Source organism: Rhodococcus sp. C1, from assembly GCF_020809065.1.
GTDB lineage: Bacteria > Actinomycetota > Actinomycetes > Mycobacteriales > Mycobacteriaceae > Rhodococcus_F > Rhodococcus_F qingshengii.
The window spans coordinates 4,885,897-4,943,567 of sequence record NZ_CP078080.1; the positions used below are offsets into that span (position 1 = coordinate 4,885,897).

A 57,671-nucleotide genomic window follows, 5' to 3' on the forward strand; every position below is an offset into this window, starting at 1 on the left:
TCCGGACTTCCCGAATCGCGCCATCGACGGTGGCCGGTACCGCCCTTGCATTGCCTGCAACTACTGCATCGACAGCCTGGCCGCCGGCCCCATTCCCTGCTCCGTCAACCCGTGGGTCGGCCGCGAATTGGATCAGCCTACCAAGCCGGCTGATGCCACCGTGCGGGTCGCCGTCATCGGTGCCGGGCCGTCGGGAATGGCCGCTGCCCGCGACCTCGCACTTGCCGGTCACCGCGTCGACCTGTACGACGAGCGACCCAGCCTCGGTGGCGACTTCGCTCTGGCATCGAAGCTTCACGAGTATCCCGAATATGGACGGATCGTGGACTGGTACGCCGCGGAACTGGCTGAACTCGGGGTCCACTGCCACACCTCGACCCGGGTAGATGCTGCTTTGCTCTCCGGTGTCGATTTCGACGCCATAGTTCTTGCCGCCGGCGGCGTCGGCCCCGTGGTCGATCTCCCCGGAGCAGCAACCCGTACCGTTCGCGACGTCCGCGAATTCCTCGTCTCCGGCGATCCAGCTCCTGCCGCTGTCACCATCTTCGGCGCCGACCGTGAGGCTGCGGCCGTCGCCGACGATCTCCTTCAGAAGGGCACCCAGGTCGTGATGATCGGCCCGCAGGAAACCATCGCGCACGACGTCGGACGCCGCGGAAAGATCGTGCTGCTGCCGCGCCTGGCCGCAAGTGAGAACCTCACGACCTACCTCAGCTCGATCGTCACCACAGTCGCCGCTGACCGCGTCACGATTTCGACGGCCGGTGTGCTGAGCGAGGTCGATGCTCCCGGCGAACTGCTGATCTCGCAAGGCGTCGAGCCGCGTTCGGAACTTCTTGCCGAACTCCGTTCACTGGCACCACGACTCGGAGTACATACCGTCGGCGACGCGAGCGGTGACGGCGGGTCCATCCATGCCGCACTCGTGACCGCAGCCGACGTTGCCGTCGCGATCACCGCCGCCGCTGCGGCACGTCAGGAGGTTCACGCATGACCACACAGGCAGCCACACCCGTGGCAACTGCATTGCCGCCCATTGGACTCGGAACCTGGCCCCTGGTCGGTGCCGACGCCACGAACTCGGTTCTCTCCGGCATCGAGGCCGGGTACCGCCTCATCGACACCGCCGCGATCTACGGCAACGAGGGCGCAGTCGGTGTGGCGCTGGCGGAATCAGGTGTGCCGCGAGAAGAACTGTTCGTCACCACCAAACTTCGTGGCAACGACCAGGTTTCCGGCGACATTCGGGGCGCCCTCGAGCAGAGTCTGGAACTACTGGGACTCGACCAGCTGGATCTGTTCCTGATCCACTGGCCACTCCCGCGAATCGATCGCTATGTCGCGTCGTTCGAGTCGATGCTGGCCTGCCGCGACGCCGGACTGGTTCGGTACGTGGGTGTGTCGAACTTCCTGGAGCTCCACCTGCGCCGCGTCGTCGCCGAAACCGGCGAGGCACCGGCAGTCAACCAGATTCAGATGGACCCGTCGCTCGCTCGGATCCCGGTTCGCCGCGCAAACGACGAACTTGGCATCTTCACTCAGTCGTGGAGTCCGCTCGGCCGGGGTGACGTGCTCGACAACGCCGTTGTGAGCGAGATCGCCGGTCGAATCGGTTGCACACCAGCTCAAGTGGTCCTCGCTTGGCACGTCGCGCAGGGTGTGGTTCCGGTCGCGCGATCAGCGAACCCGACGCGTCAGGCCGAGAACCTGGCAGCACTCGACGTCACCCTCACCAGCGAGGACATCGAAGCACTGAACAGTCTCGACCGCGGCGAGTCTGCCGCGCGGGACGTCGAAGCAGAGGAACATTTCTGATGACGTTGAAAGTCGGAATCGTCGGCTGCGGCAAGATCGCCGGCAACCATGCCCGCGCGCTGCAACAAGTCCCCGGTGTCGAGGTGATCGGCTGCTGCGATCCCGATCTCGGACGCGCCCAGGAGTTCGCGGCAGCGCACGGCATTCCCGCAGCCGTGAGTTCAGTGGAGCAACTTCTCGCCCTCGGACTCGACGCCTGCACCGTTCGCACGCCGCACCCGGTACATGAAGAGGTAGTCGTGGCCGCTGCCGAAGCGGGTGTACATGTTTTGTGCGAGAAGCCCATCGCAGTCGATGTTGCTGCCGCCGACCGCATGATCGAGGCCGCCGACCGCGCCGGTATCACGTTCGGGGTGCTCTTCCAACGCCGATTCTGGCCGGCAGCACGTCGGATCCGCGACGCCATCGACGACGGGCGGATCGGACTACCCATGCTCGGTGAGGCGTCGGTGATCCTGCATCGCCCGTCGAGTTACTACGCGGCCGACGCCTGGCGTGGACGCTGGGACACCGACGGCGGTGGCGTGCTCATGACACAGGCCGTGCACCAGATCGACATGCTGGCCTGGTTCATGGGCGAGGCCGTCTCGGTCAGCGGCTTCATCCGCACCCACACCCACGGTGCGCACATCGAGACCGAAGACAGCGCGTCAGCTGTGATCTCCTTTGCCTCGGGCGGCACCGCCACCGTCACCGCGACTACCGGTGCCAATCACAATCTGGGTAACCGCGTGACGGTGATCGGGCGCACCGGCGCCATTGCCAGCGTCCTCGAATTTCCTGAAGGGCACGAGGGTGTCAACGAAATCTGGACGGTGCCAGGCGAAGTGGAGTTCCGGTCGCCGTACTCCGCGGACATCGATGCGAATCTCGATGTGGGCGCGGTCAATGCGGCACTGACCGACTTCCACACCCTGCAGGTTCAGGACTTCGCCGACGCGGTCCTGACCGGGCGTGAACCCGCCGTCACCGGCCGGGACGCCCGCGCATCACTTGCCATCATCGCCGCAATCTACGAATCGTCACGAACGGGCAAGGTTGTCGAGCTGACATCGACACCGACCCTCGCAACAACTGCCAAGGAGCAGAAATGAGTAGCAGTACCCCCCTCACCTACGACGTGGTTGTCGTGGGCTCCGGCGCAGGCGGGCTTTCCACAGCAATTGCCGCAGCACATGGCGGCGCGTCGGTACTCGTTGTCGAGAAGGCCGACACCTGCGGCGGCGCAACGGCCTGGTCGGGCGGGTGGATGTGGACCCCACGCAACATGTTTGCCATCGCCGACGGGGTTGTCGAGGATCGCTCGGCACCGCGGACGTATCTGGAAAACCGACTCGGCGACAACTTCGACGCCGCCAAGGTTGATGCTCTTCTCGACGGTGCACCGGAGATGGTCGAGTTCTTCGAACGCAAGACAGCGCTGAAGTTTGTTCCCGGAGCCAAGATCGCCGATATTCACGGTGACACACCGGGAGCCGGCACGGGTCATCGTTCCGTCGGACCGAAACCGGTGAGCTTGCGAAAGCTCGGACCCGACGTCGCGGCGCTGCTACGTCGACAGTTGTACGAGACGTCATTCCTCGGCATGGGCATCATGGCCGGGCCCGACCTGCAGGCATTCCTGCACTCGACTCGATCGCCGAAAGCATTTGTGCACTGTGGTGTTCGGGTGACAAAGCACATGTTCGATCTCGCCACCAAGCGTCGTGGCCAGCAACTCGTCAACGGCACCGCGCTTGTCGGCATGATGCTGCGCTCGGCACTCGATCTGGGCGTCGAGTTTCGGGTGAAGACGTCCGCGACCGCGTTGCAGACCGATGACGACGGCCGCGTTGTCGGCGTCCGCCTCGAAAGTCCGGACGGCGCGTACTCGGTAACTGCCCGACGTGGTGTCGTACTCGCCACCGGCGGCTTCGCCCAGGACATCGACCGACGACGCGAACTGTTCCCGCGCACCCCCACCGGCAACGAGCACTGGTCGCTCACCCCGAAGACAACCACCGGCGACGGCATCACCCTCGGCGAATCCGTGGGCGGCCGACTCGACCGCACCCTCGCCTCCCCCGTCGCGTACTGCCCCGTCTCCATCGTTCGCTACCGCAACGGCAAGGAAGGTGTGTTCCCGCACATCCTCGATCGCGGAAAGCCCGGTGTCATCGGAGTTCTCGCGAACGGCAAGCGGTTTGTCAACGAAGCACTCGGCTATCACGACTACACACTCGTGATGGTCCAGCAGGTTCCCGAGGGCGAAGAGGTGTGCTCGTGGTTGATTGCCGATCAACAGTATGTGCGATACCTCCCGCTGGGCATGGCGAAGCCCTTGCCGATCCCGATCCAGCCGTACCTGCGCTCGGGGTACCTCACGCGTGGGCGCACTCTTCGGGACTTGGCCGAGAAGATCGGCGTCGACCCCGTGCAGTTGGAGAAAACCGTCGCAGCTTTCAATATCGGGGCCGTGGCCGGTGAAGACCCCGAGTTCGGTCGCGGTACAACACCGTTCAACCGAGGTTCCGGAGATGCTTCCAATCCGTGGCCGAACCCGTCGCTCGCGCCCTTGCAGAAGGGTCCGTACTACGCGGTGAAAGTCGTGCCAGGGAGTTTCGGCACCTTCGCCGGACTGGTCACGGACTCGTCGTCGCATGTGCTCGACGACAACGACCGCCCCATCGAGGGGTTGCTCGCCGTCGGCGTCGATCAGGCGAGCGTGATGGGCGGGCACTACCCGTCCGGGGGCATCAACCTCGGACCGGCCATGACATTCGGTTACCTGGCCGGCCGGGAACTGGCCGGAGCCGAGACAGTTGGAGCGCACGCATGACACTCTCACTTGGACTGGCAGCCCTCACAGTGCTCGACACCGCACCGATGCAGCACGTCGCCTTGGCTGAAAAGCACGGCTTCGACACCATCGGTATCCGTCTGATGCCAGCGGCACCAGGTACGACGGCCTACCCTCTGCACGAGGACAAGCAGTCGTTGGACGAGCTGGTGCGTCGACTGGGCGATTCACCGGTCGAGGTACTCGACCTCGAAATCATCCGTCTTGCAGCCGACTTCGACCCCACCGACTACGTTCCGTTGCTCGAAGCGGGCGCACAGCTCGGAGCCAAAGCCGTTCTGGTGGGCGGCGACGACCGCGACCGCGCTCGGCTCACGGACTCCTATGCACGCCTCGCGGAACTGTGCGCGAACTACGGCATCGTCGCTTCCCTCGAGTTCATGCCGTGGACTGCGGTGCCCGATGCACGTGCGGCCATCGAGATCGTCTCGGCGGCAGACGGTCCGGCTCGTAGTGTCCTGGTCGACGCATTGCACACCGACCGCTCGGCGACAACGCTCGAGGATCTTGCGTCCATCCCTCGCGAGTGGTTGCACTACGCCCAGATGTGCGACGGTTCGACCCCCGCTCCCACTGGGGACGCAGAGCTGATCCGTCAGGCCCGCGAGGAGCGTCTGGTGCCCGGCACCGGCGGCATAGCCCTGGCCGACATCTGGTCGACTTTGCCTGCCGGACTGCCGGTCAGCATCGAACTGCCCAACGAGCCACTGCGCCGCGCCGTCGGCACCGACGCCTGGCTGGAGCGCCTGGTCGAGGCCACGCGAGAAGTGTTGGCCTAGCGGCCCTGTGCGCCTTTTTGGTAGTTGGCGCTACCAAAAAGGCGCACGGGGGCGTCAGCCCCTCCGAGCCGCAACGGCCTGCGCCAGACGATCCAACTGCGCTGCGGTGGTGGACCAGTCGATGCACGCGTCGGTGATCGACTGGCCGTAGGTGAGCTCGTCCGCCTTGCCCAAGGTCAGGTCCTGACGGCCGGCCTCGATGAAACTCTCCAACATGACGCCGGCGATTCCCTGCTCGCCCTCGGTCAGACGTCGGGCAATGTCGTCGAGCACGATGACCTGACGCTCATGGTCCTTGCTGCTGTTACCGTGGCTCGCGTCGATGACCACGCGCTCGGGCAGGTTCGACTTACGCAGGCGGGCAAGGGTGTCCGCGACTGTCTCGGCATCGTAGTTCGGTCCGTCGCTACCGCCACGAAGAATGACATGGCAGTCGGGGTTGCCCGCGGTACGGATCAAGGCAGCCTGGCCGTCGAGGTCCGTTCCGGGGAACACGTGGCTCGCTGCCGCGGCGCGGGTGCCGTCGACGGCTACCTGCACATCACCTTCGGTGGAGTTCTTGATACCGACGGGCATGGACAGCGCGCTGCACAGCTGACGGTGAACCTGACTGGCGGCGGTCCGGGCGCCGATCGCACCGTAGCTGACCAGGTCGGCAATGTACTGAGGCATGATCGGATCAAGGAACTCGCAGCCGACAGGCAGGCCCAGGCTCGACACGTCGAGAAGCAACTTGCGGCCGATACCGAGCCCGGTGTTGATGTCGAACGTGCCGTCGAGGTGGGGATCGTTGAGCAGGCCCTTCCACCCGAGTGTGGTGCGCGGCTTTTCGAAGTAGACGCGCATGACGATGTGCAGATCGTCCCGCAGTTCGTCGGCCTTGGCGGCCAACCGGCGGGCGTAGTCCATCGCCGCTTCCGGATCGTGCACAGAGCACGGACCGACTACGACGATCAAACGATCGTCGTCACCGTTGAGGATGTTGATGGTGTCGGCCCGACCGGTGCGCACAGTGGCGGCGGCGACCTCGTCCGGAGCGTGCTGAGCACGAACAGTCGCCGGTGACACGAGCGGACTGATACTCACAGTGCGCTGATCGTCGAGGCTGTCCGAAGCTGTGGTGGTGTCGATGGTGACAGTCATGGGGTTTTCGGTTTCCTGTTCTCAGGCCGACCCCAGAGATGAAGAGAAACTCCAGCGAGCCGGTCTGTAGTCCGGCTCTTGGGTGGAGGTTGTCAGCGCGTGGTTACGCCGGCAGGCCCACCCGGGGCCGGCCTGCTAAACCAGAAATAGACGCGCTGCATGTCGGCCACGATACCTCGAGTTCGGATCAGATGGGCGCGCCCCTCCACGACGAGCCGAATCCGAGGGGAGCGTCCCGTGGCACGAATCCGTGACGAATGGCCAAATCCGCTGAGCGATTGGCGCTTTCGAGCAAGGCTCCGGCTACGGAATTCGAATACGTTGGTCAGGCACCTGCCAATGCCCGGAACATCAGATGGAGCTGCGCCTTCTCATGCCTGTGATCGAATCGACCGAAACCTTCCACCCGACGGTGTCCCCTTTTGCGACCGATACCCCCTTGCAGTCGACAAGAGATGTGGACGGCGAGTTCACCCGTCTGATCGATTCCTTGACACGACGCGGATTCCTGGCCGGTGCGGCGGCGCTCGGTACACTAGGCGCACTCTCTGCATGTTCGGGCGAATCCAGCGGCACCGAAGCCTCCGACGAGTGGGTCGACATCGTCGTCGCGGACCAGGCCTACCGCCTCCCGCGGGACCCCAAGCGCGTCGTGGTGCTCGAAGCTCGAGGCGCCCTCGATTTTGCACTACTTGCCGAGTACCCGATCGTCGCGACCAATTGGGATCCTAAGTCTCAACTCATGCGCCAGGTACCCGCCGGCGCGGCTCGCCTCGGTGGGACGAACAACGAACCGAATGCCGAATCGATACTGAGCCACGACCCCGATCTTTTGGTCGTCGGGAAAGGCTGGTGGAATTACTACCAGGACAAGGGCCTGCTCGGCACTGACATCGCACCGGTGCTCGTCGTCGACGAGGGCACGACGGGCTCGTCGTGGAAGCAGGCCATGACCGCGCAGCTCACGGCTCTCGATCGCCGCGAAGTCGCCGAACGCGTCATCGCCCGATACAACGCCGAACTTGCGCAAGCGCGGGCCAAGATCGGTGGTCTCCTCGAAGGCAAGTCGATTGCGATCGCCGGCGCAGACAGCGGTCAGATCTGGCTGCAGAACAACACGTTCGCCGTCTCGGTTGCGCAGGACCTCGGCTTGAACGTCTTGACCGACGCTGCCCATGCCGCACCTGATCGGAAGGATTCGACTTTCTACAGCCTCGAGGAGCTTGCGATCTTCGACCAGGCCGACTTCGTCTTGCTACAGAACCCCGACGCTGTGGAAGCCGAGTCGCCCACGTGGAAACGAGTCCGCGCTGTCCAGGACGGCCATGTCGGGCATCTGCGATACGACCTCAACAACGGCCTCGCTCTGACTGCGATGGCCCTGGCCGCTGACATCGCCGAGCAGGTACAGGTCATGCGCTGACGTCTTCGGGATCGCCTTCCGAATCAGAAATCAACCGGATTCTCTGTCATACGAACAGTCGATACTGACTCACTCGGAAACGGATTATGTTGTCACCTGCCCGTGCTCTTCGCACGTCAGAGGGTGTTTCTCCGAACGCCCTGTTTCTCCGAACGCTAGGTGACCAATGACGCAGAACCCGTACTACGGCCAGCAACAACCGGTCGGCCCTCCGCCGGACAACAATCTGGTCTGGGCGATTCTCGTGACAGTGTTCTGCTGCCTCCCGCTCGGCATCGTCTCGATCGTCAAATCAAGCCAGGTCAACACTTTGTGGGCGCAAGGTCAGTTCGACGCTGCGCGAAAATCAGCTGACGATGCCAAGAAGTTCGCCTTGTGGTCAGTCGGCGCAGGTGTTGCCGTCGCTGTTCTGTACTTCCTTTTTGTCGTCGTCCTTGCCGGATCGAGTTCCCTGTGACCGCCGACGCCGACCGGCGACACTGATCGACGGCCAAACACCGAACTGCAATGACACCGAATTGTGGTGACACCGAGAACGATGACATATCACGACTCGCCGCACTGAAGGCGCCAGCGGCAGTTGCGTTCACGGCAATTGCGCTGTGCGCCTTCATCTCCTGGAGTGACCCCACCACACCTGGTGGGGTCATTCCCGTTTGTCCGACCAAAGCGCTGTTCAACGTCAATTGTCCCGGTTGCGGTAGCACTCGGATGGTGTACAGCCTCATCCACGGCGATTTCGGTGCAGCGATGCGTTTCAATGCCTTTGGCCTCGTGATGCTGCTTGCACTGGCGTTCACGTACGTCTCGTGGACGACCGCCCGCACCCGTGGAAGACCCGTCATGCTCTGGCATCAGTTGCGCTGGTCACCGGCTGTGATCTTGACACTCGTGTTGATCTGGACGACGGTCCGCATAGCCCCGATCCCGATATTTGCCGGTCTCCGCGTCTAGGCCGGATCTCCTCACACGTCCAAACGGAATACACCTCGCACCTGGCGTACGCCGTTGATCTGCACCTCGACGGCATGTTCGCCGGCGTAGTACTTCCGGGTGCTGATCGGTTTGAAGGAATGCCTCTTCGCGATACGGGCCGGCACCCCGGGTTCCAGCGTTCGTGTTGTCAGTTTGAAGACCTTGGGCGTCGTGGTCCCGTTGGCCTTCACGTGGTGGACGATGTAATCGATCACGACGGTGACGGACTCGCTGCCGTTGTTCGTGACGGCGAAGTCGAAGGTGAGTTCTCCACCCGCATGAACTGTTTCGCGGTCGATGACGAACCCCTCGAGCACGACGTCGGTGGGCGGCGAGAACCCCAAGAGGGACAGAGCATCTGGATCGCCGGCCTTGATCAACGTCCGCAATGCATGTTTGACGATTTTCAGTGTGTTGGAATCCGGTGTCTGCAGCCAACGCTTCGCAGTCGATACTGCGAGCGCAGCGTCAGCACGACTGAGATCGTTGAGATGGTTTGCGACCGAACGTCGTACATATTCCGAATCATCCCGATACAGCTCGTCGAGAATGACGATTGTCGACTCGGGACGCGCCGTCAATTCTTTCACTCGTCTTCCCCAGGGCAAACGAGTACGAGTGCCTTCGGTCGCCAAGCGCCGGACGTGTTCGTCTTCATGGCCGGTCCAGGTGAGTGCGATCGCCAGCGAACGGTCAAGGTTCGTTTCGAGAAATGAGCGAATTGCGAATTCGGCCGTCAGACGCGACGTCAACTCGGCAAGCAGAGCCATTCCCTCGTCGAAATCCGACTCGGAGCCACTTCGTGTCGCCGTGACGGCGACGGCTTCGGTCACCGGCCAGATCATCCAACCGGTGAAGGTCTCTTCTGAAAGCGCACGGCGGATGATCTCGGCGAAGGCCGGAAGATCCTGAGGCAGTTCGGCAGTCATCGCGTCCCGCACAACGCGCGTACGTTCGCCGAGACTCATACCGTCGAATTCGGATGTACTACCCCGAACGAGGGCGAGGCGTGTGTGACCGGAGGCTCGCTCTAGACAGCCTGCCAGATCGGCGACGACGGATTTCCCGAGCAGTTCGTCAGCGGTGGGCATCAGGGGCACACCGTGAGAGCGGAAATCCGATCACCGTCGAGAGTGAAATGGTGATGTAACTGGACGGGGCTTCCGGGAAAATCACCCTCGACCTTCACCGACACGACAACGGCCGAGCCTGGGGTGTTGACCGACTCGATCTTCTGGGTGAAGGTGAACGCCGTCGACACGGCCGACTTCCACGCCACGATTTCTTCGATCCCGACATACGTCCGGCCGTCGTCACGAACCACTGCGTCTTCGGTGAAAACGCCGCGGACGTCGCCGCCGTCGAAATACGCGCGCGCTGCGCCTGGCACCTTCGCTGAGTCGATCATTCGCGAAGAGTACTGCTGGGGTCCGACAGGTTCGGCGAACTCACTGCCCGAGCAGACGCCGCCAACTGAATCTCCATCAACAGCCTGGCCGACGGCTCGGAGAGGTCGGTATCCGTGATCTCCTCGACCCTCTTGATCCGATACCTGAGGGTGTTCGGGTGAATCCGAAGCTGCTCGGATGCACGTCGGACATCGCCCGAATGTGCGAGGTAAACGGAGATGCTTTCGCGCATGTTCGACCCGTTGCGTCTGTCGTAGACGTCCAGGGCGTCGACTCTCGGATCGTGCAGTTGCTCGTCGGCCGCAATGGTGTCCATGATTTCGCCCAGCAGCACCGGTGTGCGCGAGTCCGCGAGGGTGGTCACACGAACATCCCCCGACGTTCCGTCCAAGACCCGATCCACTTCGGCCCGAGCCTGGGCCACCTCCGCAAGCGTCGAAACCGGCGACGAGACCGCGGCCCGTAGCCCCGAAGGCGACACCTTGTCCAAACGCGCGACAACTTCGCGGGTCCACGAGACTGTGGATTTCACGGATTGGGTTCGCGGAAACAGCACATAGATCCGGGTGCCGACGGTACTCACCAGCGATTCACGCTGAAAGGCGCTGGCGTGCAGTCGCAAAGACGACACGAGTTCGCCCGAAGACGGCAGCCCACCGTTTCCGATACTCGCCACTCCGACCACCATCGCCGGTCCGGACATCGGGATGGTCAACGAGGCCGCGAGCGAAGGAACGTCGACACCGCCGCCGCGAACCCCGAGCAACCGCTGAATCTGTATCGCCTCGTTACTCGGCGCGTCTCGGATGCGCGAAATCAGCCGAGCAGCAACGGCCGCGGCACCGCGGAGCACGCTGTCGGCATCGCCGGCAATGGGAACCGGGCCTTCCTGCACCCAGATCGTGCCGAGAAGATCAGAGCTGAAACCGCTCTCCCCCTTGACATTGTCGGATATTCTCCGAATCGGAACCACCAACCGTCGCCTGATCGCAAGGTCGTCGTGAGCGGGCACCTCCACTACGTCGTCACTTCGCCGCAGGCTCTCGAAGACGCCCCACTCCTGTAGCTTTCGGAGGTATTCGCGAGGTCCTTCGCGGCCGAGGATTGATTGCCGACGTAGCTCGTCCGCAGCATCTCCCGATGCCGAATAGGCCAAGACGTGGGAATGCTCGTCCTCGATGCTGACCATCCCCCGCGTGATTGCGGCGACGTTCTGCGCCAGCTCGAACAAGTCTGTGTCACTACCGAATACGATGTCGTCCGAATCCTGTCGGGACACCGAATGATCGAGCACGCCCCGGATGGTCGTGAACAATCGATCCCAACGAGCATCCGGATGGACCGCTATCAAGGCGATTCCGGCGCGCTGTGCCGCCGCACGCACCGACGTGTCCGAGGCCTCCTTCGACATGACGGCCCGAGGCGCTGATCCCTTCTGATCGAGGCGGTTCAGCCAGGCCGCCAATTCGGCTGCGCCGATACCGACAGCGAGCCAGAGCTCAGAGGATTCGACGGCCGCGGTTCTGGGGCGTGTGAGGTCCCCGACCTCTGCGAACACCACGGAGTCGACGAAGACGTCATCACCTGACGGCGCGAGGACGAGCTCGACAAAAGCTCCGCCCAGCGCCCGAAGGACCGCGTCGAGCCTGACCCCACGGATAGACACGTACCACCCACTCTCCGGACCGTCGCAACGCCTCAACTTCGAGAATAGTGCATTTTCCTGCGAAAACGGTTCAGCCGATCGGACAAACACGGACACCGATGTTTGGCCGCTCAGCGGATTACTCGCCGACGTCTTTCGACTTGACTGGTTCACGACACGACAACTGCCCACTCCTGAGTCTGCCGAAGGATCGTCATGGACGCCGTTACCAATGTCCCCCACCCAGCCAACGAACCGGTGAACAATTACGCGCCGGGAAGCCCGGAACGATCGCGCCTCCGTACGAAACTGACCGAACTGGCCGAATCGCCGACCGACATCAGGCAGGTCATCGGCGGCATCCACCGAACTGCGGAAGGTAAGCGACAGAACGTAGTTCAACCACACCGTCACAGTTCGGTCATCGGATCGTTTGCGGGCGCAACCCACTCGGACGTTCGTGATGCCATCGACGCCGCTACACTCGCCGCCCCGGCCTGGCGCGACCTCTCGTTCGACGACCGCGCTGCGGTCTTCCTCCGCGCCGCCGATCTACTTTCCGGCCCGTGGCGCGAAACCATCGCCGCCGCAACAATGCTCGGCCAGTCGAAGACCGCATACCAGGCCGAGATCGACGCGCCCTGCGAACTGATCGACTTCTGGCGTTTCAACGTCGCGTTCGCACGTAAGATACTCGCCGACCAACCCGTTTCCGCTCCGGGAGTGTGGAATCGCGTCGAATATCGTCCACTCGAAGGTTTTGTCTACGCGATCACTCCCTTCAATTTCACCGCCATCGCCGGAAATCTCCCCACCGCACCGGCCCTGATGGGCAACACCGTGATCTGGAAGCCGTCACCGACGCAGGCCGTCGCGGCGTACCTGACGATGCAACTACTCGAAGCCGCCGGCCTCCCGCCTGGGGTGATCAATCTTGTTCTCGGCGACGGCCCCTTGGTGTCCGAGGTCGCGCTTGCCGACCCCCGACTGGCGGGTATCCACTTCACCGGATCCACCGCAACGTTCCAGCGTTTGTGGCGTGAGGTCGGAGCCAACATCTCGAACTACCGGACGTATCCGCGTCTCGTCGGCGAAACCGGCGGCAAAGATTTTGTACTCGCACACAGTTCCGCTGACCCGGACGTACTCACGACGGCATTGATTCGCGGGGCCTTCGACTACCAGGGCCAGAAATGTTCGGCCGCATCACGGGCGTTCATCCCGAAGTCGGTGTGGGCCAAGATGGGCGACACGTTCATCGACACTGTGTCGTCGCTGAAGTACGGAGACGTCACCGACCTGACGAACTTCGGCGGCGCCGTCATCGACCAACGTTCGTTCGACCGAAACGCCGCCGCGATCGTCCGCGCCAAGTCGACCAGCAGCCTCACCATCGCAGCAGGCGGCGACTACGACGACCGCGAAGGATTCTTCATCTCACCGACGGTCCTACTCGGTGACGACCCGAGCGACGAAGCCTTCAGCACCGAGTATTTCGGTCCCATCCTTTCGCTTCACGTCTACGACGACTCCGCACCGAATGCCTACGCCGACATCCTCGCGCGCGTCGACAGCGGATCCGCTTACGCCCTGACCGGCGCCGTGATCGCCACCGACCGTGCGGCCGTCGATCAAGCTCATCGTGGTCTGCGGTTCGCCGCCGGAAACTTCTACGTCAACGACAAGCCGACGGGAGCGGTTGTCGGACAACAACCCTTCGGAGGTGCGCGGGCTTCCGGTACCAACGACAAGGCCGGTTCGCCGCAGAATCTGCTCCGTTGGGCGTCGACACGCACCGTCAAGGAAACCTTCGTTCCTCCCACCGATCATCGTTACCCCCACCAGGACGTCGATCCAGCCGAGAGCGAGAACCGTTGATGAGTGCCGTCTCGCTGAGCAACCCACTGCGCCCGGTGCTCCTCGCGGCGGCACGCTCGTCGCGACTGGAGAAGACAGTCTCCGGGATGACCTTGACCCGCAAGCTTGTAGACAGGTTCGTCGCCGGGGACGCGGAACCCGCAGCGATGTCAGCGGTGCGCGACATCCTCACCAGTGGCCGGTTCGTGACGGTCGACTACCTCGGCGAGGACACCACCGATCCGGCTCAGGCAACAGCTACCGTCGATGCCTATCTCTCCCTTCTCCGCTCGTACGCAACGCTTTCCGAGATTGCCGGGACGCAACACTCCCTGGAGGTTTCGCTCAAGCTCTCCGCGTTGGGGCAGTCACTTCCCGGTGACGGCGAGAAGATCGCCCTGGCGAACGCTCACCGAATCGTCACAGCGGCAGACGAAGTGGGCGCGTGGGTCACCGTCGATGCGGAGGATCACACCACCACCGACTCGACACTGTCCATCGTCGAAGAGTTGCGCCGCGACTTCCCGACGCTCGGCACGGTCCTGCAGGCGTATCTACACCGCACCGAGGCCGACTGCCGGGACTTCTCCGGATCAGGTTCACGAATTCGGCTGTGCAAGGGTGCATACAAGGAACCGGCCGGCGTCGCGTTCCAAAAGGCCGCCGAAGTCGACGCGTCGTACGTGCGTTGCCTGAAGGTCTTGATGGAAGGTGACGGATACCCGATGGTGGCCTCCCACGATCCCACCATGATCGACGCCGCCCTCGGACTCGCCACACTGACCGAGCGGACAGCCGAGGATTTCGAGTTCCAGATGCTCTTCGGCATCCGCGACGGCGAACAACGCAGATTGGTAGCCGAAGGCAATCACCTGCGGGTCTACGTTCCCTACGGCAGCCAGTGGTACGGCTACTTCATGCGTCGCCTGGCGGAAAGACCGGCCAACCTCATGTTCTTCATGCGCTCACTCGCTTCCAACAACTAGACACCGGAAACCGGTGGCAGCGGTGGCAACTCGAGGTTTTCGCGAAAGGTACCGCCGACGTAGTCGGATCCCACGATTCCGCGCTTGCGCAGCTCCGGCAGCAGCCCGTTCGTGACGAAATCGCGTGTACGCGGATCGGCAAGGTCACCGAGCGTGATGACGTCGAGTACGCCCGCGTCGTATCGTTCCTCGATCGCGTCCGCGAGCTGTTCCGGGGTGCCCGCCGCTGCCCAGTGGCCGGTGTCCTTGGACGCGATGATCAACTCACGCAGAGTCTTTCCTTGTGATGCGAGCTTGCCGAAGATCTCGACCCGGCCCCGTCGTCGATTCACCGACGACGGGTCCGGCAACAACGACTCCGGGATCGGCCGATCCAGCGGCAATTCCGAGAAATCCACGCCGCCGCCGAACATGTCGGCAAGCCTGGTGCGTCCGGCGTCGAAGTCCGTCGATTCCTCGGCTTCTCTGACCAATCGTTCGACTTCGGCTTCGGTAGCGCCGTACGTTGCGTGGAACGAGCTGAAAATCAGTGGCAGTTCGTCCCCACGCCCCAACTCTGCCGCCCTGGCGCGGATCGTCTTCGTGTAGGTGACCGCGTCCTCGAAGGTTGCGAGAGAAGTGAATACGACCTCGGCGAAGCGAGCACCCAGTTCGATACCTCCGGCAGATTGGCCTGCCTGGAATTGGACCGGACGACGCTGCGGCAGGGATGGAATGTTCAACGGCCCCTGCACGGTGAAGTACTTGCCTCGGTGCTCGATGGGGACCACCCTCGACGGATCTAGCACCGCAGAGCCCTCTGCCTGGATCAAGGCGCCGGGCTTCCAGCTGTCGAAGAGCGCGCTGACCACCTCGAGCGATTCGGCCGCTCGAGCGTACCGCTCCTCCGGACTCGGTAGGTCCAGGTCGCTGTAGTTCTCTTCTCCGAGTGAGGATGTGACGGCATTCCATGCGGCTCGACCATTGCTGACGTGGTCCAGGGTGCCGAACAACCGTGCCAGGTTGAATGGGTGATGAAACGTCGTCGTGACGGTGGCGATGAGCCCCACATGGGTGGTGACCGCACTCAGCGCGGCAAGGAAGATCAACGGCTCCTGCGCACCGATCGCGCCCTGAGCACCGAAACTCAGCAGGTCGGCGGCAAACAGTCCGTCGATCTTGTTCGCCTCGGCCGTCTTTGCGACGTCGATCGCGGACGCGACCGTCGAAGTCGTCGGATCGATCGCGGCGTCGTAGATACTCACCGCCCCGCTGACACCGGTCACCGTCTTGAGTGGACGCCTACGATCGGCCACCGACCATCCTCCTGGCTTCGCGAAATCTGTTCCGAATTCACAACGCTAGACCGATCCTGGCTCCCGACAAGGTATTCACTCAGCCTGGTTCTATCCCTCCGAACGCCGCTTGGTCACGCCCCGGATTTACGGGCACGATAGGCGGCGACGTGCGCCCTGTTCCCACAGTTCCCGGTGTCGCAGTATCGCTTCGAACGATTGCGCGACAAATCCACGAAGACCGCTTCGCAGTCCGGGGACTCGCACCATCGCAACCTCGAGAATTCGTCGGTTCGGATCAGATCGAGCACACCCATCGCCGCTTCTGCGGCCATCCGGTCCACCAGTGGCGAATCGTCAGCGGTGACGTGCAGGTGCCAGCCGAGATCATCGTGCCTGGTGAGCCGCGGCCTCGCGCCCGATTCGAGTAGCAGTGTGTTCACCACCTCGACGGCGTCGTCCACTCCCGCGGCTTCCCAGAACTTTCGCAGTCGTGGACGCAGCGCACGAACCGCCGTCAATTCCTCCGGTGTGCCGTCCCGCCTGCCGGTCCAGCGATCCGCGTCGAGAAACCGTGTCAGCTCCTCTTGATCCGGAAGCAGTTCGGCCCCGCCGCGGGCCGTGTTGACCAACGACGCGGCGAAGACGAGCGCCGATTCCGTGTCACCAGCAAAATGCACTTTGACTCCTGAGCCGTATCAACCTAATGTCAGCATCGTAATCGCTTTTACTCCTGACGGGTGACGACGTGAACTCTCGCAACGGCTTGATCTTCGCTCTGCTGTCCGCGGCAACGTTCGGCGTATCGGGCCCGTTCGCGAAATCTCTCATCGAATCAGGGTGGTCCCCCGGCGGCGCAGTGTTCGCGCGCGTTGCCGGCGGCGCACTGGTGATGATGGTGATCGCCGTAGCCACCCAATGGCCTCGCCTACGACAGGTGAGCACCCACACGCGAACGGTACTGCTGTACGGGGTGTTCGCGATCTCGGGCGTTCAACTGTGCTTCTTCAATGCCGTGCAACATCTTTCGGTCGGCGTCGCATTGCTTCTCGAGTACCTTGCACCGATCATCGTCATCGGGTGGGTGTGGATAACCAAGGGCGCGCGTGACAAATGTCATGGCAGAAGAATGACGGACGGACGAGGGATCACGACCTCGAAGCGAGCAGATTCTATGTATGACCTCAACACAGGCACGGCATTCACCACAGGCACTGCACACACTCACTGAAGGATCGGCACACGACGCCGTCCGGTTGACCGGACTTCGCAAGAGTTTCGGAACCGTCGACGCCGTCAAAGGTATCGACCTGAGCATCCGCCCCGGCGAGATCGTCGCGTTCCTCGGCCCGAACGGCGCAGGCAAGACGACAACCATCGACATGATCCTCGGCCTGTCCCGGCCGACGTCAGGCGAGGTGAGCGTCTTCGGAATGTCACCTCGATCGGCTATTGCCCGCGGACTCGTCTCGGCAGTCATGCAGACCGGCGGACTACTGAAAGAGCTGACGGTTGCCGAGACTGTGCAGCTGACCGCCAGCCTGTACTCCCAATCCCGTCCGGTCGACGAAGTGCTGGGGAGAGCCGGAATCCTCGACATCTCCGATCGCCTGGTCAGCAAATGCTCAGGCGGACAACAACAGCGGTTGCGATTTGCGATGGCGTTGCTGTCGAACCCGCAATTGCTCATTCTCGACGAGCCCACCACCGGCATGGACGTCGAAGGGCGTCGGGACTTTTGGTCCGCCATCCGCGCCGACGCAGATCACGGTCGCACTGTGCTTTTTGCGACGCACTACCTCGAAGAGGCCGATGTCTACGCCGACCGCATCATCCTGGTCAGGCAAGGCACCGTGGTCGCAGACGGGACCACCGCCGAGGTCAAGGCGATGGCGTCCGGACGCACCCTGCGCGCGACTGTTCCAGGCATCACCGACGAACTCCTGCGAGCCATACCGAACTCCGACGCCGTCGAGGTGCGCGGTGAGTCGCTGCTCGTGCACTCGGGTGACACCGATGCCGTTGCACGATTCCTGTTGACCAATACGCAGGCTCGCGATCTCGAAATCGTCTCGCGTGGCCTCGAAGACGCATTCATCGCACTCACGTCGAACAACTCCGAAGGACAGAAGTGATGACCACTGCAACCGAAGCGAACACTTACGGAGCCGAGCGAACCGTCGTACCTCTCGGCGGATTCAACACGACGCTACTGCGACTGGAATTTCGTCGCCTGACTCGCAACCGGCGCACGATGATCTTCACGCTCGTCATGCCGGTTGTCTTCTTCCTCGTCTTCGGTCTCGGTCAAGGCGACGACGACCACGGGATCGGGCACGGCAATGTCGCCGCGTACATCATGATCAGCATGGCCCTGTACGGCGCGATGCTGGCCACCACCAGCGGCGGCGCGATGGTCTCGATCGAACGAGCGTCCGGGTGGAGCCGACAACTTCGGCTGACTCCCCTGACCCCGGTCGCCTACATCGCCGTCAAACTGATCATGGCGATGCTGCTCGGTCTCGTCTCGATTCTCGTGGTCTACGTCGTCGGCGCGTTCACCTCGGCGCAGATGGACGGATCACTCTGGTTCACAACGGCATTGATCGCCTGGCTGGGATCGTCGATCTTCGCGGCCTTCGGCCTGTTCATGGGGTACCTACTCCCCAGTGAGAACGTCATGCAGTTGCTCGGACCGGGACTGGCTCTGCTCGCATTCGGCGGCGGACTCTTCGTACCACTCACCGACGGTTCCGTATGGGCGACCATCGCACAGTTCACCCCGATGTTCGGCATCAACGCCCTCGCCCACGCACCGTTGACGGGCAATAGCATTCACTGGACCTGGATCGTCAATATCCTGGTGTGGTTCGCCATCTTCGCCGGCGGAGCGATCTGGCGGTTCCAACGAGATACGGAGCGTGTGTAGTTGTCGCAAACGACTGACCGAGAAGATTCCGTCGCGCTCCCGCGGCGGAATCGTTTCGGCGTTCTCTTCGCGGCGGTCTGGATGGTATTTCTCGGCGGGCCGCTGATCGAGGGATGGAATCTGCGCGACGAACTGCGCGGCTGGACAGGGATTCTCGCGACGGTCGCCTTCAGTGCGCTCTATCTCTACACGTTCGCCACAACGCAGCAGCGGCGTCGAATGACAATGACTCGGCCGACGATTCGCGAAGCTGCACTGGCTTTGGCCGCCTTGACCGCGTTGGCCGCCGTGATGATCGTGAGCGTCGGGCCGACAGGTTTGGCAGCAGCACCGTACCTCGCGGTGACAGCGGTGACACTGTTGCCGACCGTCGCCGGCGGCATTCTCGCCTTGGTGTTCGCGGCCTCCGTGGAGATAGTCAGCCTCTCGTCCGGATGGGGGAACTACTCCGGACTCTCACTCGGAGTCTGCGCGGCCGCGTTCGCGACCTGGGGAATCATGTCCCTGATCAGCCGCAACTTCGCCATACTCCATGAACGCGAAGAGCAGGAGCAGCGGGCAATCATGGAGGAGCGAACGAGGATGGCGCGCGATCTGCACGACATCCTCGGGCACTCGCTGACCGTCATCACGATCAAAGCCGAACTGGCCAATCGCCTACTCGATGTCGATATCGAACGTGCACGCAGCGAACTCGACGACCTCGAAAGACTTTCTCGTGACGCGTTGGCAGACGTGCGCTCGGCCGTCGAAGGATTTCGTGGGATTTCGCTACCCGTCGAGATAGCCCGAGCGCGAGAGGCTTTGCGTGCGGCAGGTATCGAAGACGACGTGCCGAGCAGCACCGACATGGTTCCCACGCGTCTTCGGGAACTCTTTGCATGGACGATCCGTGAGGGCGTCACCAACGTCGTTCGACACAGCGGTGCGACCCACTGCCGGATCACGGTCGACGAGAATAGTGCGTCGGTCGTCGACGACGGACGAGGGGCCGAGTCGACGTCTTCCGGAAACGGTCTGATCGGATTGCGCGAGCGCGCCGGAGCGTCGGGCGCACGAGTGATCATCACTCATCCCCAGCCGCAGGGGTTTGCACTTCAGGTAGTCGAACAGGAGACAGAGTGAACAGCCAGGGCGATCGAGCAACCATACGGCTGCTCTTGGCGGACGATCAGGCGCTCGTGCGAGGAGCTTTGGCCGCGCTGCTCGATCTGGAATCCGACCTGTCCGTGGTGGCCGAGGTCGGTCGCGGCGACGAGGTGGTGTCCGCCGTTCTCGAACACCGCCCGGACGTCGCGCTTCTGGACGTCGAGATGCCCGGCATGGACGGAATCGCCGCGACGGCGGCCCTTCGCGAGGCAGCGCCCGACACCCGGGTTCTGATCGTCACCACGTTCGGCCGTCCCGGATTTCTTCGTAAAGCCCTGCACGCCGGGGCCGGCGGGTTCGTCGTCAAGGACACCCCCGCCAGGCAGCTTGCCGACGCGGTCAGGCGTGTCCACGCCGGACTGCGCGTCGTCGATCCCACCCTTGCGGCCGACAGCCTCGTCAGCGGCGAGTCGCCCCTGACGGAGCGTGAGACCCAAGTACTGCGCGCCGCTCACGACGGCGCACCCGTGGCAGCCATCGCAGGGGCGCTCTTCCTGTCTGCCGGGACAGTTCGAAATCATCTGTCATCCGCGATGGGTAAGACGGGTGCGTCGACGCGCGCGGAAGCCGTCAGAATCGCCGAGTCGAACGGCTGGCTCTGATCCGCGCGTCTGGAATAGCCTTCCCCGGCAAATAGTTCGCCGTTCGATTCGTGATGGCGATTTGTCCAGATCACTCAAAGTAGGGACCTTCTACCCTAGGGATTTTCCCTGCAAACGACCGCTTCGCGAGAATCCGAAACAGCTAATCGTTCGATACCTGGCTATGATGCAGTTAATTGAACCGACGGAGCCTGTGCGTAGCGGGGGAAGGGACGTCTCATGTCGAACCAGTTCAACGATCGCTTGAACTCGCTGTTCGAGACTGCCGACTTTCACGTCACCAACGCGATGGTCGTTCGCGGCATGACCGAGTTCGGCTGCCGTATCTCGACGCCGTACCTGTCGCAACTGCGCACCGGCGTCCGAACCAATCCGTCACCCGAAGTGGTTGCCGCCCTCGCCCACTTCTTCAAGGTCCATCCGGACTACTTCTACGCCCCGTCCGATCACACTCCGCCCGCGATCTCAGGTGGCGAGGCAGACCTCTCCCTCCTCGAACAGCTGCACAACGTGCGCCTGCGGAACCTCACCTCCCGTGTCGTCGACCTCTCACCGTCTTCACAGGATCTGCTTGTCGAAATGGCGGAGAATCTACGTTCCTCCGAAAATCTTCCGCGCGTACCACCGGACTCGAATTCCTACATGTCACGCGCATAGCGCCCTTCGCCGACTCTCCTTGACTGTTCAGGGAGGGTTGGCCTTATGCTGGTCGATGCAGCTGGTTCGCCCGGCACGGTCATGAGGAGCCCCGAAGACCGGTCCCGGCGTCGAAGCTCCGTCAGCGCAAGCTGTCGGGGTGAGAGGGAACCCGGTGAAAATCCGGGACTGTCCCGCAGCGGTAAGCAGGAACGACCGCCGTTCATGTGCACTGGGCATCCGCCTGGGAAGCGACGGCCAGTAGGTTCGATCCAACTCGATCGAGTGCCCGCGAGTCCGAAGACCTGCCGACTGTGTCGGGCACGCCGTGCCCGACGGTCCACCGCCTCGTGGAATGGGCGTGTAGATCTCCATCGGACCTCGCGTGCGGTGCGGGCAGTGCTGCCCGCTGAAACTCGGGGTCTCGTGAGGTATACCCGTCTGCCGGCAGTGGCCATCAGTGCATTGGCAATCTGGAGAAACTCCGTGACAACAACATTCACTTCGACCGTGCTGGGCTCACCGCGCATCGGTCCTCATCGAGAACTCAAGCGGGCAACCGAAAGCTACTGGGCAGGGCGCATCGACGCCGACGCCCTGCAGGCTGTCGCCCGTGACCTCCGTCGGCAGGGCTTGGCCGACCTCCGTGACCTGGGCCTCGACTCCGTCCCGGTCAATACCTTCTCCTTCTACGACCAGATGCTCGACACCGCAGTTCTTCTCGGCGCGCTGCCCGACCGCGTCGCGTCGGTCGCCGATCCGTTGGACCGCTACTTTGCCGCTGCCCGTGGGACGGACACCATCGCGCCGCTCGAAATGACGAAGTGGTTCGACACCAACTACCACTACCTGGTGCCGGAGATCTCGCCGTCCACCACGTTCGCACTCGACCCGTCCAAGGTCTTGTCCGAACTGGCAGAAGCACTTTCCGACGGCATTGCAGCCCGCCCGGTCGTCATCGGACCGGTCACCTTCCTGCTGCTCTCGAAGGCTGTCGGCACCGACGAGCCGCTGCTCTCGCGACTCGACGAACTACTCCCCCTCTACGCGGATCTACTCGGTCAGCTCGCGAAGGCCGGTGCGAGCTGGGTTCAGCTCGACGAACCGGCCCTCGTGGGCGATCGCACCGACGAGGAAATCGAAGCGGCACGCGCTGCGTACGAACAGCTTTCAGCGCTGTCCGAGCGGCCGTCGATCCTGTTGGCGTCGTACTTCGGTTCGCTGCGTGAGGCGCTGCCCGCGCTTGCGTCCACCGGCGTCGAAGGATTTGCCGTCGACCTGGTGGCCGGTCAGGATTCGATCGGCTCCGTCCCCGAACTCGCCCGCAAACTGGTCGTCGCCGGTGTGGTCGACGGACGAAACATCTGGCGGTCGGATCTGGATTCGGCACTGAGCACGTTGGGTGCTCTGTTGGGCAGCGTGGATACTCTTGCCGTCTCCACATCGTGCTCCCTGCTGCATGTTCCGTACACTCTCGACGCAGAGGCCGATGTCGACAAGGCCCTGCGCTCGTGGCTCGCGTTCGGCACCGAGAAGGTCAAGGAAGTAGTAACTCTCGCAACCGCTCTCACACAGGGCCGAGAGTCGGTGGAGGACGAGTTCGCTCTGGCACGAGCGGCCGCGTCGACCCGCAAGGACGATCGCAGACTCAATGATGCGAGTGTTCGGGGACGCCTGGCCGCCGTGCTGAACTCGGCGACCGGTCGCGCGCCCGCCGCCGAACGTCGCGCTGCCCAGGACGAACTGCTTTCTCTGCCGCCGCTGCCCACGACGACTATCGGTTCGTACCCGCAAACCTCGAAGATCCGCATCGCTCGCGCAGCACTGCGCACGGGCGAGATCGACGAAGCCGAGTACGTCAACCGTATGCGCGCCGAAGTTGCCGAAGTTGTTGCGCTCCAGGAAAAGCTGGACCTGGACGTTCTTGTTCACGGTGAGCCGGAACGCAACGACATGGTCCAGTACTTCGCGGAGCAGTTGGACGGATTCTTCGCCACCGCCAACGGTTGGGTCCAGTCGTACGGCACCCGCTGCGTGCGTCCGCCGATTCTGTACGGCGACGTCTCCCGCCCGAAACAGATGACCGTCGACTGGATCACGTACGCGCAGTCCCTGACCGACAAGCCGGTCAAGGGCATGCTCACCGGACCCGTCACCATTCTGGCCTGGTCGTTCGTCCGCGACGACCAACCCCTCGCCGACTCGGCAAATCAAGTCGCACTGGCCATTCGAGACGAGACCGTCGACCTGCAGGCCGCCGGAATCGGAATCATCCAGGTCGACGAACCGGCTCTACGAGAACTACTCCCACTGCGTGCCGAGGATCAGCGCGCCTACCTGGACTGGTCGGTCGGCGCCTTCCGGTTGGCTACCTCGGGCGTCGCGGATTCCACCGCGATCCACACGCACCTGTGCTACTCCGAGTTCGGAGCGGTGATCGGCGCCATCGCCGGCCTCGACGCGGACGTCACGTCCATCGAGACGGCGCGCTCACACATGGAGGTCCTCGACGATCTCAGTTCGGTCGGGTTCGACCTCGGCGTCGGCCCGGGTGTCTACGACATCCACTCGCCGCGGGTGCCGAGCGTCGACGAGATTGCCGAATCCCTGCGTGAGGCACTCAAAGCTGTTCCTGTCGAGCGGTTGTGGGTCAACCCGGACTGCGGTTTGAAGACCCGCGGTTCCGTCGAGGTCGAGGCGTCACTGCGTAACCTCGTCGAAGCCGCGAAGTTGGTACGAGCGGAGCTATAGGGGCAAAGCCCCTGTGCGCCTTTTTGGTAGTGGGCACTACCAAAAAGGCGCACGGGGGTCAGCTCAACCACGTATTGCCGAAGAGCAGAATCCCGTCCGCACTCGGGGTCACTCCGTGCACGTTCTCGCGCCACGGAATGAAGACCTTGCCGGAGTTGACCACGGCCATCGGCGCCGTCTCGTTGACCACGGTCTGAATATCGTCGATGACGGCTCGCCGCTCATCCTCGCCCGACGCTGTTTGCAGCTTACCGAGCAACTCGTCCATCCGAGCGTTCTTGTAACCGAGGATGTTCGACGGCGATTCGCTGAACAGGTTGCCGTACATACGCACGAACGGTGACTCTTCCAGCACGTTGAACGCGAAGTAGGACACGTCGTAGTCATGCTTTGCGTACAGCATGGAAATCAGATCGTTGATGCTGGTTGCGTAGGTGATGTCGACCGTGAAACCCACTGCCTGCAAGAGCGACTGAAACGTCAGTGCGCTGCGCTGCGTCGCCGGATCGTTCATCCCGACGTACGTCAGTTTTCCGTCGTAACCGTCCGCCTTCGCCTCGGCGAGATACTTCTTGGCCGCCTCGGGGTCGAAGCCGTTCCCGGCCACCGATCCGTGCCACTGCGACCACGACGCGAACATGTCGGTGCCGGGTTCGCCGAAGCCGCCCTGAACTCGCTCGTTGAACGTATTCGGGTCCACCGCAGCGACAATCGCCTTACGCACGCGCTCGTCCTTCGCTGCCCGATCGTCGCGCTGATTGATTGCCAGAACTCCGGCCATGCTGGCCGAGTACACAAATCCGGGATCACCGGCTTCGAAAGCCTCGTGAATGAAGTCGGGAGACTTCAGATAGGCAACCTGGATTCCGTCGGTGTGCAATCCTTCCAGTTTGCTCTTCTCGTTGACGATTGCGGGAAAGCGCAACTTCTCGAGGTACGGCGCCCCGTCCCAGTACGTCGGACGGGCAGCGAGCACCAATTCGTCCTGGGAGGCGAACTTCTCGACGGTGAACGGGCCTGCCCCGATCGGGGTGAACGTGCCGGTAGCCATCGACGAGGGCGCGACGATCATGCCGGGACCGGTGGTGAACATGATCGGGAACTCGTCCCACGGCTGCGCCAATGTAAAGACGACCGTACTCGGATCCGGTGAATTCGTCTCGCGCACAGCGGTCTTCCACACCAGCGCGTGAGTTCCCTTCTTCTGCAGATAGTGATCGATGCTCCACAGGACTGCCGCACTGTCCATCGGAGTGCCGTCGCTGAAGGTGACGCCGTCGCGCAATTTCAGTGTCCACACCGTGTTGTCGCCGTTGGCCGACAAGGACTGCGCCAAGTGGGGGACGTATTCGCCCGCCGCCGTATCGAAGCGCATGAGAAGGTCGTAGATGGCTGCCATTTCGCTACCACCGGTAGCGCCGCCGTCCTGACGGTCAGCCGGATCGAGACTGCTGATCCCGTTGTAGGTGGCAAACGACACGGTGCCACCCGATCGCGGCTCTCCCCCGTTGTTCTGGTCACCGACAACTCCGACCGTCACGTCCGATGCATCCGTGGTCGTACCTTGGCTGCTACCGGCGCACCCCGTCACCACCAGCGTCGCCGACGCCAGGACAACCATCCAGATTCGAGCGCGGACTCGGTACGAGCGCTTCATTGCGACTCACTTTCACAGTTCACGGATACGTCGATCCCTGGATCGGACACCCGACATATTTGTAAGTGAATTCTAGGTAAGGTCTCGTCCTGCGTCTTCGTTTTCACAAAGCCGAAGCGATAATTCGCGTTCATGACAGCAGAAACAAGAACTGAATTCTAGGTTGCAACCGTTCAGCGAATTACCAGTCCGATGACGTCTTCGACGTTCCGCTGGGCCTCTGCGAATCCGATCCGGCCACTGGTCCACAGCGCAAGGGCCGTCAACATCGTGCCGCCTATTGCCACGGCCGCAACCCTCGCCGTCTCGGCCGGGACGCCGTCCATCAACTCGAACAGCATTCTCCGATGTGCCGCTGCGCGCAGATCCAACGACTCGATCACGAACTGATCCGAGGACGAATGGAGTTCGATCTCCAACCGAGCGAAGTAGGGCCTACGCTCGAATGCCTTCATCTCGCGGCGATGAAGTGCCAGAACCCGCTCGTACGCGTTGTTCTCACCACCGTCTGCCCGCAACTTCTCAGGACGACGGACCGATTCGAGACCGCTCCACGCCGTCATCGCCGCAGCCAGAAGTTGCTGTTTGGTCGGAAAGTAGCGATACAGCGTTCCGAGTGCGACGCCTGAACGCTCCGAGACGTCTTTCATCTGGATTCGATCCGACGGCATCTCGGCCAGCATCTCGACCACCGCCGTGGTCAGTCGTCCTCTCCGCTCGAGTTGCCCCACCGACATGAGGTCGACGTCCAAGGGAAACTCGTCGCTGCGCGCAGTCACGCGCGTCACGATAGTTCAGAATCCTGACCGCAGTGCCGGGTTGCGAAGTTTCATCGTAACCCCGAGATCTAATACACGGATTAATCAACTGCAGATCGCGCTAGGGTTAGTCCATGACTGACCGGACAACCGATGACCAGCCAACCGTCGGCGTGCTGAACTTCTGGTCGTTCATCGAACTGGCCAACAAGCGACTGGCCACCGAACACGGCTTTCGCGACCAGCTGGCCACCGAGGTACTACTGACACTCAATCGGGCTTCCAACGTGGTCACCTACGATCTCGAGTCGTCGATCCACCGCCCTCGCGGCTGGTCATGGTCCTCCTTCAGGCTGTTGTTCGTCACCTGGCTGGCCGGTCCGATCGAGCCGAAGGCTGCCGCCGAGCTCACCGGCATGAGTAGGGCAGCGGTCTCCAATCTGTCCAAGTCGCTGCTGGCAGACGGATTGATCGATCGTCGGCCCACCGAGAACGACGGCCGTTCCGTCCAGCTGTACCTGACCGCCAAGGGCCGAGAAGCCATGGTCGAAGCCTTTCGCGAGCAGAACGAACGCGAACACGCCTGGGTAAGCGTCCTGAGCGAGGCCGAACAGCGAATTCTTGTCATGCTCCTGGACAAACTGATCACCAACCGCAGCCAGTTCGACGTACGCGGACGTAACTGACATAGACCCGAACCCCTTGGAGGGTTGCGCTCATCACATCATTTTAGTTAATGTGTTTACTATCTGGTGGAGGTGAGCCAGGCAGAACAGCACAGAAGGAGCCCCGTCATGGCGTTCTATCGACAACTCGGCAACATCCCACCGAAGCGTCACACCCAACACCGTGACGAGTCCGGCAACCTCTACTACGAAGAGCTGATGGGAGAGGAAGGTTTCTCCTCGGATTCTTCGTTGCTGTACCACCGCGAGATCCCGTCGGCCATCGTCGACGCAACGGTCTGGGAACTGCGCGATCAGAGCACAACCCCCAACCATCCCCTCAAACCGCGCCATCTGAAACTCCACACGCTGTTTCCCGAAAGCACCTGGAACGAGACCGACGTGGTAACCGGCCGTCGTCTCATCCTCGGAAATGCCGACGTGCGATTGTCCTACGTCGTTGCGGCAGCGCCATCTCCCCTGTATCGCAACGCAATCGGCGACGAGATGGTCTACATCGAATCTGGCGAGGCGACCGTCGAGACCGTCTTCGGTGCACTCGAGGCCAGTGAAGGTGACTACGTCCTGATCCCGATGTCCACAACGCATCGATGGATCCCCAAGGGTGACAAGCCACTTCGTGCCTACGCCATCGAGGCGAACAGTCACATCGTCCCGCCCAAGCGCTATCTTTCCCGCTTCGGCCAGCTGCTCGAGAACGCACCGTTCTGTGAACGAGACCTGCACGGACCGATCGCGCCCATGATCGCCGAAGGAACCGACGTCGAGGTACTGGTCAAGCACCGAACGTCGGCGGGCATCGTCGGCACCCGAATGGTTTATCCCACGCACCCTTTCGATGTCGTCGGCTGGGACGGCTGCCTGTACCCGTACACCTTCAACATCTCCGACTACGAGCCGATCACGGGCCGTGTTCACCAACCGCCGCCGGCCCACCAGGCGTTCGAGGGAAACAACTTCGTGATCTGCAACTTCGTTCCGCGCAAGGTCGACTACCACCCCCTGTCGATCCCGGTGCCGTACTACCACTCGAACGTCGACTCGGACGAGATCATGTTCTACTGCGGCGGTGACTACGAGGCGCGCAAGGGTTCCGGCATCGGTCAGGGTTCGATATCGATTCATCCCGGCGGCCACGCCCACGGACCACAACCCGGCGCCTACGAGCGGAGCATCGGCGCCGAGTTCTTCGACGAGCTCGCCGTGATGGTCGATACGTTCCGGCCCCTCGAATTGGGTGAGGGAGCCCTTGCCAGCGAGGACGAAGCGTACGCCTGGAGTTGGGCAGGGCGGGGGCCTCGGCAATGACGATCATCTCCCCACTCCTGCGCGGCCTGTGCGACGACGCAGCACTTTTCCCACCCGGCAATGCTCCTCTCGCCGAAGCAATTCCGGCCCACGCCGCCTACCTGCAGGCAGATTACGACGCACTGGTCGGGCCTTTCGTTTTTCCCGCGCCGCGACTGAGCGAACTGGCTGCGTACGTTTCAGCGGACAGCCCGGTGACGCTGAGTCTGACCGTGCCGGCCGGCCCATCCGAAACGGCGGCCGCACTCTCGAACGCGCTCGCCATCCCTGGTGTTCACGTCGCCGCCGTCGAGGTGGGAATTCCTGACGGGTTGGACGCCGATGCGGCCTTCGAGGAACTCTCTCGTGTCCATGCCGCTCATCCCGACGTCGACATTTTTGTCGAGGTGCCTCGAGGTGATCGGCGCGCGGGCTATCTCACAGCTCTCGAAACTGCCGGGCATTCCGCAAAGTTTCGCACCGGCGGGATTGTCGCCGAGGCGTACCCGAACGAGGAAGAGCTCGCCGATGCGGTGATATCCGTTGTCCGAGCCAATATCCCGTTCAAGGCGACTGCGGGACTGCACCACGGCGTGCGCAACACCGATCCGGAAACAGGCTTCGAGCAACACGGCTTCCTCAACATCATGGTGGCCGTCGACGCGGCGAGGCGGGGCGCCGATCGTTCGGAAATTGTTGCTGCACTGTCTCAGCGCGATGGAAAATCGATCGCGCAAGCCCTGGCCGACCTCACCGAGGACGAGGCCGGCGAGGTGCGTCGCCGATTCCTCTCGTTCGGTACCTGCAGCATCTCGGACCCTCTGACCGAGCTGGAAGGCCTCGGGTTGATCGTCCGCTCCGACAAAACCGAAGGAACTCTCGTATGACTGTCACGACCATCGACATTCCCGCCGACTCACTGTTCGGTCTCGACAATCTGCCGTATGGGGTCTTCTCCCCCGCGGGAGGGTTACCGCGTGTCGGTGTGCGCGTCGCCGAATCGGTGGTCGATCTCGCAGCGACACTGGGTGATTCCGTCTTCTCCGAACCGACTCTGAACGCGTTCATGGCTCAGGGACGAGATCAGTGGGTATCGGTGCGAAACCGGATCACGGAGCTCGTGACTAGCGAAATAGACTCGAATGCAGTGTTTTCCGTTGATTCGGTGACAATGCATTTGCCGATCGCAGTGGCCGATTACGTCGACTTCTACGCCTCGGAGAATCACGCAACCAACCTCGGGCGGTTGTTCCGCCCGGACGCCGCCCCCTTGATGCCGAACTGGAAGCATCTTCCCGTCGGATACCACGGGCGCTCGAGCACCATCGTCGTCTCCGGCACCGACATCGTTCGTCCCTGCGGACAGCGGAAGGCACCCGATCAGGAAAGCCCGGACTTCGGACCGTCCCGGCGCCTCGACATCGAAGCCGAGATGGGGTTCATCGTCGGAACTCCCTCGAAGATAGGCGATTCCATCACCCCGGACGAATTTGCCGAGCACGTCTTCGGCGCCGTCGTCGTGAACGACTGGTCTGCCCGAGACATCCAGGCGTGGGAGTACGTGCCCCTCGGTCCGAACCTGGGGAAGAGTTTCGCGACCTCCATCTCACCGTGGGTCGTACCCTTGCTCGCTCTCGAAGCAGCCCGAATCGACACTCCGGTGCAGGATCCCGAACCGCTTTCCTATCTGCGTGGTGAAGAGAAGTGGGGGCTGGACATCGACCTGGCCGTCGAATGGAACGGTCACGTCGTCTCCCGGCCGCCCTACGCCCAGATGTACTGGTCGCCTGCGCAGATGCTCGCGCACACCACCATCAACGGCGCAGCAGCGAGCACCGGCGATCTCTTCGCGTCCGGAACCATTTCCGGACCGGACAAAGATCAGCGCGGCGCCTTCATCGAGCTGACGTGGGGCGGCAAGGAACCCGTAGCTGTGGGCTCCGAGACCCGTACCTTTCTCGAAGACGGCGACACCATCGCCATCTCAGCCACCGCTCCCGGCGTCGGCGGATCACGAATCGGCTTCGGGGATGTTCACGCTCGGATCCTGCCTGCAACGCAAACCGAAAGATAGTGATTGACAACTGTTTGATTCACGCTGATCTGATGTCCGGAATTCCTTGCCTCACGATTCTCCGAAGATAAGCTGGACTAACCATCCAGAGCGATCGAGAGTCCTGGCTCCGTGACGTCGCAGCAACCCCCTCTGCTGAGGTGCGGGTGCTTTCTGCCAGGTCCGATGGAGGACTCGTGCCAGGCGATCGACCCCGTACCTCAGTGGGGACAGCAGCTGTCATCGTGATCGTGGGCGGTGGACCCCGCGGGACCGGCGTACTCGAGCGGATCCTCGCTCACGAATCGGTGAACGCCGATCCCACACCGATCGACATTCACGTTGTCGACCCGTATCCGCCAGGCGCCGGCCGTATTTGGCGAGGCAGCCAGGCGCCGCTTCTGTGGATGAATTCGACAACCGCGGACGTCACGATGTTCACCGACGAGACCACCGCCGTGATCGGCCCGGTGCTGCCGGGTCCGACCCTCGCGGAATGGGTCGCCGAGCGCTCGGCTGAGCTTGCCGAATTCCCAGAAATCGCAGCAGAAGTTCCGACGATCACCCCGTCGTCGTTTGCATCGAGGTCACTGCAGAGCCGATACCTGAACTGGGTGTTCGAGACTGCAGTCGACTCCGCGCCAGCGCACGTCGACGTTCGAGTTCATCGACGATCCGTGGTCGACATCGTGAACGTCGGCGAGACACAGACGGTTCATCTGGACGACGGAGCTGTCATCGACGCGACGACCGTCCTTCTCGCACAAGGGCACCCCGATGCGTTGCCTGCCCCACGTGAAACCGCGCTGACCAGCTTCGCGTCCGATCACGGGTTGACGTATGTGGGTCCGGGCTACACTGCCGATCTCGACGCCGATGTCATTCCCGAAGGCGAACCGGTTCTGATCGCCGGACTCGGGCTCGCTTTCATCGACTGGATGGTTCTCCTCGCCGAGAGCCGTGGCGGCATCTTCGAACGCGGTGAAGACGGCGTCCTCACTTACGCTCCCTCGGGTCGGGAACCCCTGTTGTATGCCGGATCTCGTCGCGGAGTGCCGTATCATTCCAAGATTTCGTACTCGATCGCTGACGCGCGGCCACCGCTACCGCGGTTCTTCACCGCTGATCTCGTTCCCGGCGACGGACCGTTGGATTTCCGAAACGACATCTGGCCCTTGGCGTCGAAAGAACTGGCAGGCGCCCACTATTACGAGCTGTTTGCATCTCACCCGGATCGGACAGTGGGCACCTGGGAGGAGTTCGACGCCGAATTCGCCTCGCTGGCTTGGGGATCGCCTCGATTGCAGGAACTGGTCGAGAACGCAGTCCCGAAGCCGGAAGACCGTATCGATCTCGAGCGGCTGAACCGCCCACTCGGCGGTGAGCGCTACGACGGGCTTGCCGAGGTCCAGTCCCGGATCACCGAATACATCTCGGCGGATGTCGCGCGGAGGTCGGACCCGTATTTCAGCGCCGACGCGGCTGTCTTCTCAGCGCTGCTGTCGACGTACATGACCGTCGGAGAATTGTTGCGGCGCGGCAGAATCCCGGCCGAATCCGTCGCCAAGGACGTCGAGGGTTGGCTTCATTCGTTCTTCAGCTTCATCGCCAGTGGTCCGCCGCCCGAGCGTTTGGAACAGTTGATCGCCCTCAACGAGGCGGGCATCGTCCAGTTCCTCGGGCCGGATTCGGTGTTCTCCACCGAGATCGACCCGGCAACGGGGGCTGGGATCTTTGTCGCGCGCAGTGCGTCGCACACCGACATCGTGGCCGCGAACACCCTCGTCGAAGCACGCTTGCCGGTTGCTTCCATCAGCGCGAGCGGTGACTTGCTCCTGCAGACGCTTCACGGTCGGGGCGAGGCAGTCGAACTTCGTGCGACCGTGGACAGTTCGGCGAAGCTCGCCGTCGACGGCACGTCACGAATTCTCGACCGGAACAACACAGCTCATCCTCGCCGCTTCGCGGCCGGGCCGTGGGTTGCAGGCCACAACTGGTCGGCGGCTTTCCCTCGTCCCCGTACCAATGCGGGGTTTTTCCGGCACAACGACGCCCTGGCGGCGGAGATTTTGGGCGCTGCGCGCCTGTGAGCGATTAGGGAGTCCAGAGACTCCCTAACCGCTCACGGGGGCTGTGCCCCTCCTAGCTGAACACCAACTCACCCTCGTCAACCGCGACGGTGATACTGCCGCCCTCTTCGAGGAGATCGTCGAGCAGCATGTCGGCGATCTTGTCGTCGACCACACGCTGAATCGAACGACGCAACGGGCGAGCCCCGAACTCGGGTTGATGCCCGTGCTCGGCAATCCAGTCCACTGCGTCGGCAGTGAACTCGATCTCGATGCCCTTGGACTGCAGCCGCTTCCGGCTGTCGTCGAGCAGCAGATCAGTAATCCGGTGTAGTTGCTCGGTGTCGAGCTTGCGGAAGATCACGATCTCGTCGATACGGTTGAGGAACTCCGGCCGCATCGATTCGCGCAACCTGGCCATCACGCGGTCGCGCAGTGGCTTCTCCGCCGACTCTGCATCGCCTGTGGTGAAGCCGAGTCCACCGGACTTGCTCGAGATGATGTCCGAGCCGAGGTTGCTGGTCATGATCACGACGGTGTTCTTGAAGTCCACCGTCCGACCCTGACCGTCGGTCAGACGCCCGTCGTCGAGCACCTGGAGCAAGGTGTTGAACACGTCCGGGTGTGCCTTCTCGATCTCGTCGAGCAGGATCACCGAGTACGGGTTACGACGCACCTGTTCCGTGAGCTGTCCGGCCTCGCCGTAGCCGACGTATCCGGGAGGAGCACCGACCAATCGGCTGACCGTGTGCCTCTCACCGAACTCACTCATGTCGAAGCGCAGCATCTTGTTCTCGTCTCCGAAGAGTGTGGCAGCCAGAGCTTTTGCGAGCTCCGTCTTGCCGACGCCAGTGGGTCCGAGGAACAGGAAGCTACCGACGGGACGATCCGGATCGCTCATACCGGTCCGGCTACGACGCACGGCACGCGCGATGGCGCGAACGGCGTCATCTTGCCCGATGACACGACCGTGCAGTTCCTCTTCCAGACGGCGCAGGCGATCTTTCTCTGCCTGAGTCATCTGGCTTGCCGGAATACCCGTTGCGCGAGCGACAACTTCGGCGATTTGTTCAGCGGTCACGTCCGGCGTTTCCTCGGAAGGAACCGAGGATCCTGCCTTCTCGAGACGCTTTGCGACGCCGTTGATCTCGTCGCGCAGGGTCGACGCCTTCTCGTACAACTCGTCGGCGACGGCTTTTTCCTTGTCGCTCTCGAGCTGCTCGAGACGCTGCTGCAGCGCAGCGGTGTCTACCGTGGCCGTCTTCAAGCGAAGCCTGGCGCCGGCCTGGTCGATCAGGTCGATTGCCTTGTCCGGCAAGAACCTGTCGCCGATGTAACGTGCCGACAGCTCTACCGCAGCGGTGATCGCCTCGTCGGTGTAATGGACCTTGTGGTGATCCTCGTACCGACTGCGCAGGCCGCTCAAGATGGCGATCGCGTCCTCGATCGACGGCTCTCCGACCTGTACGGGCTGGAAGCGCCGCTCGAGCGCTGGATCCTTCTCGATGTTCTTACGGTATTCGTCGAGCGTGGTGGCGCCGACGATGTGCAGTTCACCGCGAGCGAGCTTGGGCTTGAGGATGTTTCCGGCATCCATCGCACCTTCGGCGCCGCCTCCGGCACCGGCGATGGTGTGCATCTCGTCGATGAAGACGATCAGCTCGTCCTTGTGTGCGGTGATCTCGTCGATCACCTTGGTCAGCCGTTCCTCGAAGTCTCCGCGGTAACGGGTACCCGAGACCATGCTCGAGAGTTCGAGCTGGACGATCTTCTTGCCCACCAACGATTCCGGAACATCCCCGTCGACGATTCGCTGGGCCAGTCCTTCGACGATGGCAGTCTTGCCGACGCCGGCCTCACCCACCAGGACCGGGTTGTTCTTGGTGCGGCGGGAGAGGATCTCGATGGTCTGTTCGATCTCGTCGGCGCGGCCGATCACCGGATCGACGCCGCCGTTGCGGGCGCGATCGGTGAGATCGATGCCGTACTTGTCGAGCGTCGGTGTGGTGGACTCGTCTTCGACTGGACCGGCTGCAGGGTTCTGAACCGCTGCCTGCAGCTTCTCCGGCGTGATGCCGGCCGAAGCGAGCAGACGACCCGGAACATGATCGGGGTCACCGGCCAGGGCGATGAAGAGATGTTCGGGGTCGATGTACGTCGATCCCAGGGCTCGGGCCAGTTGATGAGCCTCGAGTAGTGCAGTTTTGACGGCACTGCTGAGCGCAGGAGCAGAGTAGGCCCCCTGCTCACGGCCTTGTGGCAGCCGCAGGTCGACGGCGTCGACCACGGATTTCGGGTCGGCTCCGGCGCGCTGCATGAGCGTGCGGACCGGATCCTGCTCCGCCATGACGCGGAGAACGTGCAGTGCATCGAGATCCGAATCACCGCGAGCAGCCGCTACACGTGCAGCGTCAGCCATGAGTTGCTGGGTGGCCCTGCTCATGAGCCGGGAAATATCGATGCGACCGGGACCCTCGGGCCCGAAGAATGCTGGCATTCCGAAGCCTCCTTGCAGAAAGTTGAGCGTTACTGACTCAATTAACGTGCATGGGGCTCGATCAATTCCCGCGGCCTCAGATTTGTTTCAACACCTTCGGGCCACAGATCGTTCTCAACTACCGAAGGATCCGGTAGATCGACCGACCGGGTACGCCTCGACGTGCATGATCACCGATCCCTCGCAGGGACCACTCGAGATGTCGGTACGCCACGAACCTTTCAGACTGCCATCGGGCTGAGGTGTGTAATACGCCTCGGAGTGCGCCGGTGCCCACACCTTGGGCACGCCCTCCCCCTGGTAGCAATCCCACTCCCAGTCATAGGGGTGCACCCAACTGGTTCCGTCCCAGGTGTATCGAGCAGGCTGCGGCAACGTCGGATTGGCGGGAGCCGGACCGCCGACCACTGTGGCGATACAGACTCCGCTCGAGCAATCCGTCTCGAACGTGTAGGTATCGGAGAAATCCGGCTCCCACTGGCTGGCGGCCAGACTTGTGCCCGTCTTGGTCGCGGCGAAACGCTTGAGCGAGTAATCACCTGACCAATTCGCATCCGCAGCCCCCGCGGGCATCGCTCCGGCGACAAACCACGTAGCAACGAGAGCAACCACCAACAATGACTTCCGCATGCGTGAAGTGAATCACAAGCTATGTCCGAATTGTCGGATACTGACCACAAGAACACCGACGACGATCAGCACCAGCGAAACCAACGGCAATGCTCCCGCACCCCTGTCCGCCAAGATCAGCCCGCCTACGACGCCGCCCGCTGCGATCGCCGAATTGAAGATCGTCACGAAAACCGATTGCGCAGTGTCCACAGCGTCGCCCGTCGTATCCGCGAGCGCCGCTTGAAGGAGAGTGGGAGCGCCTCCGAATGCCACACCCCACGCCGCAACGCTGAGTGCAATCACAGCGAAGCTGTCACCGCCGACGCCCAACGCCGTCAAAGCTGCGGCAAAGACCACCAAGCTCAGCACGGTGAGACTTCGAAGGGCCCGATCGACGAACACCCCGACCACACCGATGCCCACGAAGGCGAAAAGTCCGAACACGAACAAGACGATTCCCAACCGATCGCCGAAACCGATGCGATCCAGAAACGCCGCCAGATACGTGTACACGATGTTGTGCGCGAGGATCCACAAGAACGCGACAAACAGAATCGGTCGTACGCCAGGCAGGACCAGGACTTTCCGCACCGGCAGCTGCCGATCCGCTTGTTGCCCGGGAAAGTCCGGCATCACCGTGAGTATCCACGCGACCAGAAGTAGCGCAACAACCGACATCACGGCGAAGACGACGCGCCAATCGGCCAGGGTCCCGAGCCACGCCCCCATCGGAACGCCGATTGCCAACGCGATCGGCTGTCCGACGGAGGCAACCGCAACGGCCCGCCCCTGCAGGTGAGGGGGCGACATCCTGCGTGCGTACCCGGCAAGCAACCCCCACACCACACCTGCCGCCATACCGGCCAGAAACCGAACACCCAAGGTGAGAACAAGATTCGACGAAAGCGCTGTCACCAGATTGAAGACACCGAACCCCAGAATCGCCGACACCAGGACAGCACGCCGTCGCAATCCTCGGGTCAATGCGATCAGTGGTACCGCCCCGACGACGGAACCCAATGCGTATGCGGTGACCAATTGCCCTGCGCCGGAGACTGATACGGACAACCCTGACCCGATCTGCACCAGTAGTCCGGCCGGCATGGTTTCGGTTGTGATCGCTATGAAGCCTGCCATTGCGAGTGCCGACAACCCGGCCAGCGGTAGTGTCCGGACGGAATCGGTCTCCGCCAGTGCCGAAGTCGCCGTCCCGTCCGAGTTCGAGCTCACCTTGTCGGTGTTTCGGGACTGCCTTCACCCGACTGGCCGGAACGGACCAGTTCTGCAATAGACGCCCAGTCCATCTCGCCCTGACCGTTCGCCAGAGCCTGAGCGAGCACGCCTCGAAGTACGCCACCGAACGGCAAATCCAGATCGACGCTGCCGGCGGCGTCGAGCGCAAGCCTCAAATCCTTGAGGCCCAGAGCTGTGGTGAATCCTGCAGGCTCGTACTGACGCGTCGCGACGAGGTTTCCGCAGCTGGAGTAGACCGGCCCCGGGAAGATCGTCGAGGTCAGCAGTTCTACGAGTTGGCTTCCGTCCACACCGGACCTCTCCCCCAATGTGATTGCCTCGCCCAAGGATTGAATCGCGGCGAGGATGAGGTAATTGCCGATGATCTTGACGATGTTGGCCTGCTCCGGACGCTCACCTTGTGGCCACGTGCGAGCACCGATGACGTCGAGAAAGGGCTGCACTCGCTCGAGGAGGGAACTGTCGCCGGCGGCGATGATGTTCAACTGACCAGACTGAGCAACAGAAACGCGCCCGAACACCGGCGCCGCGATGTACCCGATCCCGTACTCGGCGTGCAGTGCGGCGGCGCGCTTGGCAAGGTCGACGCTGACGGTGGCCATGTTGACGTGCACGGTTCCACTCGGAACGGATGCGAGGACGGCGGGATCCAGAATGGCCGAAGACACGGCCGAATCATCTGCCAACATCGACAGCACAACACCGGACTGGAATGCCTCGGCAACGGTTTTCGCGCCGATCGCCCCTTCCTCGACCAGTTCGGCTACCGCTTCAGGGCTGCGATTCCACACCGTCACGTCGAAGCCTGCGCCCAGTAGATTTCGAGCGATGGGACGACCCATCGCGCCCAAGCCGACTACGGAAACAGAAGTCATGGATTTCCCTCTCGAAAATGTTGAACCATCTAAGACGGTTCAACACTCTCACACAGGTACAGTTGCTGTCGAACCGGTTGAGATGGTTCGCCACGAAGGAGGATGAAAGTGAACGAAGCAGGAGCTGATCAATCCGCTCGGGACGTGTTTCGACTCGACAACGACACGCTCGCCTTCCGCTTCACCGCCACCCTCACCAATCGGAACGGCTCGAGGTTCGAACGACTCACGAGCCCGCAGCGACTCGAATTATGGTTACGCGCCAACGATCTGATGGACGCCCCCGCAACCGCGACAGAAGACGACCTCCGCGGCGCGCAGGATTTACGTGAGGCCATTCATCGCATCGGAACCGCCGTGTGCGAGAACCGCCGTGCCTCACGCACCGATGTCGGGATCGTCAACACCGCATCCGAGCTCGGTGATGCCCACCTCGTCCTCGAGAGTGGCCGGGCCCTCTGGAAATCAGCCGGAAACAATCCGATCCGCGACGCTTTGTCGATAGTGGCTGCCGACGCGATCGCGGTGCTCGGTGGAGCCGACCGGGACCGCGTCAAAGCCTGCCAGGGCGACGGGTGCACCGGCCTCTACCTCGACACCAGTCGCGGCAACAACCGACGCTGGTGCTCGATGAACATCTGCGGAAACAAAGCCAAGAAATCCGCGATGACCGCTCGCGCCGACTAGCTCATCTCACGCTCGCCGCCAGTCGATTTCGCCGCCACTCGTTTCCACAGCTTCTCGATCGGCGTCGACAGCAGGAGAAGAAACAGCGGGAAGTACGACGTCACAGGAACGAGCACACTGACGAGCAGCGCCACCACCATGATCAGGAAGGTGACGATTTCAGCGGTGAAATGCGGCTTCGCATTCTCTTCACTCAACGACGGGTTGCGAACCAGACCCCACGCGACCACCGCCAGGCACGCAGCACTGGCTGCCATTGTCCCGATGTAGAGAGCCCTGGTTCCGAGATCCTGCGACGGCGCCGCAACGAGCGCTGTCGGGAAGGGCAGGAACACGATGGTCATCACCCACAACCCCAGTCCGCGAACGACCACCTTGTCTCCGTCGACCACAAAACGAAGCAGCCGATGCTGCGACCACCAGAGCCGGAAGATCACCAGAAAGCTCAGGGCGAACGAGTAGAACTGCGCAGCGTGATCGCGCAGCAGTTCCGACGTGGTGCCGTGGTGGTCACTGGTGAGTTCGACCAGCGGCAGTACGAGCAGCGTGATCGCAATGGCGACAATCGCGTCGATGAAAGTGACGTAGCGCTCGAAGTAGCGGGTGCGTTCCGCAATCTCAGCCATTGCGGAAGCATAAGCCTCACAACAGGAAACAGACCGGCGACGCCACTTTACGGAAGCACGTATCCGGAAACATACAATTAACGAATCAAATTCGTTAGATCTCTTGACCGTGGCGGAGCCCATCCCCATACTTAACGAATCACATTCATTAAGTGACTCGCATCACGCCACCAGGGGTCGGTTCAGCCACCCCCTTCAGGACATGGGGTTGCCCTAGTGCCGATCAACGCTTCGACGAATACGCAGTCCGACCGGGTTCCACTCACCGCCAACCGCGGTATTGCCGTCTTCAGTATCGGCGTCATGGGGTTCATCACCGCGAACCTCATCCCCCTGATGATCGTGGCAATGGTCGAGGACCTCGGTGTCACCGAATCCGCTGCCGGTGCCGTTCTGACCGCATCGCTGCTGGTCTGCGCCGTCACCTGCCTCGCCACCACCCGAATCGCCTCGGGCCGGCATCGCCATCTCCTCGGCCGCGTCAGCCTGATCGCGATGGCAGCCGCATTCGGCGTTGCGGCCATCGCACCGTCCACGACGATCGCATGCGCCGCGATCATCGTCGGCGGTATCGGCGCTGGTGGATCCGCATCCGTTGGCGGAGCGGCACTGGCCGCGCTCACGAACCCGGACCGGGCGTCAAGCATCAGCGGCCTCGTGAACCGTGTCGTCGTCACAGCCGTCCTCGCTCTCATACCCATCCTCGGCACACACATGACCAACGCATTCGGCATCGTCGCAGTCCTGGCACTGGCTACCGCAGCAACGGTCACCTGGTTGCCGTCGTCCCCGGTGAAAGAGTCGCCGGAGACGGCGAAGTCCGCCAATACGACCACAGCTCTCCCCGCCGGGGTCAGCGCGAAACGTCTCACTTTTGCCGGAACCGCATTTCTCGCGATGCTTGCAGTCTGGGCGATCAGCGAGGACTCGTTGTGGGCAGTACTCGGCATCATGGGTTCCGAGCACGCCGGGCTCTCGGATCAACAAATGAGTCTCGCACTGAGCGCATCAACGGCGGGTGGTGTGCTCGCGGCTGTTACCTTGACCGCGTTGGGTTCTCGGGTCAGTCGGACAGTATCGATCTCCGTGCTACTGATACTCGGGGCAATTCTGAAGCTGTCTGCCGGCCTCACCACCGATCCCACGATCTACCTGGTAGTGGTCATCGCTTGGAACACGATCTACGCGGCCACGTTCATCGTCCTGGTTGCCATCTCGGCCGCGCTCGACGCGGCCGGCCGATGGTCGGCGCCACTACTGGGCACCTACCTCATCGGCTCCGCGTTCGCGCCGCTGTTCGGAACTTCGGTGACGGCCGGCCTCGGGTATCCGACCTTCGGAGTCATCATCTCGGGGATCAGCTTCGTTCTACTGGTCCCGTTCGCCTTGGTTTCCCGACTCTCCGCACGTACCGAAGGTGCGTATCGTCACCACAGCGCCGCCATCACTACTACCGTCATCGCGTAAGGATCACGTAGAAGTCATGAATGACAGCATCACTCACTACCGCAACGGAAAGATCTTCACGGCTGCCGACGACGGATGGGCCGAGTCGATAGTCGTCGAGGACCACAAGCTCAGATTCGTGGGCGAAACCGTCTATGCCGATATCCTGGCTCCAGACGCCGAGGTGATCGATCTCGAAGGTGCCGTCGTGCTACCCGGTTTCGTCGACGCCCATACGCATTTGGTGATGATGGGATTCGCGCTGCAGAAGTTGGATCTGCGTGATGCCGCCGATCTCGCCGACATTCAGTCCAGCATCAAGCAATTCGCGGAATCGAACCCGGACGCACCACGACTGCTGGGTCGCAGTTGGTTGTTCTCCGCGCTGGATGGAGGGCACCCGACGCGAGAGATGATCGACGCCGTCGTACCCGATCGCCCGGTGTACCTCGACGCCAACGACGTACATTCGGTCTGGGTGAACACTGCAGCACTGCGAGAACTCGGCATCGACGCGGACACTCCCGATCCGATCGGCGGTCGTATCGGCCGGGATCCGGACACCGGAGAAGCCACCGGAATGCTGTACGAGACCGCCATGATGCTCTACGTCTGGCCGAAACTGGCGGAGCTCGCATCCGACGAAGACCGGGACGCCGCCCTCGCTCTCGCCTTCCGCCACTATCTCGAGGACGGCGTGACCGGTGCGGTCGACATGGCACTCGGCGCGGACGAATTAGCCTCGCTGGAAAGAGCATTGGACGCAGGAGACGGAACACTGCCGCTGCGTGTCGCGGCTCACTGGCTGATGACCCGCGAGGACAACGAGGCCGACAACGTCGGACAAGTTCACGACGTGATCGAACTCCACGAGCGCGTCCAAGGTCCGTGGCTCCGTATCGCCGGAATCAAGATCATCATCGACGGTGTGATCGACAGCTGCACTGCCGCAATGAAAGAGCCGTACTCGGACGGCACCAACGCCGAGCCCATCTGGGATCTCGAGTCCTTGATCCCCGTCGTGACAGCCGCTGACGCCGCAGGCCTGCAGATCGCGATGCACGCGATCGGCGACGAGGCGTCGGAGATCGGATTGACGGCACTCGAGTACGCGATCGCCGCCAACGGAGACATTCCCCGCAGGCACCGAATGGAACACTTGGAGTCCATCACCCGGGACAACGTCGAAAGGCTTGCCCGCCTGGGAATCATCGCCTCGATGCAACCGGTTCACGCTGACCCTGCAATCCAGGAGAACTGGCAGGCGATGCTCGGCGACTACCGGGTCAATCGCGCGTACCCCTGGCCCGAATTCACCGAGGCCGGAGCGGTTCTGGCGTTGGGTTCGGACGCTCCGACCGCTCCCCACCCGCCGCTGCCGAACATGTTCATCGCCACCACCCGTCGATCCGCAATCGATCCGTCACTGGCACCCAACCTGCCGAAGTACGCACTCCCCCTCGCGGACGCGCTGGCTCACGCAACTCGCGACGCTGCCTACTCGTGCCGGTGGGAAGATGTGACCGGCCAGCTGGTTCGGGGTAAAGCAGCCGATTTTGTCGTACTGAAACAAGATCCGTTCACCGAAGGGGTCGATTCTCTCCTGACCACAGAGATTGCGATGACCGTCGTTGCTGGATCCGTGCGATACGACGCGGCCGGGGCCAAGAGCACCGAAGCACGGAACACCGAGTCCGATAGCTGATCGTTACCGGTTGTTCGATAACGCACGCATGCGGCCCGGCGACAGAACGAAGGAGGGACTTGAACACGTGAACCCATACACTCTGGAGGACGCATGCGCAGGAAAGCTCCGATTTCGGCCGCCGTCGCAGCCGCTGCACTGGTGACGGCCACTGCCCTGACGGTCGCCGGTTGTGGGTCGACCGAAGGAACACCTGAAGCGGCGGCGAGTTCCACGGCAGCCAGTTCAACGGCGTCGGCGACATCGACGGCAAACGAAACCGAGACGACGGTAGCGAGCTCTCCCCCGCCACAATCGAACACCCGCACAAATGCATCCACGACGGCGACTACGACAGCAATCCCCGCTTCGGGTCCCTGTCTCGACGTCGGCTCCTCGCTCGTCACCGACGCCATCGGCACGCTGGGCACCGACATCAACGGGGGCAATTGGATACCGAGATCCGCGAGCGAAGAACAGATCGGGAATTGTCCTGACCTGCTCTGGGTTTCGGTGGACGGCGACGGCGTCGGCGATGCGACTTACCAGTCACACGTCCTGTTCTTCCACGACGGAACATACCTGGGCACGGCTACCAGTGAGCCGTACTCGTACACACACGTCATCGACAGCAACAAGGATTCGGTATCCGTCCAATACCGTTGGCTGCTGGACGACGATGCATTCTGCTGTCCCCAAGGCGGACCGAACATAGTGAACTTCACGTGGAACGGCAGCGCCGTGGTTGCCGACGGCCAGTTCCCGCCCTCCTGAACCTGCCTGGGTCCGAGAAGGCCCTGAATGCAACTGTGCCCCAGCGACGACGGTCACTGGGGCACAGTCTTGTTCGATCTACTCGCCGGCGCTCCTACTCACCGACACCGAGTTCGCGCAGGCGAGTCTTGTACAGCTCGATGTTGCCGAGCTTGATGTCTTCGTAACCGCGAACCACGTCCGGCAGTGCCGCGATCTCGACGGCGCGATCGTATCCGTCGGTTGCGAGCGTACGAGAGAGGTCAGCGATCATGGCCTCGTACTCGGCGAGCAGTTCACGCTCGACCTTGCGGACGTGCATGTAGCCGAAGGGGTCGAGCTTGGTACCGCGAAGCTTCTTACCCTTGGCCAGAACCTTCAGTGCAACATGCGACTTGGGTCCGAGACCGATCTTCTTCTTGCGGCCCATCACTCGAAGGATCGGCGGGTGGAGCTTGTAGGTCAGGTTCTCCCCGGCCGGCACCTGAGACTTGACGTCCTCGATGAATGCGGGGTCGACCAGCATACGAGCAACTTCGTACTCGTCCTTGTACGCGGTGAACTTGAACAGGCCGCGGGCAACAGCCTCGCTGAAATCGGTCCGCTCGGTTGCGGCACGTTCGGCGGTCCAGACTGCCTGAACCTGATCGATGTAACGCTGGGCGATCTTGACGGACTGGAACTCGATGAGCTGCGCTGCACGCAGTTCCACCAGTCGCAGGGTTTCACCGGTGAAGGTGGTTCCGGCGAACATGTGAGCCGGTGCGACAACGGGTTCGCGGACGGACTTGGCCGGCGTGGTGACGGCCGAGAACGCTGCGGTGTCGGCAATTGCTGCACGACCCCAACGGAATGCCGCGATGTTCGCGTCCACGGCAACGCCGTTGATGCCGATCGCTTCTTCGATGGCCTCGGCCGGCAGACGAAGTCCACCGCTCTGGTAGGCAGCACCGATCAGCAGGAAGTTGGCCGCTGCGGTGTTACCGAACAACTCCTGCGCCGCGGCGAGTGCGTCGAACGAACGCAGGGTGCGCGACACCTTGTCGAGACGGGCGAGGAGTGACGTCTCCTCGGGGTAGCGAACAGCCTTGTCGTAGACCATGTCTCCGGTCGGCGTCTGCGACGTCGAGGCGATGGAGACCGTCTTCTCGGCGTTGCCGTAGTCGAGGTTCTTGTTGTCCGTCGCGGTCAGCAGGTCGAAGGCGACGATGCAATCCGCGCTGCCCGGAGTGAGGCGGTTGGACGGCTCGAGCGCGCTGGAGCTGAAACGCAGGTGCGAGACAACCGGTCCGGCCTTCTGGCTCAGTCCGATCTGGTCAAGGCTCTCCACCTCGAGGCCGGCGCGCAGTGCAGCCGTTGCGAGCACCTGGTTGACGGTCACGATGCCGGTGCCGCCGATGCCCGCGAGGAAAACGTTCTGCGTGCTGGTGAGCGGTCCGAAATCGGGGTCTGCGACGACGGGCGGGACGGGACGTGCGGCCTTGGGAGCCTTCTTGCCCGGTACCAATTCGACGGTCACGAACGACGGGCAATCGCCGTCCATGCAGGTGTAATCGGTGTTGCAGGACGTCTGGTCGATCTTCGTCTTGCGGCCGTACTCGGTGTCCACGGGCTGGACCGAGAGGCAGTTCGACTTCACACCGCAGTCACCGCAGCCTTCGCACACTGCCTCGTTGATGACGACGCGAGTGTTGCGAGTGGGCAGCGTGCCACGCTTGCGCTGGCGACGAGCGTCGGCCGCACAGTGCTGGTCGTAGATCAACACTGTGACGCCCTTGATCTCGCGAAGCTCCTTCTGGGCCTCGTCGAGGCGATCGCGGTGCCAGAGCTTGGTGCCCTTGGCCAGAGCGCGCTTGTTGTGACGCGAAGGCTCGTCGGCGCAGATGATGATCTGCTTGACGCCCTCGGTGGTCAGCTTGTGGCTGAGCTGAGCAACGGAGAGGGCACCTTCCGCGTCCTGTGCACCGGTCATCGCTACTACTTCGTTGTAGAGCAACTTGTAGGTGATGTTCACGCCTGCGGCGATGCATGCCTGGACAGCCAACTGACCGGAGTGGAAGAAGGTGCCGTCGCCGATGTTCTGGAACAGGTGAGGCACGTCGGTGAACGGTGCCTGCCCGATCCACTGGCTGCCCTCGCCGCCCATCTGCGTCAGGCCGGTGACAGCGCTGTCCTCACGGCCGGACATGGTGACGAGTGTGTGGCAACCGATTCCGCCGCCGCCGATGGAACCCTCGGGGATAGCGGTGGAACGGTTGTGGGGGCACCCGCTGCAGAAGTACGCGGTTCGCTTGGCGGAGAGCACGTTCAGCGACAGCGGGGCCGGGAGGGTGCGCTTGAGTTCGACGTGCGGCTTCAGTACGCGGCGCAACGGGGCGAGCAGCCGGCCTGCGGTCAGTTCACCACTGGCAGGCATGAGCAGACGGCCCTGGCCGTCACGCTTGCCGATGATGCGAGGGGCATCGTCGGTGCCGTACAGGACTTCCCGGATCTGAGCTTCGATGAACGCGGTCTTGTCCTCGACCACGACGATCTGCTCGAGACCTTCGGCGAACTCCTTGATCTTCTCGCCCACGACGGGGTAGCACATTCCGATGCGAAGGAGACGGATCCCGGCGCGGTGCAGCGCGGCATCATCGACGCCGAGGTCTGCCAGAGCTTGTCGGACGGAGTCGAAAGTTGTACCGGTGGCGGCGATACCGATCTTCGCACCGGAGGGGTTGACCTCGATCACATCGAGGTTGTTGGCAGTTCCGTACGCGTGCACAAGATCCCATCGCGGGCCGTACAGATCGGCCTCGGCGATGACACTGTCCGGCGGCGCGGCCATCTGACGCTGCTTGTAGACGAAGGGCTTGCCCTCGAACTGCACTTCCGGAACCACGATGTCGAAGTCCGCGATGCTGCCGTCGATCGTCCAGGCACCGTCTGCGACGTCGGCGACGATCTTCAGCGCTACGACGCAACCGGATACACGCGAGAGTGCAACGGCGTGCATACCCATCGTGATGATCTCTTCGGCATTGCGTGGGAAGAGAACCGGCACGCCCATCGCGGCAAGCGAGCGCTCGCTGACGGCCGGAACCGTGGAGGACTTCGACGCGGGGTCGTCGCCCACCAGGAGGACGACGCCGCCCTTGGGGTTCACGCCGTACATGTTGGCGTGGCGAATGGTGTCGGTAGCGCGGTCGACCCCGGGGCCCTTGCCGTACCAGACGCCGGTCACGCCGTCGTGGGTCGCGGTTCCGGCAGGGAGATCCGTCTGGCTTCCCCATACCGCCGTGGCGGCGAGCTCCTCGTTGAAGCCAGGGATGAAGGTGATGTCGTGCTCGGCGAGAACCTTGGGCATGCCGTGAAGCATCTTGTCGACGCCACCGAGGGGGCTGCCCTGGTAACCGGAGACGAAGGTGGCAATACGCTTACCTGCCCGAATGTCGCGAACGTGCTGCTCGACGAAGCCGCGTGCAATTGCCTGAACACCGGTCAGCAACACCGGTCCCGATCCCGACCGGTACCGATCATCGAGGTCATAGGGCTTGGCCTGGGCTACGCCCGACACCAGTTCAGTCATCGTGGACCACCGTTCCGTCTGCAGTGCATTTCAACTACCGTGCATTTTCAACAACCGCGTAACTCGATCTGTTCAGATGATCGTGGTCGAGGTATGTGAAAGCGTCAACAGAGGCTTGTTCAACTATTCAAATTGACAATTTGTGAGCCAAATCACGTGACCTAGGTCATCGAATCAATCAGTTGGAGACCCGTTCGTGGCGATACGGCGAAACGGACATAAAACGTTCCCGACAATGCACACCGAGAACTTTCTTGACATTGACGCAACGTCAACTTGCATGCTGAATGAGCACAACCGATCCGAGAGTAGGAACTCCACGTGAGCGAATGGTCCATCCAAGAACTCGCCAAATCCGCAGGTACCACCAGCAGAACGCTGCGTCACTACGGCGATTTGGGACTCCTGGAACCGAGTCGCATCGGCGCCAACGGCTACCGCTTCTACGACGAAGACGCCCTGGTGCGACTGCAACGCATCCTTCTACTTCGGGAACTCGGACTCGGATTGCCGGCCATCGCCGAAGTCCTCACCGGCGAACGCGATACGGCCGCCGCACTGCGTACGCACCTCGAACTCCTCGAGCAAGAGCGCACGCGGATCTCGAGACAGATCGAATCGGTCAACAGGACCTTGAACAAGACGAAGAATGGTGAATCACTCATGCCGGAAGATGTTTTCGACGGGTTCGACCACACCCGATACAAGGACGAGGTCATCGAGCGTTGGGGCAAGGACGCCTACACCAGCGGCGACAACTGGTGGCGGTCGATGTCGGAGCAGGACCGTAAAGCTCATCTGCAATCTCAAGCCGACATCGCAGCGGCATTCGGAAAAGCACTGACAGCGGGGCTGTCCGCGGAAAGCGACGACGTCCACACGATTACCCGAAGACAGTTCGAGTGGATAAAGATCGGTTGGCAGGGAAGGACTCCCAGCGCCGACGCCTTCACCGGGCTCGGCCAGATGTACGTCGACGATCCCCGCTTCACTGCAAACTACGACAAGTACGGAGAAGGCACTGCTTCGCTGGTCCGTGACGCGATGAAGGTCTACGCCGAGCGCAATCTGCACTGACGTCGATCAGTCCTGCCCACTGCCGAGGAGGTTGTGTCGGTGCGCTGCCGCGACAGCCTCTTCCCGGGAATGCGCACCGAGTTTGCGATACAAGGCTCGGAGGTGACTCTTCAGCGTGTTGTTGGATACGAACAACCGCCGCGCGATCTCACCGATCGGAATGCCGAGACCCAGTTCCACGAGAACGTCCATCTCCCGTTTCGTCAATTGGACCCGAACGATGGCCGCCGGATACATCTGCGCCGCTTCGGATTCGAGAAAGGTCGCGACGGCACTGCTCGAGCCCTCGGCCCGATCTTCGAGTTGCCTGATCAGATCACGCGGTATCGTCGCCAGGGCCGACAGGACACCGGAGGTTTCGAGCAGTCCGCGAGCTTCCTCCCATGTACTCGCGGCAGCGGGGATCCTGCCCAGTTCACACAGAGCAGCGCATTCGATCAGCAGGGATTCGAGCCGAAACCTCGTGAGATACTGCCCGCTCCAGTCGATTTCGCGGCACAATTCCAATGCCTGGGACGGCGACCCGGTCAGGAGATGCGCCCGCGCCACGGAGACCGTGACAACTGCAAACGTATGTGGCGCAGCGACTGATTCTTCCAGCGCCTTGGTACCCTCCCCGGACGCCAACAGAAGATCGATACGTGCCGCGGCGAGAAGCGCGTCACCGAGTGATCGTTCACACGGATTCACGTGCCCGTGCGTTGCCACTGCGCGCTGGAGGGAAATCAGCCCCGAGAACGGGTCCGATTGCAGCAGTGCAAATCTGGTGTAAGTGTAGGCCGCGAACGCCCACAGGTCGCCCGGCGGTGTGACCTCGGCGAGTGCGTCCATCGCGGCAGCTCCGGCGTGCAGGTCCACGCTGTCGCACGCCACCAGTGCCCGCGCGATCGCTCCCCCCATGTGCGAGGGCGGTCCCAACCATCCCGAAACGTCCGGGTGTGTGCTTTCCAGGTGCAGCCAGTCTGTCGCGTGCGCGACGTCCCCGATCAGCGCGGAGTTGAGCGCGGCATTGCCTGCGGCGTGACGCAGGACGAACTCCGGACCATGTTGCACCGCACCTTGATAGGCGAGTCGCAATTCCACCGCGGCATCACCGAGGTCACCGGTCAATTGATGCGAGACCCCCCAGATCAGCCGCAGGGCGGGCAGTTGAGACCCCAACGCGCCCAACGACTCGTCGCCGAGTCCGTACACGACGTGCGCCAATTTGCGCGTGATCTCGGTCGAGCGTTGGTACTTACCGGATGTTCTCAGCACCACCGATTGGACAGTTCCGACGTTCAACAAGCTGTGCGCATGCGGACTACCACCTATCGCACGCAATTCCGCCGGTTCCGTCGGTAATGAATCGCCGTTGATCAACTGCGGCCGCAGACGTGATTCGAGCAGGTCACGACCCACCAGAATCGAAGGGTTCGAACTGAGTACGTCACCGGGTATGGATTGCAACGCAGTCCGGACCAATCCGGTGTGATCGACCAGAAGATCAGCCCAGTGGCGCTCGAGTATGTCGAGCACCCTGGTCCACTTGCGTCCGTCCAAGGCGTAGTGAACGGCACCGGCTATATCCGAAGTCCCGAGAGCGTGATCGACGAGTACCTGGAAGGGATCTTCGAATCCATCCCCTTGTTCGGCCCGTATCTGTATGAATGCCAGTCGAACTGACGGCGCGAAGTACCAGGACGGTTCTCCCTCGAAACCATTCCGGAAGATCAGACCGAAAGACTCGAGCAAGTCCAGTTTGCCCTCCACGTCAAGATCGTCGGACAAGACACGAGCGATCTCTGGTGTCACCGTGCGGGCAGCGGCGATCGTAGTCGCGAAGTCGAACAACTCGAGCGACTTGCCCGACCGAGGAGCGGTCCGACTGACGTACGCGTGGATCGCCTGGTCCACTCGCTGCTGAACGCGTTCGCGTCCACGGCTCGGTTCACTCAGCCCCGCAACCGCACTCAGAGCAACCTTCATCAGCACGGGAACGCCGGCGACGCGTTCACAGATCGAATGGACGATGCCCGAGGGAAGGTGAATCCCTGCCTCCGCGAACAGAACGGTGGACTCGTCGAGCGTGTATCTGAGGTCGTTCGCGCACAGGTACTCGTCCACGCGGACGTCTTCGAGCAAGTCCGTCGCAGACCGATCCTGCAGCGTGACGATTACTTTCAATCCGGGAAGCCGCACGATCAGATCCACGATTCGGCGTCCCACCTCGTCACCCTCAACCAGGTCGATGCGGTTGAACACCAACACGAATGGTGCGGGCGACGAGTCGAGGAGTGATTCGATCGCGCCCACTGGATCCTCGCGCATTCGTGGCGGGGCCTCGAGTGATTCCAGCGAATCCTGAATTACTGCGAGCGCGGTGTTCCAGTACTCGAGGGGGGTCATCCGATGCGATGGCGCCGGCACCCAGACTACCGGTCTGCTCGGCACCTGCCCGAGAGTCGTGAGCCACAACGCGGCGAGTTCCGTCTTGCCGAACCCAAGTGGCGAATCGATGACAGTCAATCCCGCCGAGCGTTCCATCAATCCGAGGAGGCGGGGACGAATCGCCGTGGCTCCACGCCCGGCAAGCCGCCTTTGCAGCGTGCCCCTTCCTCGAGGATTTCGCTTTGCTCGAGATAGCTGCGATCGATTCGAAGTGGACGTCATGATGGCCGACAAACGAGCAGTCGATCCCCGCCGAACTCGAGATTTCGTTCGAGCATCGAACTCCCAACCTGTCCACCCATAACGAACAACATAGACAGCTTCGCCGCGACACGCGAGCACGGGCCGTCTCACAAATACGCCCGATTTGTCTCATTATGTGGGCTCGGTCACTATTGACGTCTATTTGCGGGAGAGTGACTGCGACCTGCGGGATCTGACATATCATGCCCGCGTGTCGATGAATTCCGCCCGCATCCGCGTGTCGACCCGATCGGTCGATCCTGCGGACGCCGACGACTTCTGGCGCAGTGTCACACGTCCGTTCTTCGTCACCGACCGAATTGACCCTGACACATCTCTCGAAGGCTCGATCACAGCGCTTTCCATCGGAACCTCGTTGATCGGTCAAACTACCTTCAACGCACAGAAGTACACCCGAAACAATCGGCTGATCGCCGAGAGCGGACTCGACGATGAATACATGGTCCAGGTCGTCCTCGACGGGCAGTTGAGCGGCAACGCCGACGGAGTCGATTTCGTCGCACGTCCAGGCGATGTCACATTCTTCGACCTCGGGCGTACCTGGACCGCCGACGCGGAGGCGGAATCGACAGGGCGCACCATCACGCTCCTCGCACCGCGTTCCCTCGTCGAGGCCGAGTCGAAGGGTCGTTCTCTACACGGGACGGTACTGCGCGGAGTTCCTGCCGTCGTGCTCGCTCAGTGCATGCAATCGGTCGTACTCGCGCTACCGCATCTCGATCCCGATGCTGCGGCCGGCTACGAGGACGTCGTCGCTTCCCTCCTTCGTGTCAGTTTGGGTATCGCCGAACCTGATCTGTCGCCGCGGCCCGATCACTCTCTCCGCGATCGTGCGTACGCCTACATCGCCGAGCATCTCTCGGAGACCTGGCTCGGCCCGACGAGCATGTGCGCAGCATTGTCCGTCTCCCGGGCACAGCTCTATCGCGCATTCGCATCCGACGGCGGAATAGCTCTTGTCATTCGGCGGAAGCGTCTCGAACTCGTCTACCGCGAATTGACCAGAACCGAGATGCCGAACGAAACGATCGAAGCGTTGGCCCTGCGATGCGGCTTCACCTCGAAATCCCAGTTGGCGCGAGCGTTCAAGGACTTCTACGGGATGACCCCGAGCCAAGCCCGAACCGACGGCAGACGCACGATCGGGGACCCGTCGATCGCACGCCTGCACCGCCGACTCGAGTTCTTCAGCCCCTGAATCCGAGATACTCCACAGCCTCGCGAGCGTGCCTGTGTTCTAGTTGATCCATGAGCTGGGTCGACAAGGAACTGAGTCTGGCTGCGCTCACAGGTGCGGTCACAGGTGTCGCCGTGATGATCCCGATAGTCGGCGATGGAGCCTGGTCCTGGGTAGGACTGTTCATACCCGCCTTCATCGGAGCGCTGGCAGGGCTGATTGTCGGCTCGAGCGCTGTTGCAGGTGGGCGCTGCGCCCTGAGAACAAGCCACACATGGCCGGCGCGCACAGTCTGCTGCTGGAAGCATCGGTTCGCTGCGTGCTCTGCCTTGGCGGTGACATTGCTGGTAATCGGAGTGTCCATGGCGGCTGTCGTCGCTACTGGTGACCCGGTGCGAGATGCCGCAGGGTTCCCGATGTCCTTGATCGTACTGGCGGTCATCGCCGCAGTTACGTACGTGTTCTCCTACCTGCTCGCCCCCGCCCAGGCCTCCCAGACGCCGTAAGAACCTCTATTTCATCGCAATTCATCACTCGAACCGCGGAAGCGACGACTGAACTATCCGCACCCGGCAACGAGCTCAGATCACTTCAGCTGGAAATGAACCGGAGAACAAACTGCTCGATGCCTTCCGATATGACCTTGGTCAGCGCGGTGAAGTCGTTCGACCAGCGTTGAATATCCAAGCTGCTCATCACTTTCCTCCGTTCTTCGTCCCGCTGCCCGTGACGCACAACGTAAGCGGGACATTGGGGCGCATTGGAACTATCTGCGAGAACGCGGTTTCCGTTACCAATTGACCGATCGAACAGCGACGCAGGTTCATTCGAACCTGATACTGCAACTTCGCCGAACGGTTGCAACAACGCCGAGCAGAGTTCGAGCGAAAAGCACTATCCACCAGAAGTATTAGCTCGAAAGAACTACGATTAACTCGATTCCTGGACGCACCACATCAGACGCGCCGACTTGCGATAAGGGCGAGCTGACAGGCAACAACCGGGACAAAGCCATCCGACGATCATGCACGAAATACGGCCACGCCGCTCGAGGAGTAATTCGAAGTCTTCCAAGGGATCGGCTCTGCTCACTCACTTCGCTGGTTTCGCCTGGCGACGATGGCGAAGTTCAACGGTATCCGCGGAGAGTGGCTCGGCAGAGTCCATCCGTTGGCGCATGGAACGAGTTCGGGGAAGGCCGGCCAGTCCATATAGGGAAGTTCCGAAACTGATTCGATATGAAGACCCGCATCCAGCAAGGAACCAATGACCTCGCCTAGGTCGTGGCGCCATTCGTGGTTGGCAGTGTGCGCTATCTGCCCATCGGAGGTCCCGGTGTAAGTCGCCGAGTCTTCGTACGATCGCATGCCGCCTCCGGAGAGGTAGTCGTCGGTGATCATCCACGGCTCGAACGCCATTGCGCCGAGGATCGGATGATCGTCCCGGATCTGAAACACCCCACCAGGCTCGAGGAGGTCGTGGATCGACTGAGCCCAAGCGGTGAGTTCCGGCAACCAGACGATTGTTCCGGCACTGGTGACGATCGCGTCGAAACGTCGGTCGATCAGCGTCGAGGCGAATCGCGCATCACCTTCCACCCAGGTGATCTCGCGGTTGTCTGCCTTTGCGATACGAGCAGCGTGGTGCAGAGAGTTGGGTGACAGATCAAGCCCGTGCACGTCGATCGCACCAAGACGCGCCCAGGAGATCGTGTCGATCCCGATGTGGCACTGCAAATGCAGGAGCGAGTGACCTTGCACTCCTGACTGTGGCAGATGCGGGGCCAGAATCGACAAGTCGTTCTGCACAACTGTGGAAATGGTCGCTCTGTTGGCGAGAAACCCGCCGACGTCATACATTTCGGAGCGCACATGCACATCGGCGCGATCGTCCCAATTTGCCTTGTTTCCGGCGATGGCTTCGGCCTCGTGCTTCGCTGCTGCCCCTTGCATGACTACCCCTCCGAGATCGGCCTGAACTGCCTTTCTAACACGTCTGTAGTCGTGTTCGCCGTCGTGTCTTCGAGGACACTTTCGTCTACCGGATCAGAAGGTAACTTCTTCGACCGGTTTCTCCTCGTGGCTCGCCGCGCCGAAGACGGCCACGGCGACGGCACCCGCGATTGCCCCGACGAAGCCGACGACGGCAAGCCATTCCAGGCCCGGTCTCGACGCGTCGCCGAGCACCACGACGCCAACGATTCCCGGAACCACCGTCTCGCCGACAACCAGAGCCGCTGTCGCTCCGTTGACGGATCCCAGTTGCAGCGCCACCGTGTGCAGATAGAAACCGCCCAGGCCCGAGACGAGGATCGCCCAGCCGGCCGGATCGCGGAGCATCGTACCGATTTCGAACGGATCGATTCCGTAGACCACGCGTACGGCAATGGCCAGACAGCCGAACAGCACACCTGAGATCAACCCGGCGACAACTGCTGCGCGTGAGCCCAACCATCGGATCAAACCGATGCCGATCAGCAAGATCAACGCCGAGCCCACGAGGACACCCCAATGGACGACGTCGTTGGAACTCCCACCGCCCGCGTGACCTGACGACAATCCGAGCAGCAGGAGCGATCCGATCACCGCAGCGATCGCGAACCAGTCGCGACGATGCAACTGGATGCCGAGGACCACGGTCCCCAGCACTGCCGTGATGACGAGATTGGCACTGACCACTGTCTGCGACAAGAACAGTGGAATGAGCCGCGCGGAGATGGCACTTCCGGCGAATCCGACCGCATCGAGCACGGTGCCCAGGATGAACGACGCCGTCAGCGCGGCCGCGAACGTCGAACGCAAGGTCGGGCCACCCGACGCCGTCACGTGTCCGGCCTCGCCACGCTGCTCGGCGGCAGCTGCCGACTTGCGCGCGCCGTAGGCTTGCAGCACGGATGCAACGCCGTACCCGACGCATGCCACGATCGCGGCAATCAGTCCGATCAGCATCGAAATTCCACACGAAGTTCCTGGGCAATGGTCATGGAGATAGACCCTGCCTTATTTCCCCAGGCCTGACATCACCCTCAGGTATTCGAACAAGTGCTACCCGAGAAGTACACCGACCGCCCCTGACCGGTACCTGGGGACACCCCGACCCCTAGTGGAATTGCTTGAGAGCCCTGATCTTGTTCATGACGTCGAGCGCCGCCACCTTGTACGCCTCGGACAGTGTCGGATAGTTGAAGACGGCGTCGACAAGGTATTCGACGGTCCCGCCGCACCCCATCACCGCTTGGCCGATATGCACGAGATCCGTTGCACCCGAGCCGAAGATATGAACACCGAGCAGTTTCAGGTCATCCGTCGACACCAAGATCTTGAGCATCCCGTAGGTGTCGCCTGCGATCTGCCCGCGTGCGAGTTCGCGGTATCGGGAAACCCCGACCTCGTACGGCACCGATTCCTTGGTCAAATCGACCTCGGTGGCGCCCACGTACGACACCTCGGGAATCGAGTAGATGCCGATCGGCTGCAGATCCATCAGCTTCGCGCCTGGTTCGTCGAAGGCATGATAGGCCGCGAGTCGACCTTGATCCATCGACGTCGCCGCCAACGCCGGGAATCCGATGACGTCACCGACGGCGTAGATGTGTTCGACCTTGGTGCGGAAATTGTCGTCGACGTAGATACGGCCACGTTCGTCGGCTTCGAGCCCGGCGTTCTCCAGCGCGAGTGGCGCCGTGAGGCCTTGCCGTCCAGCCGAGTACATCACGGTCTCGGCTGGAATCTGCTTGCCGCTGCGCAGCGTCGTAAGCGTTCCGTTCGCTCCGACGTCGACGGCCGTCACTTCTTCACCGAATCGGAAAGTGACCGCCAGATCGCGTAGATGGAATCGAAGCGATTCGATGACCTCGGGGTCGCAGAAGTCCAGCATCGACGTCCTCTTCTCGACGACGGTGACCTTGGTGCCGAGTGCCGCGAACATCGATGCGTACTCGATACCGATCACTCCCGCGCCCACGACGACCGTGGTGGTCGGGATGGAGGTCAGATCGAGGATTCCGTCGGAGTCGAGCACCCGGTGACTGTCGAAGGACACCCCCGCCGGGCGAGCAGGCAACGTTCCGGTCGCGATCACGACGAACCTCGCCGTGATCGTCATCTTGTCTCCGCGCGAGGCGTCCTCGACGAGGATGGTGTGCTCGTCGACGAACGAGCCGACCCCTACCAACAATTCGACGCGGTTGCGCAGGAGCTGAGATCGAACGACTTCGATTTCTTTGGTGATGACATGCTGGGTTCGCGCCAGCAGGTCGGCCGGAGTGATGTTCTCCTTGACGCGGTAACTCGCGCCGTACAGTTCGCGTTGGTTCATCCCGGTGAGGTAGAGAACCGCCTCACGCAACGTCTTCGACGGAATGGTGCCGGTGTTGACGCACACTCCCCCGAGCATGTTGCCCTTCTCGACCATCGCTACCCGTTTACCCAGCTTGGCCGCCGCGATGGCAGCCTTCTGCCCACCCGGGCCGGAGCCGATCACAACCAGGTCGTATTCCATCGGATCAGTCATCGCTTACAAATACCGTCTGCATACGACCGGCAGATGCCGAGCATGTCAATACTCGGTGAACAATCCGCGCGCCGAAACGACACGACGGCAGTACACGAACCCTGTTGCAATTAAAAGAGATACAGCCGAATCCATACGAAACTTGCTACACATAAACATATTCCGACGTTTGCATGCGCACATGCTTCGTCGCCGACGGAATTCACAACGGTCTGTTGAAATTTGTTTCACCACAGAGTGATTGATCGATCAACTGACAGGTGACCAGGGCCGTAAACCGGATGTCCAGTATTCGAATTGTCCGAAATAACGAGCGGAATGTTCCTCGTCACATCCCGCACCGAAGCAGTTGCGCGGAGCCTCGGGCCGCGTTCTACTTGCCTTGACTAATCATCTGTCACTCTCGGTTACAAACATCCGCCCCGTTCACGATCCCCACCTTTCGCCATCTCGAGAGATCAGGTTTCCCAATGGAATTCACGGAACTTGCCGACTATCCCCTACCTCCAGGGGCCGTCACCGAGTGGACTCCCGCCGCGGTGAATCCGCCCGAGCTGTGGCCTGTCGACCAGCGTCCCGCCAGCTACATACACGAGGCACACTTGAAACATGCCCAGCAGGCGAAACGGCAGCTGCACCATCAGACCGACGTGTGCACTCCGTCGTGGCTGGGTACCTCGTTTCGCATCCACGACCGACTCGACCGAAGGATCTGGGCGGCCGCTCTCGATCACTGGATCGATCGCCACGAAGTGCTCCGAACACACGTCGCCGTGGAGGGCGAAACGATAGTCCGACGCACCGCGGCGTCTGGAGACGTCCGGATTCTGGGCACCGAGGTCGGACACCTTGCGTCCTCGATGTCTGTCTTCACGCATCTGCAGCAACTGCTCGACCGATCGACCGATCCACTTGTCTGGCCTGCGTATCAGTTCGCGACGATCGAAGGCCCCAACCACTTCACCGTGGTTTTTGCCGCTGATCATGCTCTGCTGGACGGATATTCGGTGGCGTTGACCGCGCACGAACTGCAGACGATCTACCGATCGTTGAGCGAGGGAAGCCCTCCCTCGCCGCCGGAGACCGGAAGCTACATCGACTTCGGCACCAAGGAACGAGATCTCGTGGGACACGCGGACCGCTCTCACCCGGCAGTGCAGACGTGGCGCGAGTTCTACGCGCAGGGCGAGGCTCCGTACTTTCCAGCGCTACCCGAACCGGTCACCGGACGCCGAGTCCCTCAGCAGAGCCTGTCTGCCTGGCTTCTGAGCGCCCGGGGAGCCGAACGCCTGGCAGAAGCGAGCAAGCGCAGCAACCAAGGATTCCTGGCCGCGATACTCGCGTGCGCGGCCAAGGTGACCGGCGATCTCACCGGTGCAGACGAATTCCGCGTCGTCGTGCCGCAACACACCCGTTCGGAGCTTCGATGGGCCGCGTCGCTGGGATGGTTCATCGGTGTTGTGCCGGTGAGGATTCCGATTGCC

General features: G+C 62.2%; 48 protein-coding genes and 1 riboswitch (2 of these 49 only partly in view). Of the genes, 30 read left to right on the forward strand and 18 right to left on the reverse strand.

Annotated elements, in window-relative coordinates; translation table 11 throughout:
- The 5 genes in view from KTR60_RS22390 to KTR60_RS22410 are tightly spaced (each overlapping or abutting the next) and all read left to right on the forward strand, a layout consistent with a single transcriptional unit that may run on beyond the window.
- Nucleotides 1-994: the 3' portion of an FAD-dependent oxidoreductase gene (locus tag KTR60_RS22390; RefSeq protein WP_042451270.1), read on the forward strand. Its footprint begins 959 nt before the window's first position; 994 of the gene's 1,953 nt are visible here — the last part of the coding sequence; its start codon lies off the left edge, out of view; its stop codon occupies nucleotides 992-994.
- A complete protein-coding gene (locus KTR60_RS22395; protein ID WP_042921744.1) occupies nucleotides 991-1,815 on the forward strand; it encodes an aldo/keto reductase in 825 nt (274 codons plus the stop codon). Before KTR60_RS22390 ends, KTR60_RS22395 begins: the two co-directional genes overlap by 4 nt.
- Complete coding sequence (locus KTR60_RS22400) at nucleotides 1,815-2,909, forward strand: Gfo/Idh/MocA family protein (RefSeq protein ID WP_228401272.1); 1,095 nt, start codon at nucleotides 1,815-1,817, stop codon at nucleotides 2,907-2,909. Before KTR60_RS22395 ends, KTR60_RS22400 begins: the two co-directional genes overlap by 1 nt.
- Nucleotides 2,906-4,633: an FAD-dependent oxidoreductase gene (locus KTR60_RS22405; protein ID WP_228401273.1), complete on the forward strand. Its 1,728-nt coding sequence runs from the start codon at nucleotides 2,906-2,908 to the stop codon at nucleotides 4,631-4,633. Before KTR60_RS22400 ends, KTR60_RS22405 begins: the two co-directional genes overlap by 4 nt.
- Entirely contained in the window at nucleotides 4,630-5,433 is an 804-nt protein-coding gene (locus tag KTR60_RS22410; RefSeq protein WP_228401274.1) for a sugar phosphate isomerase/epimerase family protein, read from the forward strand. The genes KTR60_RS22405 and KTR60_RS22410 overlap by 4 nt, the downstream gene beginning before the upstream one ends.
- 54 nt (nucleotides 5,434-5,487) lie before the next feature.
- Here KTR60_RS22410 and KTR60_RS22415 read toward each other — a convergent pair whose 3' ends face one another.
- Entirely contained in the window at nucleotides 5,488-6,576 is a 1,089-nt protein-coding gene (locus KTR60_RS22415) for a 3-deoxy-7-phosphoheptulonate synthase (protein WP_030535319.1), read from the reverse strand.
- Nucleotides 6,577-6,949: 373 nt separating this feature from the next.
- Here KTR60_RS22415 and KTR60_RS22420 point away from each other — a divergent pair, with 373 nt between their 5' ends.
- From KTR60_RS22420 to KTR60_RS22430, 3 genes are all read left to right on the forward strand, one after another.
- Nucleotides 6,950-7,999 (forward strand): ABC transporter substrate-binding protein, encoded by a 1,050-nt coding sequence (locus tag KTR60_RS22420; RefSeq protein WP_065352758.1) that lies wholly within the window; start codon nucleotides 6,950-6,952, stop codon nucleotides 7,997-7,999.
- Between the two features lie 166 nt (nucleotides 8,000-8,165).
- Nucleotides 8,166-8,456 (forward strand): CD225/dispanin family protein, encoded by a 291-nt coding sequence (locus KTR60_RS22425; protein WP_003940575.1) that lies wholly within the window; start codon nucleotides 8,166-8,168, stop codon nucleotides 8,454-8,456.
- 50 nt (nucleotides 8,457-8,506) lie between these two features.
- Nucleotides 8,507-8,953, forward strand: a complete 447-nt coding sequence (locus KTR60_RS22430) for a DUF2752 domain-containing protein (RefSeq protein ID WP_047270995.1) — start codon at nucleotides 8,507-8,509, stop codon at nucleotides 8,951-8,953.
- An 11-nt stretch (nucleotides 8,954-8,964) separates the two neighbouring features.
- On the opposite strand, the gene KTR60_RS22435 is transcribed toward KTR60_RS22430, so the two are convergent.
- Genes KTR60_RS22435 through KTR60_RS22445 form a run of 3 tightly spaced genes read right to left on the reverse strand, consistent with a single transcriptional unit; the run spans nucleotide 8,965 to nucleotide 12,049 of the window.
- Nucleotides 8,965-10,065: a DNA alkylation repair protein gene (locus KTR60_RS22435; RefSeq protein ID WP_065351308.1), complete on the reverse strand. Its 1,101-nt coding sequence runs from the start codon at nucleotides 10,063-10,065 to the stop codon at nucleotides 8,965-8,967.
- The gene (locus KTR60_RS22440) at nucleotides 10,065-10,382 is read right to left on the reverse strand and encodes a nuclear transport factor 2 family protein (protein ID WP_007733586.1); all 318 of its coding nucleotides are present in this window, start codon (nucleotides 10,380-10,382) and stop codon (nucleotides 10,065-10,067) included. Before KTR60_RS22440 ends, KTR60_RS22435 begins: the two co-directional genes overlap by 1 nt.
- A complete protein-coding gene (locus KTR60_RS22445) occupies nucleotides 10,379-12,049 on the reverse strand; it encodes a PucR family transcriptional regulator (RefSeq protein WP_065351309.1) in 1,671 nt (556 codons plus the stop codon). The genes KTR60_RS22440 and KTR60_RS22445 overlap by 4 nt, the downstream gene beginning before the upstream one ends.
- A gap of 195 nt (nucleotides 12,050-12,244) precedes the next feature.
- On the opposite strand from KTR60_RS22445, the gene pruA reads away from it, so the two are divergent.
- Together pruA and KTR60_RS22455 are read left to right on the forward strand one after the other, a co-directional pair.
- The gene (gene pruA / locus KTR60_RS22450; RefSeq protein WP_228401275.1) at nucleotides 12,245-13,906 is read left to right on the forward strand and encodes an L-glutamate gamma-semialdehyde dehydrogenase; all 1,662 of its coding nucleotides are present in this window, start codon (nucleotides 12,245-12,247) and stop codon (nucleotides 13,904-13,906) included.
- Nucleotides 13,906-14,871 (forward strand): proline dehydrogenase family protein, encoded by a 966-nt coding sequence (locus KTR60_RS22455; RefSeq protein WP_065351311.1) that lies wholly within the window; start codon nucleotides 13,906-13,908, stop codon nucleotides 14,869-14,871. The genes pruA and KTR60_RS22455 overlap by 1 nt, the downstream gene beginning before the upstream one ends.
- Here the strand turns inward: KTR60_RS22455 and KTR60_RS22460 are convergent.
- Both KTR60_RS22460 and KTR60_RS22465 read right to left on the reverse strand, forming a co-directional pair.
- Nucleotides 14,868-16,166, reverse strand: coding sequence for an NtaA/DmoA family FMN-dependent monooxygenase (locus tag KTR60_RS22460; RefSeq protein ID WP_065351312.1), 1,299 nt, complete (start codon nucleotides 16,164-16,166; stop codon nucleotides 14,868-14,870). The genes KTR60_RS22455 and KTR60_RS22460 overlap by 4 nt on opposite strands.
- Before the next feature lie 113 nt (nucleotides 16,167-16,279).
- Complete coding sequence (locus KTR60_RS22465; protein WP_065351313.1) at nucleotides 16,280-16,825, reverse strand: CGNR zinc finger domain-containing protein; 546 nt, start codon at nucleotides 16,823-16,825, stop codon at nucleotides 16,280-16,282.
- A gap of 68 nt (nucleotides 16,826-16,893) precedes the next feature.
- On the opposite strand from KTR60_RS22465, the gene KTR60_RS22470 reads away from it, so the two are divergent.
- From KTR60_RS22470 to metE, 7 genes are all read left to right on the forward strand, one after another.
- Nucleotides 16,894-17,376, forward strand: a complete 483-nt coding sequence (locus KTR60_RS22470) for an EamA family transporter (RefSeq protein ID WP_416309246.1) — start codon at nucleotides 16,894-16,896, stop codon at nucleotides 17,374-17,376.
- Nucleotides 17,324-18,280 carry an ABC transporter ATP-binding protein gene (locus tag KTR60_RS22475; RefSeq protein ID WP_003940598.1) on the forward strand — a complete coding sequence of 319 codons (957 nt, stop codon included), beginning with the start codon at nucleotides 17,324-17,326 and terminating at the stop codon, nucleotides 18,278-18,280. Before KTR60_RS22470 ends, KTR60_RS22475 begins: the two co-directional genes overlap by 53 nt.
- Complete coding sequence (locus KTR60_RS22480) at nucleotides 18,280-19,074, forward strand: ABC transporter permease (protein WP_019745005.1); 795 nt, start codon at nucleotides 18,280-18,282, stop codon at nucleotides 19,072-19,074. Before KTR60_RS22475 ends, KTR60_RS22480 begins: the two co-directional genes overlap by 1 nt.
- Entirely contained in the window at nucleotides 19,075-20,199 is a 1,125-nt protein-coding gene (locus KTR60_RS22485; protein ID WP_050654751.1) for a sensor histidine kinase, read from the forward strand.
- The gene (locus KTR60_RS22490; protein WP_003940330.1) at nucleotides 20,196-20,825 is read left to right on the forward strand and encodes a response regulator transcription factor; all 630 of its coding nucleotides are present in this window, start codon (nucleotides 20,196-20,198) and stop codon (nucleotides 20,823-20,825) included. Before KTR60_RS22485 ends, KTR60_RS22490 begins: the two co-directional genes overlap by 4 nt.
- A 219-nt stretch (nucleotides 20,826-21,044) precedes the next feature.
- The gene (locus tag KTR60_RS22495; RefSeq protein ID WP_003940179.1) at nucleotides 21,045-21,482 is read left to right on the forward strand and encodes a helix-turn-helix domain-containing protein; all 438 of its coding nucleotides are present in this window, start codon (nucleotides 21,045-21,047) and stop codon (nucleotides 21,480-21,482) included.
- A gap of 105 nt (nucleotides 21,483-21,587) precedes the next feature.
- Nucleotides 21,588-21,789, forward strand: a riboswitch (cobalamin riboswitch).
- A gap of 158 nt (nucleotides 21,790-21,947) precedes the next feature.
- Entirely contained in the window at nucleotides 21,948-24,212 is a 2,265-nt protein-coding gene (gene metE, locus KTR60_RS22500; protein ID WP_228401276.1) for a 5-methyltetrahydropteroyltriglutamate--homocysteine S-methyltransferase, read from the forward strand.
- Nucleotides 24,213-24,270: 58 nt separating this feature from the next.
- Here metE and KTR60_RS22505 read toward each other — a convergent pair whose 3' ends face one another.
- Together KTR60_RS22505 and KTR60_RS22510 are read right to left on the reverse strand one after the other, a co-directional pair.
- On the reverse strand, nucleotides 24,271-25,869 hold the full coding sequence (locus KTR60_RS22505) for an ABC transporter substrate-binding protein (protein WP_007733602.1): 1,599 nt from the start codon (nucleotides 25,867-25,869) through the stop codon (nucleotides 24,271-24,273).
- A 173-nt stretch (nucleotides 25,870-26,042) separates the two neighbouring features.
- Entirely contained in the window at nucleotides 26,043-26,657 is a 615-nt protein-coding gene (locus tag KTR60_RS22510; RefSeq protein WP_003939912.1) for a TetR/AcrR family transcriptional regulator, read from the reverse strand.
- A gap of 104 nt (nucleotides 26,658-26,761) precedes the next feature.
- On the opposite strand from KTR60_RS22510, the gene KTR60_RS22515 reads away from it, so the two are divergent.
- The 5 genes from KTR60_RS22515 to KTR60_RS22535 all read left to right on the forward strand — a co-directional run bounded on the left by KTR60_RS22515 (nucleotide 26,762) and on the right by KTR60_RS22535 (nucleotide 32,743).
- Complete coding sequence (locus tag KTR60_RS22515; RefSeq protein ID WP_007733603.1) at nucleotides 26,762-27,313, forward strand: MarR family winged helix-turn-helix transcriptional regulator; 552 nt, start codon at nucleotides 26,762-26,764, stop codon at nucleotides 27,311-27,313.
- A gap of 108 nt (nucleotides 27,314-27,421) precedes the next feature.
- Nucleotides 27,422-28,621 (forward strand): homogentisate 1,2-dioxygenase, encoded by a 1,200-nt coding sequence (locus KTR60_RS22520; RefSeq protein ID WP_065351316.1) that lies wholly within the window; start codon nucleotides 27,422-27,424, stop codon nucleotides 28,619-28,621.
- On the forward strand, nucleotides 28,618-29,487 hold the full coding sequence (locus tag KTR60_RS22525; RefSeq protein WP_030535303.1) for a hypothetical protein: 870 nt from the start codon (nucleotides 28,618-28,620) through the stop codon (nucleotides 29,485-29,487). The genes KTR60_RS22520 and KTR60_RS22525 overlap by 4 nt, the downstream gene beginning before the upstream one ends.
- Complete coding sequence (fahA, locus tag KTR60_RS22530) at nucleotides 29,484-30,674, forward strand: fumarylacetoacetase (protein ID WP_228401277.1); 1,191 nt, start codon at nucleotides 29,484-29,486, stop codon at nucleotides 30,672-30,674. The genes KTR60_RS22525 and fahA overlap by 4 nt, the downstream gene beginning before the upstream one ends.
- 176 nt (nucleotides 30,675-30,850) lie before the next feature.
- Nucleotides 30,851-32,743: an FAD/NAD(P)-binding protein gene (locus KTR60_RS22535; protein ID WP_228401278.1), complete on the forward strand. Its 1,893-nt coding sequence runs from the start codon at nucleotides 30,851-30,853 to the stop codon at nucleotides 32,741-32,743.
- A gap of 52 nt (nucleotides 32,744-32,795) precedes the next feature.
- Here KTR60_RS22535 and KTR60_RS22540 read toward each other — a convergent pair whose 3' ends face one another.
- The 4 genes from KTR60_RS22540 to KTR60_RS22555 form a co-directional block, all read right to left on the reverse strand.
- The gene (locus KTR60_RS22540; protein ID WP_030535300.1) at nucleotides 32,796-35,219 is read right to left on the reverse strand and encodes an ATP-dependent Clp protease ATP-binding subunit; all 2,424 of its coding nucleotides are present in this window, start codon (nucleotides 35,217-35,219) and stop codon (nucleotides 32,796-32,798) included.
- A gap of 114 nt (nucleotides 35,220-35,333) precedes the next feature.
- Nucleotides 35,334-35,849: a hypothetical protein gene (locus KTR60_RS22545; protein ID WP_065351318.1), complete on the reverse strand. Its 516-nt coding sequence runs from the start codon at nucleotides 35,847-35,849 to the stop codon at nucleotides 35,334-35,336.
- 12 nt (nucleotides 35,850-35,861) lie between these two features.
- Nucleotides 35,862-37,061, reverse strand: coding sequence for an MFS transporter (locus tag KTR60_RS22550; RefSeq protein WP_083197582.1), 1,200 nt, complete (start codon nucleotides 37,059-37,061; stop codon nucleotides 35,862-35,864).
- The gene (locus KTR60_RS22555) at nucleotides 37,058-37,960 is read right to left on the reverse strand and encodes an NAD(P)-dependent oxidoreductase (protein ID WP_228401279.1); all 903 of its coding nucleotides are present in this window, start codon (nucleotides 37,958-37,960) and stop codon (nucleotides 37,058-37,060) included. Before KTR60_RS22555 ends, KTR60_RS22550 begins: the two co-directional genes overlap by 4 nt.
- 102 nt (nucleotides 37,961-38,062) lie before the next feature.
- On the opposite strand from KTR60_RS22555, the gene KTR60_RS22560 reads away from it, so the two are divergent.
- On the forward strand, nucleotides 38,063-38,647 hold the full coding sequence (locus KTR60_RS22560) for a CGNR zinc finger domain-containing protein (protein ID WP_065351320.1): 585 nt from the start codon (nucleotides 38,063-38,065) through the stop codon (nucleotides 38,645-38,647).
- Here the strand turns inward: KTR60_RS22560 and KTR60_RS22565 are convergent.
- A complete protein-coding gene (locus KTR60_RS22565; protein ID WP_065351321.1) occupies nucleotides 38,644-39,273 on the reverse strand; it encodes a TMEM175 family protein in 630 nt (209 codons plus the stop codon). The genes KTR60_RS22560 and KTR60_RS22565 overlap by 4 nt on opposite strands.
- Nucleotides 39,274-39,489: 216 nt before the next feature.
- Between KTR60_RS22565 and KTR60_RS22570 the strand changes: the two genes are divergently transcribed.
- The 3 genes from KTR60_RS22570 to KTR60_RS22580 all read left to right on the forward strand — a co-directional run bounded on the left by KTR60_RS22570 (nucleotide 39,490) and on the right by KTR60_RS22580 (nucleotide 43,177).
- Entirely contained in the window at nucleotides 39,490-40,740 is a 1,251-nt protein-coding gene (locus KTR60_RS22570; RefSeq protein WP_007733614.1) for an MFS transporter, read from the forward strand.
- Between the two features lie 16 nt (nucleotides 40,741-40,756).
- The gene (locus tag KTR60_RS22575; RefSeq protein WP_003939773.1) at nucleotides 40,757-42,424 is read left to right on the forward strand and encodes an amidohydrolase; all 1,668 of its coding nucleotides are present in this window, start codon (nucleotides 40,757-40,759) and stop codon (nucleotides 42,422-42,424) included.
- A gap of 93 nt (nucleotides 42,425-42,517) precedes the next feature.
- A complete protein-coding gene (locus KTR60_RS22580; RefSeq protein ID WP_003940243.1) occupies nucleotides 42,518-43,177 on the forward strand; it encodes an LppP/LprE family lipoprotein in 660 nt (219 codons plus the stop codon).
- 94 nt (nucleotides 43,178-43,271) lie between these two features.
- Here KTR60_RS22580 and KTR60_RS22585 read toward each other — a convergent pair whose 3' ends face one another.
- Nucleotides 43,272-46,727, reverse strand: a complete 3,456-nt coding sequence (locus tag KTR60_RS22585; RefSeq protein ID WP_042921773.1) for an indolepyruvate ferredoxin oxidoreductase family protein — start codon at nucleotides 46,725-46,727, stop codon at nucleotides 43,272-43,274.
- A gap of 321 nt (nucleotides 46,728-47,048) precedes the next feature.
- On the opposite strand from KTR60_RS22585, the gene KTR60_RS22590 reads away from it, so the two are divergent.
- Nucleotides 47,049-47,804: a MerR family transcriptional regulator gene (locus tag KTR60_RS22590; protein WP_228401280.1), complete on the forward strand. Its 756-nt coding sequence runs from the start codon at nucleotides 47,049-47,051 to the stop codon at nucleotides 47,802-47,804.
- Between the two features lie 6 nt (nucleotides 47,805-47,810).
- Here the strand turns inward: KTR60_RS22590 and KTR60_RS22595 are convergent, their stop codons facing one another.
- Nucleotides 47,811-50,330 (reverse strand): helix-turn-helix transcriptional regulator, encoded by a 2,520-nt coding sequence (locus KTR60_RS22595; protein WP_065351322.1) that lies wholly within the window; start codon nucleotides 50,328-50,330, stop codon nucleotides 47,811-47,813.
- Between the two features lie 364 nt (nucleotides 50,331-50,694).
- Here KTR60_RS22595 and KTR60_RS22600 point away from each other — a divergent pair, with 364 nt between their 5' ends.
- Nucleotides 50,695-51,696, forward strand: coding sequence for a helix-turn-helix domain-containing protein (locus tag KTR60_RS22600; protein WP_228402298.1), 1,002 nt, complete (start codon nucleotides 50,695-50,697; stop codon nucleotides 51,694-51,696).
- Between the two features lie 50 nt (nucleotides 51,697-51,746).
- The gene (locus KTR60_RS22605; RefSeq protein WP_054188914.1) at nucleotides 51,747-52,181 is read left to right on the forward strand and encodes a hypothetical protein; all 435 of its coding nucleotides are present in this window, start codon (nucleotides 51,747-51,749) and stop codon (nucleotides 52,179-52,181) included.
- 582 nt (nucleotides 52,182-52,763) lie between these two features.
- On the opposite strand, the gene KTR60_RS22610 is transcribed toward KTR60_RS22605, so the two are convergent.
- From KTR60_RS22610 to sthA, 3 genes are all read right to left on the reverse strand, one after another.
- Entirely contained in the window at nucleotides 52,764-53,627 is an 864-nt protein-coding gene (locus KTR60_RS22610) for a class I SAM-dependent methyltransferase (protein WP_007733954.1), read from the reverse strand.
- Nucleotides 53,628-53,720: 93 nt separating this feature from the next.
- The gene (locus tag KTR60_RS22615; RefSeq protein ID WP_054188915.1) at nucleotides 53,721-54,623 is read right to left on the reverse strand and encodes a hypothetical protein; all 903 of its coding nucleotides are present in this window, start codon (nucleotides 54,621-54,623) and stop codon (nucleotides 53,721-53,723) included.
- A 151-nt stretch (nucleotides 54,624-54,774) separates the two neighbouring features.
- Nucleotides 54,775-56,187 carry a Si-specific NAD(P)(+) transhydrogenase gene (gene sthA, locus KTR60_RS22620; protein ID WP_065351323.1) on the reverse strand — a complete coding sequence of 471 codons (1,413 nt, stop codon included), beginning with the start codon at nucleotides 56,185-56,187 and terminating at the stop codon, nucleotides 54,775-54,777.
- A 470-nt stretch (nucleotides 56,188-56,657) separates the two neighbouring features.
- Here sthA and KTR60_RS22625 point away from each other — a divergent pair, with 470 nt between their 5' ends.
- A protein-coding gene (locus KTR60_RS22625) for a condensation domain-containing protein (protein WP_065351324.1) crosses the window boundary here: on the forward strand, nucleotides 56,658-57,671 show its 5' portion. 501 nt of this gene lie beyond the right edge of the window; only the first 1,014 of its 1,515 coding nucleotides appear in the window; it begins with the start codon at nucleotides 56,658-56,660; its stop codon lies off the right edge, out of view.

Excerpts from the sequence above, each read along its gene's own strand:
- KTR60_RS22575 (WP_003939773.1), top strand. The coding sequence starts at position 40,757 with ATGAATGACAGCATCACTCACTACCGCAACGGAAAGATCTTCACGGCT.
- KTR60_RS22410 (WP_228401274.1), top strand. The coding sequence starts at position 4,630 with ATGACACTCTCACTTGGACTGGCAGCCCTCACAGTGCTCGACACCGCA.
- KTR60_RS22560 (WP_065351320.1), top strand. The coding sequence starts at position 38,063 with ATGAAAGTGAACGAAGCAGGAGCTGATCAATCCGCTCGGGACGTGTTT.
- KTR60_RS22595 (WP_065351322.1), bottom strand. The coding sequence starts at position 50,330 with ATGGAACGCTCGGCGGGATTGACTGTCATCGATTCGCCACTTGGGTTC.
- sthA (WP_065351323.1), bottom strand. The coding sequence starts at position 56,187 with ATGACTGATCCGATGGAATACGACCTGGTTGTGATCGGCTCCGGCCCG.
- KTR60_RS22605 (WP_054188914.1), top strand. The coding sequence starts at position 51,747 with ATGAGCTGGGTCGACAAGGAACTGAGTCTGGCTGCGCTCACAGGTGCG.
- KTR60_RS22495 (WP_003940179.1), top strand. The coding sequence starts at position 21,045 with ATGTCGAACCAGTTCAACGATCGCTTGAACTCGCTGTTCGAGACTGCC.
- KTR60_RS22395 (WP_042921744.1), top strand. The coding sequence starts at position 991 with ATGACCACACAGGCAGCCACACCCGTGGCAACTGCATTGCCGCCCATT.
- KTR60_RS22455 (WP_065351311.1), top strand. The coding sequence starts at position 13,906 with ATGAGTGCCGTCTCGCTGAGCAACCCACTGCGCCCGGTGCTCCTCGCG.
- KTR60_RS22515 (WP_007733603.1), top strand. The coding sequence starts at position 26,762 with ATGACTGACCGGACAACCGATGACCAGCCAACCGTCGGCGTGCTGAAC.
- KTR60_RS22420 (WP_065352758.1), top strand. The coding sequence starts at position 6,950 with ATGCCTGTGATCGAATCGACCGAAACCTTCCACCCGACGGTGTCCCCT.
- KTR60_RS22405 (WP_228401273.1), top strand. The coding sequence starts at position 2,906 with ATGAGTAGCAGTACCCCCCTCACCTACGACGTGGTTGTCGTGGGCTCC.
- KTR60_RS22545 (WP_065351318.1), bottom strand. The coding sequence starts at position 35,849 with ATGCGGAAGTCATTGTTGGTGGTTGCTCTCGTTGCTACGTGGTTTGTC.
- KTR60_RS22415 (WP_030535319.1), bottom strand. The coding sequence starts at position 6,576 with ATGACTGTCACCATCGACACCACCACAGCTTCGGACAGCCTCGACGAT.
- KTR60_RS22520 (WP_065351316.1), top strand. The coding sequence starts at position 27,422 with ATGGCGTTCTATCGACAACTCGGCAACATCCCACCGAAGCGTCACACC.
- KTR60_RS22580 (WP_003940243.1), top strand. The coding sequence starts at position 42,518 with ATGCGCAGGAAAGCTCCGATTTCGGCCGCCGTCGCAGCCGCTGCACTG.
- KTR60_RS22475 (WP_003940598.1), top strand. The coding sequence starts at position 17,324 with ATGACCTCAACACAGGCACGGCATTCACCACAGGCACTGCACACACTC.
- KTR60_RS22400 (WP_228401272.1), top strand. The coding sequence starts at position 1,815 with ATGACGTTGAAAGTCGGAATCGTCGGCTGCGGCAAGATCGCCGGCAAC.
- KTR60_RS22435 (WP_065351308.1), bottom strand. The coding sequence starts at position 10,065 with ATGCCCACCGCTGACGAACTGCTCGGGAAATCCGTCGTCGCCGATCTG.
- KTR60_RS22540 (WP_030535300.1), bottom strand. The coding sequence starts at position 35,219 with ATGCCAGCATTCTTCGGGCCCGAGGGTCCCGGTCGCATCGATATTTCC.
- KTR60_RS22600 (WP_228402298.1), top strand. The coding sequence starts at position 50,695 with ATGAATTCCGCCCGCATCCGCGTGTCGACCCGATCGGTCGATCCTGCG.
- KTR60_RS22480 (WP_019745005.1), top strand. The coding sequence starts at position 18,280 with ATGACCACTGCAACCGAAGCGAACACTTACGGAGCCGAGCGAACCGTC.
- pruA (WP_228401275.1), top strand. The coding sequence starts at position 12,245 with ATGGACGCCGTTACCAATGTCCCCCACCCAGCCAACGAACCGGTGAAC.
- KTR60_RS22565 (WP_065351321.1), bottom strand. The coding sequence starts at position 39,273 with ATGGCTGAGATTGCGGAACGCACCCGCTACTTCGAGCGCTACGTCACT.
- KTR60_RS22615 (WP_054188915.1), bottom strand. The coding sequence starts at position 54,623 with ATGCTGATCGGACTGATTGCCGCGATCGTGGCATGCGTCGGGTACGGC.
- fahA (WP_228401277.1), top strand. The coding sequence starts at position 29,484 with ATGACTGTCACGACCATCGACATTCCCGCCGACTCACTGTTCGGTCTC.
- KTR60_RS22440 (WP_007733586.1), bottom strand. The coding sequence starts at position 10,382 with ATGATCGACTCAGCGAAGGTGCCAGGCGCAGCGCGCGCGTATTTCGAC.
- KTR60_RS22555 (WP_228401279.1), bottom strand. The coding sequence starts at position 37,960 with ATGACTTCTGTTTCCGTAGTCGGCTTGGGCGCGATGGGTCGTCCCATC.
- KTR60_RS22425 (WP_003940575.1), top strand. The coding sequence starts at position 8,166 with ATGACGCAGAACCCGTACTACGGCCAGCAACAACCGGTCGGCCCTCCG.
- KTR60_RS22430 (WP_047270995.1), top strand. The coding sequence starts at position 8,507 with ATGACACCGAATTGTGGTGACACCGAGAACGATGACATATCACGACTC.
- KTR60_RS22525 (WP_030535303.1), top strand. The coding sequence starts at position 28,618 with ATGACGATCATCTCCCCACTCCTGCGCGGCCTGTGCGACGACGCAGCA.
- KTR60_RS22505 (WP_007733602.1), bottom strand. The coding sequence starts at position 25,869 with ATGAAGCGCTCGTACCGAGTCCGCGCTCGAATCTGGATGGTTGTCCTG.
- KTR60_RS22610 (WP_007733954.1), bottom strand. The coding sequence starts at position 53,627 with ATGCAAGGGGCAGCAGCGAAGCACGAGGCCGAAGCCATCGCCGGAAAC.
- KTR60_RS22585 (WP_042921773.1), bottom strand. The coding sequence starts at position 46,727 with ATGACTGAACTGGTGTCGGGCGTAGCCCAGGCCAAGCCCTATGACCTC.